The sequence below is a fragment of the Escherichia sp. WS3227_2 genome (genome assembly GCF_046486495.1).
Classification (GTDB): domain Bacteria; phylum Pseudomonadota; class Gammaproteobacteria; order Enterobacterales; family Enterobacteriaceae; genus Escherichia; species Escherichia coli.
Genome location: NZ_JBJQLG010000021.1, coordinates 1 through 55,702, shown reverse-complemented (window position 1 = coordinate 55,702; position 55,702 = coordinate 1). Strand labels below are relative to the sequence as shown.

Genomic DNA, 55,702 nt, shown 5'->3' with positions numbered 1-55,702 from the left:
ATCCAGTGCCCGAGGACCGTGAAGAAGAAAAAGATTAATCCAGTGTGAGAGGCTGGTGTGAGAAAGTTGAAAGAGTTTTGCCGTAGAAATGATGCCTGCATGACCGGCCAGGTAATGATTTACAGCGGCAAGTTTTACTTCAAATGAATGTTTCATAAACTGCACCTTCAGATGTCAGATTATGTCCAACATTTGGGGTGCAGTTCAACTAGCGTCGCATCAGGCATTGTGCTCCATTGGCGAATGTGTTTAATGGCGATGTCCATGTCCGCGGCCTTTTCCACGATGATCGTCACGATCGCGCCAGCCTTCACGATAGCCACGCTCATACGCTTTACGCTTATCCCAGCCACGATGGTAGCCATTATCATGACGCCACCAGCGGTTCTTACGCCATTCATAATTGCGATGCCAGTAGTCACGGTCGCGCCAGTGACCACCGTCCCAGTAATTACCGTAATGATCGCGATCGCCAATTTGTAATTTGATTGATGGCAGTAGGGTGATTTCACCTGCGTTTGCCGCAAGCGGGGTAAATGCCATCAGGGCGGCCGCCAGAAACAGTGACCTGAACATTGTTATTCTCCTTCACGATCGAAGCCGTCAGCGGCCTGTTAACGCAATATTACGGGGAGGTAAAGCCCCGTATCATCGCCATAACTCTTAAATCATAAAGGAGAGCATTTTTTGCTAAACGTTATCGTGGGGTGGCTGTTGCTTCGGACGATTGACCATCATCATCGGCTTACCTGCTAATAACAGCCATGCCGGAAGCATGACGATACAGAGCAGCGGTAGCAATGTGGTATTGGGTACAACGACTGCCGCCATAAAAAGACTTAACCAGCCATCGCGTGTTACCACCAGCACGATGCCGAGAATAGCGCAGGAAACGGTTATTGCTGCTGGAACGGCGGGAACGTGCTCATGCAGCATCAACCCTAATGCCACGCCGACAAACACTGCCGGGAAGATTCGCCCACCGCGAAAGCCACTGGCGGCAGCAACGACCAGGGCGGCAAGTTTAATTACCGCCAGCAAAAAGTAATCGCTGGTGCTGAAAGCCTGATTTGCCACCATCTGCTGCATCTCATCCAGCCCTTTAAACAGCGAAACTGGTCCACCAATAACCCCCAGAATACCGAGAATAAATCCGCCAATACCCAGCACGAGCACCGGATTTTTCATTTGATGCATCATCGCGTGCAACCGTGGTAAGCACCATACGGCGACCATCCCTGCTGCGATGGCAATCGCCGCGACAATTGCACCGCTGAGAATATCGGTCATTTCCATTTGTCCGTAATGCGCAATGGGCAGTGAAAAATGGGGATGGAAAAATAATCCGGTAGTAAGTGCACCAGCTGCTGCCGCCATTAATGGCGCAAAAAGACGATCCCATAGCGGAACTTCACTACTGCCATTTAAGGTTTGCGAAAATATCAACGCCGCCGCAACAGGTGTGCCAAACAGCGCGCCGATGGTGCCGGCAGAGGCTAAAATAGTCTACTCCATTCGGTTGACGCGCGGTAACAGACGAGCGCCAATGGCAACCGCAAGGGCGATATTGACGGTCATGATCGGATGTTCCGGCCCCAGGCTGACGCCGCCAGCAAGACCGAGAATTAATGCTACGATAAGTCCAGGTAGCGCAGAGGGCGGAACCGGTGCGCCGATCAGCGGTTCACAGGCGGGGTCTGGTCCAGCATGCCCCTGGCTGAAACGGATAACCAACCCCACCGCAATACCTGTTAGCGTTAATATGGCGATGATCCAGAAAGGTGAATCCTGAGCTATCCCCAGAGTTCCCGGCAGTCGTTGCCAGAGCAAATTCTGTAATACCGAGGCGATTTTCATCACCACAATCAGAATAAGACTGGACGCAATCCCAATTGCCACGGCGGGGAGCGATAATAACAACATGGTTCTGGCTCGCGGATGGAGCATGTTCTATTCCTTATGCGGGGTCAGATACTTAGTTTGCCCAGCTTGCAAAAAGGCATCGCTGCAATTGGTGCTGAAACGATAAAGTAATTGTGTGACCCAGATCGATATTTACAGGGAGCCTGCCTTTCCGGCGTTGTTGTTATGCCCCCAGGTATTTACAGTGTGAGAAAGAATTATTTTGACTTTAGCGGAGCAGTTGAAGAATGACAAAGTATGCATTAGTCGGTGATGTGGGCGGCACCAACGCACGTCTTGCTCTGTGTGATATTGCCAGTGGTGAAATCTCGCAGGCTAAGACCTATTCAGGGCTTGATTACCCCAGCCTCGAAGCGGTCATTCGCGTTTATCTTGAAGAACATAAGGTCGAGGTGAAAGACGGCTGTATTGCCATTGCTTGCCCAATTACCGGTGACTGGGTGGCAATGACCAACCATACCTGGGCGTTCTCAATTGCCGAAATGAAAAAGAATCTCGGTTTTAGCCATCTGGAAATTATTAACGATTTTACCGCTGTATCGATGGCGATCCCGATGCTGAAAAAAGAGCATCTGATTCAGTTTGGTGGCGCAGAACCGGTCGAAGGTAAGCCTATTGCGGTTTACGGTGCCGGAACGGGGCTTGGGGTTGCGCATCTGGTCCATGTCGATAAGCGTTGGGTAAGCTTGCCAGGCGAAGGCGGTCACGTTGATTTTGCGCCGAATAGTGAAGAAGAGGGCATTATCCTCGAAATACTGCGTGCAGAAATTGGTCATGTTTCGGCAGAGCGCGTGCTTTCTGGTCCTGGGCTGGTGAATTTGTATCGCGCGATTGTGAAAGCCGACAACCGCCTGCCAGAAAATCTCAAGCCAAAAGATATTACCGAACGTGCGCTGGCTGACAGCTGCACCGATTGCCGCCGCGCGTTGTCGCTGTTTTGCGTCATTATGGGCCGTTTTGGCGGCAATCTGGCGCTCAATCTCGGGACATTTGGCGGCGTGTTTATTGCGGGTGGTATCGTGCCGCGCTTCCTTGAGTTCTTCAAAGCCTCTGGTTTCCGTGCCGCATTTGAAGATAAAGGGCGCTTTAAAGAATATGTCCATGATATTCCGGTGTATCTCATCGTCCATGACAATCCGGGTCTTCTCGGTTCCGGTGCACATTTACGCCAGACCTTAGGTCACATTCTGTAAATCCTTCCTGTTATATCGGGAGGTAACTCTCCCGATAATCTTTTAAATCATACAGTTAATTCAATTTTTCTTTGTGTCCTCCTCACAAGGCCGACCTGCGTCACACTTCCGTACAGCGGGATTAATTCTCCAGTAAATGCATTATTTGTCTGGTAACGGCGATTTGTTTTGCACGTTCATAATTTCACTCGTCAACTATCACTGAACGAGGAATTAACGATGAGTAAGAAACTGATTGCTTTATGTGCCTGCCCGATGGGTCTGGCTCACACCTTTATGGCAGCCCAGGCGCTGGAAGAAGCGGCGGTGGAAGCAGGCTATGAAGTGAAAATTGAAACTCAGGGCGCGGACGGCATCCAGAATCGCCTGACCGCGCAGGATATCGCCGAAGCGACCATCATCATCCACTCCGTGGCGGTTACCCCGGAAGATAACGAACGTTTCGAATCACGCGACGTTTATGAAATCACTTTGCAGGACGCAATTAAAAACGCTGCGGGCATCATCAAAGAAATCGAAGAGATGATTGCCTCTGAACAACAGTAATATTCGACAGGGATAATTGTTATGGCCATTAAAAAACGCAGTGCAACCGTTGTGCCTGGCGCATCCGGTGCGGCAGCGGCAGTTAAGAATCCGCAGGCCTCTAAAAGCAGCTTCTGGGGTGAACTCCCGCAGCATGTGATGTCAGGGATTTCACGCATGGTGCCGACCTTAATTATGGGTGGTGTGATCCTCGCTTTCAGCCAGCTGATTGCTTATAGCTGGCTTAAAATTCCTGCTGATATCGGCATCATGGATGCTCTTAATAGCGGGAAATTCTCCGGTTTCGACCTTTCCTTACTGAAATTTGCCTGGCTGTCGCAATCCTTCGGCGGCGTGTTGTTTGGTTTCGCCATTCCGATGTTTGCTGCATTTGTGGCGAACTCTATCGGTGGCAAACTGGCGTTCCCGGCTGGTTTTATCGGCGGCTTGATGTCTACCCAGCCGACGCAACTGCTGAACTTCGATCCCAGCACGATGCAATGGGCGACCTCTTCGCCGGTGCCGTCCACCTTCATTGGTGCCCTGATTATTTCTATCGTTGCGGGTTACCTTGTGAAGTGGATGAACCAGAAAATCCAGTTACCGGATTTCCTGTTAGCGTTCAAAACCACATTTTTGCTACCGATTCTTTCCGCCATTTTTGTCATGCTGGCGATGTACTACGTCATCACCCCCTTTGGTGGCTGGATCAACGGCGGTATTCGTGCCGTGCTGACTGCCGCAGGTGAGAAGGGCGCGCTAATGTATGCGATGGGGATCGCCGCGGCGACAGCAATCGACCTTGGTGGCCCGATCAACAAAGCCGCAGGTTTCGTTGCCTTCAGCTTTACCACGGACCACGTATTACCGGTCACCGCACGTTCCATCGCTATTGTTATTCCGCCGATTGGTCTGGGTCTGGCGACCATTATTGACCGTCGTTTAACCGGCAAACGCCTGTTCAACGCTCAGCTTTATCCGCAGGGTAAAACCGCCATGTTCCTTGCCTTTATGGGGATCAGTGAAGGTGCGATTCCGTTTGCACTGGAAAGTCCCATCACCGCCATTCCGTCCTATATGGTTGGCGCGATTGTCGGCTCAACCGCTGCAGTCTGGCTGGGCGCAGTGCAATGGTTCCCGGAATCCGCTATCTGGGCATGGCCACTGGTCACTAACCTCGGCGTCTACATGGCGGGGATCGCGCTGGGGGCAGTCATTACTGCGCTGATGGTGGTGTTCCTGCGTCTGATGATGTTCCGTAAAGGCAAATTGTTAATCGATAGCCTGTAAGAAGGACAATCCTGATGACATTACTCGCTTCGCTGCGCGACTGGCTTAAGGCGCAACAACTGGATGCGGTGCTTCTCTCCTCACGGCAGAACAAACAGCCGCATCTGGGGATCTCCACCGGATCAGGCTATGTGGTGATTAGCCGTGTAAGTGCGCACATTCTGGTGGATTCGCGCTACTACGCGGATGTAGAAGCCCGCACGCAAGGCTACCAGCTGCATTTGCTTGACGCGACGAACACGCTTACCACTATCGTCAATCAAATCATTGCCGATGAGCAGTTGCAAACGCTCGGTTTTGAAGGCCAGCAGGTGAGTTGGGAAACCGCGCACCGCTGGCAGTCTGAACTCAATGCGAAACTGGTTAGCGCCACGCCGGATGTGCTGCGGCAAATCAAAACGCCAGAGGAGGTGGAGAAAATCCGCCTCGCCTGTGGGATTGCCGATCGCGGTGCTGAGCATATTCGCCGCTTTATTCAGGCGGGGATGAGCGAGCGCGAGATAGCCGCTGAACTGGAGTGGTTTATGCGCCAGCAGGGCGCAGAAAAAGCCTCTTTCGATACCATTGTCGCCAGCGGCTGGCGTGGCGCGCTGCCGCACGGTAAAGCCAGCGACAAGATTGTTGCAGCGGGCGAGTTTGTCACTCTTGATTTTGGTGCGCTGTATCAGGGCTACTGCTCTGATATGACGCGCACCTTGCTGGTGAATGGCGAAGGGGTAAGTGCCGAATCCCACCCGCTGTTTAACGTCTATCAGATTGTCCTGCAAGCACAGCTCGCAGCAATCTCTGCAATTCGCCCCGGCGTGCGCTGCCAGCAGGTTGACGACGCCGCGCGCCGGGTCATTACAGAAGCAGGTTATGGCGACTATTTCGGTCATAACACCGGTCACGCTATCGGCATTGAAGTCCATGAAGATCCGCGTTTTTCACCGCGGGACACCACGACGCTACAGCCAGGCATGTTGCTGACCGTGGAGCCGGGGATTTATTTGCCAGGGCAAGGGGGCGTGCGCATCGAAGATGTTGTGCTGGTTACCCCGCAAGGAGCAGAAGTGCTCTACGCCATGCCGAAAACAGTGTTGCTCACGGGAGAGGCATAATGGATTTATCGCTATTAAAAGCGTTGAGCGAGGCAGATGCGATCGCCTCCTCGGAACAGGAAGTACGGCAGATCCTGCTGGAAGAAGCGGATCGCCTGCAAAAAGAAGTGCGATTTGATGGGCTGGGATCGGTGCTGATCCGACTCAATGAGTCGACAGGTCCGAAGGTGATGATCTGTGCGCATATGGATGAAGTGGGATTTATGGTGCGCAGCATCTCCCGCGAAGGGGCTATTGACGTGCTGCCGGTTGGCAATGTGCGCATGGCTGCCCGCCAGCTGCAGCCGGTGCGCATCACCACCCGTGAAGAGTGCAAAATTCCAGGCCTGCTTGACGACGACCGGCAGGGGAATGATGTTAGCGCCATGCGCGTGGACATTGGCGCGCGCTCGTATGACGAAGTGATGCAGGCGGGAATTCGTCCAGGCGATCGCGTCACCTTCGATACCACTTTTCAGGTTCTACCCCACCAGCGAGTGATGGGGAAAGCCTTTGATGACCGCCTCGGTTGCTATCTGCTGGTGACGTTACTACGTGAGCTGCATGATGCCGAACTGCCTGCGGAAGTGTGGCTGGTGGCCAGCTCCAGCGAAGAGGTGGGATTACGCGGCGGGCAAACTGCCACCCGCGCGGTGTCGCCGGATGTCGCCATTGTGCTTGATACCGCCTGCTGGGCGAAAAACTTTGATTATGGCGCGGCTAACCATCGTCAGATTGGTAACGGCCCGATGCTGGTGTTAAGCGATAAATCGCTGATTGCGCCGCCAAAACTTACCGCGTGGATTGAAACCGTGGCGGCAGAAATTGGCGTGCCGTTGCAGGCGGATATGTTCAGCAACGGTGGCACGGACGGTGGGGCGGTGCACTTAACCGGCACTGGCGTACCCACAGTGGTGATGGGGCCTGCCACCCGCCACGGACATTGCGCGGCATCGATTGCCGATTGTCGCGACATTTTGCAGATGCAGCAACTTTTATCTGCCCTTATTCAACGTCTTACGCGTGAGACGGTTGTTCAACTGACGGATTTCAGATGATCTCCTGATTAACCCGGAGCGGTTATGCTAACGATTCAATTTCTCTGTCCTCTGCCTAACGGTCTGCATGCTCGTCCGGCGTGGGAACTTAAAGAACAGTGCAGCCAGTGGCAAAGCGAAATCACCTTCATCAACCATCGCCAGAACGCAAAGGCAGATGCGAAAAGCTCGCTGGCGCTGATTGGCACCGGCACCCTATTTAATGACAGTTGCAGCCTGAACATTAGCGGCAGCGATGAAGAGCAGGCGCGGCGCGTGCTGGAAGAGTACATCCAGGTGCGCTTTATCGACAGCGACAGCGTCCAGCCAACGCAGGTAGAACTGACGGCGCATCCGCTGCCGCGTTCATTAAGCCGTCTGAATCCTGATTTACTGTACGGCAATGTGCTGGCAAGCGGCGTCGGCGTGGGTACGCTGACCCTGTTACAGAGCGACAGCCTCGACAGTTATCGGGCAATCCCGGCCAGTGCGCAAGACTCCACCCGGCTGGAGCACAGCCTGGCAACGCTTGCCGAGCAACTGAACCAGCAACTGCGCGAGCGTGACGGCGAAAGCAAAACTATCCTCAGCGCCCATTTGTCGCTGATTCAGGATGATGAATTTGCAGGCAATATCCGTCGCCTTATGGCAGAACAGCATCAGGGACTGGGGGCGGCGATCATCAGCAATATGGAGCAGGTTTGCGCCAAACTATCTGCTTCTGCCAGCGATTATCTGCGCGAGCGGGTCAGCGACATTCGCGATATCAGCGAACAGTTGCTGCATATCACCTGGCCGGAACTGAAGCCGCGCAACAATCTGGTGCTGGAAAAACCGACTATTCTGGTGGCCGAGGATTTAACCCCAAGCCAGTTTTTGAGCCTCGATTTAAAAAATCTTGCGGGCATGATTCTGGAGAAAACCGGGCGCACCTCGCATACCCTGATTCTGGCCCGCGCCTCGGCGATCCCGGTACTAAGTGGCTTGCCGCTGGATGCGATCGCGCGCTATGCCGGGCAACCGGCAGTGCTTGACGCCCAGTGCGGCGTGCTGGCGATTAATCCTGATGACGCGGTGAGCGGTTATTATCAGGTTGCGCAGACGCTGGCAGATAAACGTCAGCAGCAGCAGGCGCAGGCTGCCGCGCAGCTGGCCTATTCCCGTGATAACAAGCGCATTGATATCGCGGCGAATATTGGCACCGCTCTGGAAGCGCCTGGCGCGTTTGCCAACGGCGCGGAAGGCGTCGGGCTGTTCCGTACCGAAATGCTCTATATGGATCGCGACAGCGCGCCGGACGAGCAGGAGCAATTTGAAGCCTACCAGCAGGTGCTACTGGCAGCGGGCGACAAGCCGATTATCTTCCGCACGATGGACATCGGCGGCGATAAAAGCATTCCTTATCTCAACATTCCCCAGGAAGAGAACCCGTTCCTCGGCTATCGCGCGGTACGTATTTACCCGGAATTTGCTGGCCTGTTCCGCACTCAACTGCGGGCCATTTTGCGCGCCGCCAGTTTCGGCAACGCCCAGTTGATGATCCCAATGGTTCACAGCCTCGATCAGATCTTATGGGTGAAGGGCGAGATCCAAAAAGCGATCGTTGAGCTTAAGCGCGATGGCCTGCGTCATGCAGAGACGATTACGCTGGGTATCATGGTGGAAGTGCCGTCGGTGTGCTACATCATCGACCACTTCTGCGATGAGGTCGATTTCTTCAGTATCGGTTCTAACGATATGACCCAGTATCTGTATGCGGTCGATCGTAATAACCCGCGCGTATCGCCGCTGTATAACCCGATTACGCCATCGTTCCTGCGCATGTTGCAGCAGATTATTACCACTGCGCATCAGCGCGGAAAATGGGTAGGTATTTGCGGTGAACTGGGCGGTGAAAGTCGTTATCTGCCGCTACTGCTTGGGCTGGGCTTGGATGAGCTGAGTATGAGTAGCCCGCGCATTCCGGCGGTGAAAAGCCAGCTTCGTCAACTGGATAGCGAGGCGTGTCGGGAACTGGCGCGTCAGGCGTGTGAATGTCGCAGCGCGCAGGAGATTGAAGCGTTACTCACCGCCTTTACGCCGGAAGAAGACGTTCGCCCGCTGCTGGCGCTGGAGAATATCTTCGTTGATCAGGCCTTTAGCAATAAAGAGCAGGCGATCCAGTTCCTGTGCGGTAACCTCGGCGTTAACGGGCGCACTGAACATCCGTTCGAGCTGGAAGAGGATGTCTGGCAACGGGAAGAGATTGTTACCACCGGCGTTGGTTTTGGCGTAGCGATCCCGCACACCAAATCTCAGTGGATCCGTCATTCCAGTATCAGCATTGCCCGGCTGGTGAAACCGGTTGACTGGCAGTCAGAAATGGGCGAAGTCGAACTGGTGATCATGCTGACGTTGGGTGCTAACGAAGGGATGAACCATGTGAAAGTCTTCTCGCAGCTGGCGCGCAAACTGGTGAATAAAAACTTCCGCCAGTCGCTGTTCGCCGCGCAAGATGCACAAAGCATCCTGACGCTGCTGGAAACAGAATTAACCTTCTGACGTTAGCCCTGAAAACGGGCGCTGTACTCTCCTGGCGTCAGGCCAAACTGACGCCGGAAGACGCGACAAAAATAGTCGCTGTCCGGAAAGCCGCAACGCTGCGCCACTTCATGAATCGACAGATGATATTTCTGCAAAATCATCCTCGCCTTCGCCATTCGCACCCAACGCACATATTCGATAAAACGCATTGTTCCATGCTGCGCAAACAGTTTTGACAGATGATTGGGCGTGATATTAAAAAACAGCGCCACGCTCTCACGGGTGAGCGGCTGGGCATAATTATCCTGAACCCAGTTACAAATGCTGTGATAAAGAAAATCTCCGCGCGGCTGCGAATTACCCGGCGGCATATTCACCACGTTGCGGCAAAGATGCAGCAAACTTAACACCAGCGGCTGAATGATATTCTGCTCCAGCGGCGAACGGCTAAGATGGGTGAGGGCAGTAAGCATTGCTTCACCTTCGCCGCGTTGCAGGCTGGGAAGTTGGATCTGGCGAGCAGGATGCAACAACGACGTGGTACGGCTATCGTAAAACGATAACCCAAGCCAGGTCGGTGCGAACACCAGGCTTAACAGCATCACCGGTTTGTTGTTGATCGGTAAATTAGCCGCGCGCGCTGGAATAAACAGCATTTCTCCTTCAACCATACGTTGCTGCTTTGCTTCCAGCAGATTGCCGTATTCGCCGCGCAGCACGATATCCAGACGGGGAAAATCAATACATAAACTGCCCACCGGTAACGAGGCAGGCTGGCTGGCAAACCAGACGCGCCCCAGTAGTTGCGGGTTAAGCACCAGGCCGCTGAACAGATCGGCGAAAAATTGTTGATCGGCGGGCAAGCCTGGTGCTTTCATGAAAGTTCCCGATTAAAGATGCATTAACTGGCGGAATTCTTTAACTTTGCTGCGGCTGACTGGCACTTCAAAATCCAGATCTTTCAGCCGCAGAATATAGGTGTTATTAAACCACGGTTCGATCTCGCGGATTTTGTTCAGATTGACACAAAATGAGCGATGGCAGCGGAAAAAATGCGATGGCGGCAGCTTGCTGCAAAACTCGGTAATGTTCATCGGCATTACGTAGGATTCACGCCGCGTATAGACAAAGGTCATTTTCTCGTGCGCTTCGGCGTAATAGATATCGTTAATTGGCGTGACGATTATTCGCTCATCTTTCACCAGATTAATGGTGTCATTCTCACGCGTTACCGTCGTGGCAGGCGTACTGCTGGTCTGCTGTTGCTGCCAGGCCGCTTCCAGTTTTTGCAGCATCCCGGTAATGCGTGACTCCTGATACGGTTTGAGAATGTAGTCAAACGCTTCCAGTTCAAACGCTTCTACCGCATGTTCTTTCCACGCGGTGATGAACACAATAAACGGTTTATGGGCGAACTGGCTGATGTTTTGCGCCAGCAACACACCGTCCAGCGACGGAATATTGATATCCAGAAAAATGGCGTCGACGCGGTTATGCTGCAAAAACTTCAACACGTCCAGACCGTCGTCAAAGGTGCCGACAATCTCCATCTGGCTGTGCTCTTTAATTAGCCAGCTCAGTTCCTGTTGTGCCAGGAATTCGTCTTCAACAATGATGACTTTCACAATATCACTCCGGCTCAAAGCAATAACGTAGCCTGTGAGGCGACAGGGGTGCGTTGGTTAGGAATGTAAAACGCAATTTCCGTTCCTGGTTCCAGACGGCGGATATGCAGTCCCTCGCCATACAATAACTTCACGCGATGATGGACATTCAGCAGGCCAATTTTATTGCCCGGCATTTCGTTCGCTTCGACCCGCTCAATGACTTTTGGATCGATGCCGTGCCCGGTATCCCGCACCGCAATGCGTACCCGATTACCGCACTCTGCAACGCTGATGGTGACAACGCCTTTACCTTTGCAAGGCTGAATACCGTGGACAATGGCGTTCTCCACCAACGGTTGGATCAGCAGGCTGGGAATGCAGCAATTCACCTCTTCATCAATATCATAGATAACCGTCAGCTTGTCGCCAAAGCGGGCCTGCTCAATGGCAATATAGTCTTTAATTTGATACAGCTCTTTTTTGATATCGATTTGCTCATCGTCTTTTAATTCAATGTTATAGCGTAGATAACGCGACAGATTAAAGATCAGCTGGCGAGCGGTATCCGGATTCAGACGGATCGACGATGAAATAGCGTTCAAAGCGTTAAACAGGAAATGGGGATTAATTTTGCTTTGCAGGGCGCGAAGCTCTGCCTTATTTGCCATTTCACGTAGCTGCTCGGCGCGTGAAACCTCCAGTTGCGTGGAGATGATTTGCGACAGACCGACCGCCATTTCCTGTAATGATGACGTAATCTGATGCGCGTGGCAGTAGTAAATTTTCAGTGTTCCGGTCACAACGCCTTTCTCCCACAATGGGATCACCAGCATGGAATGAATCTCTGGTGTGCGGTGGGCTTCATCATTGTTTTTAATGATGATTTTTCCGTAATTCATCGCCTGTCGGGTAGTCGGGCTAATGAAGTCATCGCCATTCTGATAGTTGTGTTCACCCACGCCAACATAGGCCAGCACATGATCGGTATTGGTAATCGCCACCGCATCGGCATGAATATCATCGCGGATAATTTCACAAACTTTGCGTAATGACTCGCTATTGACATGGCGAAACAGCGGCAGCGTTTTGTTGGCGATATCCAGCGCCAGCTTGGCCTGCCGCGCGGCGCTGGCCTCTTTTTCGCCCTCAACGCTTTGCACCAGCAGCACAATAAAGCCGATACAGACGCTACCGAGGATCATTGGAATCCCGATTTTAGAGACGATATCGATCCCCAACGCGGTAGTTGGTGCCCAGACAATCACCAGAATCATGGTCAACGTTTCACATAACATGCCGCCGAGAATACCGACGCGCCAGCGCTGTGCTTTGGGGATTTTCAGGTTGATCCAGCCCGATATACAACCCGCCAGAATGCTGGTGATAAAGCAGGGGATCGCCGTCACGCCGCCGATATCAATTAAATACCGGTGAATACCTGCGATCACGCCGGTAATAATGCCTACCCACGGGCCAAAAAGAATCCCGCCTGACATCACCGCGATAATACGTACGTTCACCAGCGAGCCTTCTACGGGAACGCCGGACCAGGTGCTGAACAGGGCGAACAGCGAGAAAATGGCGGTAACGGCGAGCAGCTCTTTCGGTGAGTGTGCCGACTTGTGCAACAGTTCGCGAAACAGGCGGATACGGATGAGAAAGAACAGGCAGATAAGCATTAACGCTGCCCGATCGAAGACCGCCAGCAGCATGTTGAATATTTCGTGCACGGGTGACTCTGAATAAGGATTAAACCTCTATGATAGGTAACCTGAAGGCTGATGACCAGCAGGCCGTTTTTGAGGAAAAACCACAATTTTAAAAGGGGATTGAAAGATAAATGGTGTATTAGCAATGCATCTCTTGATAATGCACATCTGCTTGGTAAATTTATTGAAATTATAATGTTAATAAAATGAGTGGTAATTTTCTTGTTAGCGCAGATAAATTTCCTGTTTTTGAAGTGGAGTTCCTCATTTAAAGCCATTGATAAAAATGTTCTAAAACGCTGGACAGACAGAAATTAATCAGGCTATTTTCAAAACAGCCACCATCGTGGCAGCGTCGCTCGGACGGTCCGGGCGCTAACGTTAATCTGAGGAAATTATGGCTGACACTCGCCTTGAACGTCGCTTTACGCGCATTGATCGTCTCCCGCCCTACGTTTTTAATATTACCGCTGAACTGAAAATGGCTGCGCGTCGGCGCGGCGAAGATATTATCGATTTCAGTATGGGTAACCCGGACGGTGCGACTCCGCCGCATATCGTCGAAAAATTATGTACGGTGGCCCAGCGACCGGACACGCATGGTTACTCTACTTCACGCGGCATTCCGCGGTTACGTCGCGCCATTTCCCGCTGGTATCAGGATCGCTACGACGTCGAGATCGACCCGGAATCAGAAGCCATCGTCACCATTGGTTCGAAAGAGGGACTGGCGCATCTGATGCTGGCGACGCTGGATCATGGTGACACTGTACTGGTGCCTAATCCAAGCTACCCGATTCATATTTACGGCGCGGTGATTGCCGGGGCGCAGGTACGCTCAGTGCCGCTGGTGGAAGGTGTCGATTTCTTCAACGAACTGGAACGCGCCATTCGCGAAAGTTATCCGAAACCGAAGATGATGATCCTCGGCTTCCCGTCGAATCCAACCGCGCAATGCGTGGAGCTGGAATTCTTTGAGAAGGTTGTGGCGCTGGCGAAACGCTACGATGTGCTGGTGGTCCATGACCTGGCCTATGCCGATATCGTCTACGATGGCTGGAAAGCGCCGTCAATCATGCAGGTGCCGGGTGCACGCGATGTGGCGGTCGAGTTCTTTACGCTGTCGAAAAGCTACAACATGGCGGGCTGGCGTATCGGCTTTATGGTTGGCAACAAAACGCTGGTCAGCGCGCTGGCACGTATTAAAAGCTATCACGATTACGGCACCTTTACGCCGTTGCAGGTGGCAGCGATTGCGGCGCTGGAGGGCGATCAACAGTGCGTGCGCGACATTGCTGAACAGTACAAACGCCGCCGTGATGTACTGGTAAAAGGGCTGCATGAAGCGGGCTGGATGGTCGAAATGCCGAAGGCTTCGATGTATGTCTGGGCGAAAATCCCGGAACCGTATGCTGCCATGGGCTCGCTGGAATTTGCCAAGAAGCTGCTGAACGAAGCGAAGGTCTGTGTCTCTCCGGGGATTGGCTTTGGCGACTACGGCGACACGCATGTTCGCTTTGCACTGATTGAAAACCGCGACCGTATTCGTCAGGCGATTCGTGGGATTAAAGCGATGTTCCGTGCCGATGGTTTACTACCCGCCAGCAGCAAACATATTCACGAAAACGCGGAATAAACACCGACCTCAAAAATGCAAACAGGAGCCTGATGGCTCCTGTTTTTCATTGCACAGTTTGCTTTTAGATCATCAGGGCAAAAGTACCGGCCCAAACGATGACCATAAAAGAAATGCCCATAAAGAAATATTTCACTTTACATCTCTCCGCGTAATTACTGTTACGCCTGAATGACTTCATTACACCTGATACAGTGAGTTGACACCGGGCAAAACGACCTTAAAAGTCCTGTATTTTACCGTGGGCATCACCCCAGAATTCTGAGCTAAACTGCTCCAGACGGCGCTAATGTACGCCTAAAACTGAAACGAGACAAGAGGCATTTTCTTATTTACTTTTAGTAACTTACAGGTGTCTCATATCGGCGACAGTTTAATTTCTGACGGTAATAATTAGAGATTCAGCGAAGGAAAAAACCTTAAGAAAAAAGCCATAAAAACCATGAGGTTATTATGGCTGATTTGAGGAGGGAAAGAGTAAGAGCAGTTTGTTAAATGTATAGCGACGATTCTCCCACCGGGCGCGTTTTAAAGCGACGGTGGATCCAGAGGTACTGCTCCGGTGCGCGCATGATCTCTTTTTCGATAATCTTGTTCATATAGGCAGCGGCTTGATTTTCATCTGCCGGGTAGCCTTCCATCTCTGGGGTGATGTACAAACGATATCCGCTGTAATCCGCTTTTCTTACCATCGTTACGGTTAACATGGCTGCGCCAGAGAGACGTGAAAGGACATACGTACCATTGGTTGTGGCGACATTTTCCACCGCAAAGAACGGCGCGAAGGAGCTGCCTTTACGACCATAATCCTGATCGGGAGCAAACCATACCGCTTCACCTTTCTTCAGTGCACCGACAATGCCGCGCAGATTATTTCTGCCGATCATCGCTTTGTTAGAGCGCATGCGCCCACGGGTCTGCACCCATTCCATCAGCTGATTATTATGTGGACGATAGGTAGCCATCATTGGTTGGCACAGTCCCATCACGCGGCCGCCCAGTTCCAGCGACATAAAATGGACGCCGACAACCATTACGCCGCGATTTTGCATTTGTGCGCGTTTAAGGTTATCCAACCCTTCAACATCAAACCATTTACGTACGCGACTGTCGGGCCAGAACCACGCCATGCCGGTTTCTACCAGCGCCATGCCGAGTGAACGAAAGTTTTCGGCAATCATCTTCTCGCGTTCTTCCGCAGAATGCTGTGGGAAACAAAGTTCCAGGTTTTTACGGGCGATAGATTCACGCCGTTTCAGGAATGGTCGCGCTATTGCGCCAATACGCGTGCCGAGAAAGCAGAGAACAGGATAAGGAAGCTGTACCCAAAGCCAGAGTACACCAAGCCCAAACCATGTGAGCCAGTAGCGAGGATGTAGAAACTCGCGGGAAAATTTGCATTGTGGAAACATAGTTACCTTCTGTAGATACGAATTGTTGTATCGCAGAAGATTCCATGTCGACAGCGGTACACTCAATTGGTTGGGCCATCATGTACGACAATGGTTCCTGTAAAGAGTGTAAAGACTAGTCAGGACATAACCACGAGGAGCATGAATGCGGTATCTGTACTTTATCACTGGCTGACTGCTTTCAGCTACTGATTATTAATCGTGCAAAGTAAATATTTTTCCGTACGCAACAGTCTTGCATTTAACATGCTGTTTTCATTGATGCTTAGCAAAAATTGCCAGAGGTTAAGGATTGTCTTACTATTAAAGTGACTGAAGTTACAGGTTTTTTAGCGCGGCAGGAGGTTGAGCTATGATTTATTTATGGATGTTTCTCGCCCTGTGTATTGTCTGCGTAAGCGGATACATCGGTCAGGTACTGAACGTGGTCTCGGCGGTCTCTTCTTTCTTCGGCATGGTGATCCTCGCTGCACTCATTTACTACTTCACCATGTGGTTAACAGGCGGTAATGAACTAGTGACGGGGATATTTATGTTTCTTGCCCCGGCTTGTGGCTTGATGATTCGCTTTATGGTGGGGTATGGCAGGCGGTAGTAGTTCAGGATGGATCATTTGGGCAGGTGCTCACATCATCAACAGATATGATTGTTCACCTGCCATGTGACAGACGCTATCGCACAGGATGAATAAGATAATTCGCCTTTGTCGGAAAAGGGGGCGTGATGTCTTCTGTGAGATTTAATGGTGGCGCATCTTCTCTCATCTTAAACAAAATCGCCTGTGATGGCTGAAGTTTTGTAGAATGAGTTGTCGTCATCACTGACGTTTTTTCTGTCTCTTTATAGCTCGTCTCACTTCCACCACCAGAAATGGAAAATGCAAAAACATTGCATGCCATAATAGAGACCAATAAAAATAAGCTAAAAAGCATTAAGTTTACTTTCATAGAAAGTTATCCTGAGAATGGCTCACTGAGAACCTACGATGTTATGGCTGTATTTACATTTAATTAATCAGTATTTACATCGATATAATAAATGACATCTCTTTGTGGTATATAAGAATAGTTCTCTGCGACAGGAAGCATATTCCTACAATTGTAAGACTAAAATACTTCTTGCGATAATAACTACAACTGTAAGATAACCCTTTCAAAATGACCGTTGCTCTCTGATTTCTCATTTCATGCTCACCCAATATGATGGCGGCGTTTTCTAAAACTGTTAAAGAATGAGGTAAGTATGAAACGTTTAATTATGGCTACGATGGTCACAGCAATTCTGGCATCTTCAACTGTATGGGCGGCTGATAATGCACCGGTAGCGGCACAACAGCAAACTCAGCAAGTTCAGCAAACCCAGAAAACGGCAGCAGCAGAGCGTATCTCTGAACAAGGTTTATATGCGATGCGTGACGTGCAGGTAGCGCGCCTGGCTCTGTTTCATGGCGATCCGGAAAAGGCAAAAGAACTGACCAATGAAGCTTCAGCTTTGTTGTCAGATGACAGTACCGAATGGGCAAAGTTCGCTAAGCCAGGTAAAAAGACCAATGTCAATGATGACCAATATATTGTCATTAATGCATCTGTCGGAATTTCTGAGAGTTATGTAGCGACACCCGAAAAAGAAGCCGCGATAAAAATTGCCAACGAAAAAATGGCGAAAGGGGATAAAAAGGGCGCAATGGAAGAGCTGCGCCTGGCCGGTGTTGGCGTAATGGAAAACCAATATCTGATGCCGCTCAAACAGACTCGTAATGCACTTGCTGATGCGCAGAAACTGCTTGATAAAAAGCAATACTACGAGGCAAACCTGGCGCTTAAAGGTGCGGAAGATGGAATCATCGTCGATAGCGAAGCACTGTTTGTGAACTAACGCTGACAGGCAGTATATTGAGGTAAAGGATTTAACTCCCTCCAGCCGACAATTTTTTATGACCACAATACGACAGGTTGTGGTCATAAAATTATTTGGCGCTCGCGGTTCTATAAACTCGCATTTTATCTTCCTCAAAGTAAACCGCAATAATCCCGTGTCATCACAAATCATTTATTATGTTATGTTTTATGGTACGCTTTAAAAGGCGTAATCATACCCTTACTTGTAAATCACCGGCGCTTCTTACAGTTGTAAGAATAACATCACAAATGTCGCGGCTCTCTCTGATTACCGCGAACCAATATTTATCATATTCTTCTTTTCGTCCTCACTACTTACCATGCAGAAAGGAATTGGAAGTGGCGATGAAATGATTTTCAGCACTTGATACAGGAATTTAAAAATATCGAGTGCAGCTACGACGATATTTTGCGGATTATTTATAGAGGGCGTTATGCCTTAAATAAACGCTAAATTAACATATATTTAATTAACTAATAGGTATTGCTATGTCAACTCCACTTCAAGGAATTAAAGTTCTCGATTTCACCGGTGTGCAATCTGGCCCATCTTGTACTCAAATGCTGGCCTGGTTTGGCGCTGACGTCATTAAAATTGAACGTCCCGGCGTTGGTGACGTAACGCGTCACCAGCTGCGAGATATTCCTGATATCGATGCGCTTTACTTCACCATGCTTAACAGTAACAAACGTTCTATTGAATTAAATACCAAAACAGCGGAAGGCAAAGAGGTAATGGAAAAGCTGATCCGCGAAGCTGATATCTTAGTCGAGAACTTTCATCCAGGGGCCATTGATCACATGGGCTTCACCTGGGAGCATATTCAAGAAATCAATCCACGTTTGATTTTTGGTTCGATCAAAGGGTTTGATGAGTGTTCGCCTTATGTGAATGTAAAAGCCTATGAAAACGTTGCTCAGGCAGCGGGTGGTGCGGCATCCACTACAGGTTTTTGGGACGGCCCGCCGCTGGTAAGCGCTGCAGCGTTGGGTGACAGCAACACCGGAATGCATTTGCTGATCGGTTTACTTGCTGCTTTGCTGCATCGCGAAAAAACGGGGCGTGGTCAACGAGTTACCATGTCAATGCAGGATGCCGTATTGAACCTTTGCCGCGTGAAATTACGCGACCAGCAGCGTCTCGATAAATTGGGTTATCTGGAAGAATACCCGCAGTATCCGAATGGCACATTTGGTGATGCAGTTCCCCGCGGAGGTAATGCGGGTGGTGGCGGTCAGCCTGGCTGGATCCTGAAATGTAAAGGCTGGGAAACCGATCCTAACGCCTATATTTATTTCACTATTCAGGAGCAAAACTGGGAAAACACCTGTAAAGCCATCGGCAAACCAGATTGGATTACCGATCCGGCATACAGTACAGCCCATGCCCGACAGCCACATATTTTCGATATTTTTGCTGAAATCGAAAAATACACTGTCACTATTGATAAACATGAAGCGGTGGCCTATTTGACTCAGTTTGATATTCCTTGCGCACCGGTTTTAAGTATGAAAGAAATTTCACTTGATCCCTCTTTGCGCCAAAGTGGCAGTGTCGTCGAAGTGGAACAACCGTTGCGTGGAAAATATCTGACAGTTGGTTGTCCAATGAAATTCTCTGCCTTTACGCCGGATATTAAAGCTGCGCCGCTATTAGGTGAACATACCGCTGCTGTATTGCAGGAGCTGGGTTATAGCGACGATGAAATTGCTGCAATGAAGCAAAACCACGCCATCTGATATTAACGGGGGCTTCTGGCTCCCAATTTATAAAAATTTCGAGGTTATTAATCATGTCAGATCAACTTCAAATGACAGATGGTATGCATATCATCGTTGAAGCATTAAAACAGAATGATATTGACACTATTTATGGTGTTGTAGGTATTCCTGTGACGGATATGGCGCGCCATGCCCAGGCGGAAGGCATTCGTTATATTGGTTTTCGTCATGAGCAGTCGGCAGGCTATGCCGCTGCGGCAAGCGGTTTTCTTACCCAAAAACCGGGGATCTGCCTGACAGTGTCTGCGCCAGGATTCCTCAATGGTTTGACCGCATTGGCCAACGCAACGGTAAATGGTTTTCCGATGATCATGATTAGCGGCTCCAGCGACCGCGCGATCGTCGACCTACAGCAAGGTGATTATGAAGAGCTGGACCAAATGAATGCGGCAAAACCGTATGCCAAAGCAGCATTCCGCGTTAATCAGCCGCAGGATCTTGGCATTGCATTGGCACGCGCTATCCGGGTCTCAGTATCGGGTCGCCCTGGCGGAGTTTATCTTGATTTACCAGCAAATGTCCTGGCCGCGACGATGGAAAAAGACGAAGCGTTAACCACGATTGTTAAAGTTGAAAATCCGTCGCCAGCATTATTGCCATGCCCGAAGTCAGTCACTAGCGCAATTTCGCTTTTAGCAAAAGCTGAACGTCCATTAGTTATCCTTGGCAAAGGCGCGGCGTATTCACAAGCTGATGAACAGCTTCGTGAATTTATTGAAAGTGCCCAGATTCCATTCCTGCCAATGTCTATGGCGAAAGGGATCCTGGAAGATACGCATCCACTTTCTGCGGCAGCTGCGCGTTCGTTTGCCCTGGCAAATGCTGACGTTGTCATGCTTGTTGGTGCACGACTGAATTGGTTACTGGCGCACGGTAAAAAAGGATGGGCGGCAGATACACAGTTTATTCAACTGGATATTGAACCGCAGGAAATTGACAGCAACCGCCCCATTGCTGTGCCAGTCGTTGGCGATATTGCATCCAGTATGCAAGGTATGCTGGCAGAATTGAAACAAAACACATTTACGACTCCGCTGGTGTGGCGCGATATTTTAAATATCCACAAGCAGCAAAATGCGCAAAAAATGCATGAAAAGTTAAGTACAGATACCCAACCATTAAATTACTTTAATGCATTGAGTGCTGTGCGCGATGTATTGCGTGAGAACCAGGATATTTATTTAGTTAATGAAGGGGCAAATACCCTGGATAATGCACGAAATATTATTGATATGTATAAACCACGTCGTCGTCTGGATTGTGGCACCTGGGGTGTCATGGGCATCGGTATGGGCTATGCCATCGGTGCTAGCGTGACCTCTGGTTCTCCGGTTGTCGCCATTGAAGGTGATAGTGCTTTTGGTTTCAGTGGGATGGAGATTGAAACGATTTGTCGATATAACCTGCCGGTGACGATCGTTATTTTTAATAATGGCGGCATCTACAGAGGAGACGGTGTTGATCTCAGTGGCGCTGGTGCACCATCACCAACAGATCTATTGCACCATGCAAGGTATGACAAATTAATGGATGCGTTTCGTGGCGTTGGTTATAACGTCACCACGACAGATGAACTTCGTCATGCTTTAACTACCGGTATTCAGTCGCGCAAACCGACCATTATTAATGTGGTCATCGACCCTGCAGCAGGAACTGAAAGTGGCCATATTACCAAACTTAACCCAAAACAAGTCGCTGGTAATTAAATACTGACATCGTCTCCTCTTGCCAACTCATTATCGATGGTGAGGGGACCCTTATCGGAAATACTATTATGCTAACATTTTTTATTGGCGATTTATTGCCTATTATCGTAATCATGCTGTTGGGTTATTTTAGCGGCAGACGAGAAACTTTTTCAGAAGATCAAGCTCGGGCATTTAATAAACTGGTATTAAACTACGCTCTTCCTGCGGCCCTATTTGTTTCTATTACCCGGGCAAACAGGGAAATGATTTTTGCGGACACTCGCCTGACCCTTGTATCACTTGTGGTTATTGTCGGATGTTTCTTTTTCTCCTGGTTTGGTTGCTACAAATTTTTTAAACGTACCCATGCAGAAGCAGCAGTATGTGCATTAATTGCAGGCTCACCTACCATCGGATTCCTGGGGTTTGCAGTTCTCGACCCTATTTATGGTGATTCCGTATCAACAGGTTTAGTGGTAGCAATTATTTCTATTATTGTTAACGCAATTACTATTCCTATTGGTCTGTATTTGCTGAATCCTTCCTCAGGAGCGGATGGTAAGAAGAATAGTAATCTGAGCGCATTAATTTCTGCGGCAAAGGAGCCAGTAGTATGGGCACCTGTTCTGGCAACGATCCTGGTGTTGGTTGGGGTAAAAATTCCGGCAGCATGGGACCCAACCTTTAATCTGATTGCGAAGGCTAACTCAGGGGTAGCGGTATTCGCTGCGGGGTTGACTCTGGCTGCACATAAATTCGAGTTCAGTGCCGAAATTGCTTATAACACCTTCCTGAAGCTGATTCTGATGCCACTGGCGCTGCTTCTCGTTGGTATGGCATGTCATTTGAACAGCGAACATTTGCAGATGATGGTACTGGCAGGCGCTTTACCGCCGGCATTCTCCGGAATCATTATTGCCAGTCGGTTTAATGTCTACACCCGCACTGGTACAGCGTCATTGGCTGTGAGCGTACTGGGTTTTGTCGTCACGGCTCCCTTGTGGATTTATGTCAGTCGACTGGTTTCATAATTAATCATGTTATTGATTTTACATAAATGCCGAAGTGTCTTTTCACCTTCGGCTTTTTTCAAGGTATAAGCAAATGACCAATAATGAATGTAAAGGGCCGTTTGAAGGCTTATTAGTTATCGATATGACGCATGTCCTTAATGGGCCTTTCGGAACTCAACTTCTTTGTAATATGGGCGCAAGGGTAATTAAAGTTGAGCCGCCAGGTCATGGTGATGATACCCGCACATTTGGTCCCTATGTGGATGGACAGTCACTCTATTACAGTTTTATTAATCATGGCAAAGAGAGTGTGGTTCTTGATTTAAAGAATGATCACGATAAAAGCATATTTATAAATATGCTTAAACAAGCGGATGTATTAGCTGAGAATTTTCGCCCAGGTACAATGGAAAAACTGGGGTTTTCATGGGAAAGGTTACAAGAAATCAACCCGCGCCTCATATATGCTTCATCGTCGGGTTTCGGGCATACCGGTCCGTTAAAAGATGCTCCTGCCTACGATACCATTATTCAGGCAATGAGCGGGATAATGATGGAAACAGGGTACCCTGATGCTCCGCCAGTGCGCGTGGGTACCTCTCTTGCGGATTTATGTGGCGGTGTCTATTTATTCAGCGGAATAGTGAGTGCACTTTATGGCCGCGAAAAGAGCCAGAGAGGGGCGCATGTCGATATAGCGATGTTTGATGCCACGCTGAGTTTTCTGGAGCATGGTCTGATGGCATATATTGCGACAGGGAAGTCACCACAACGCCTGGGAAATCGCCATCCCTACATGGCACCTTTTGATGTTTTTGATACTCAGGATAAGCCGATTACTATTTGTTGTGGTAATGACAAGCTTTTTTCTGCGTTATGTCAGGCACTGGAGCTTACGGAACTGGTTAATGATCCCCGATTTAGCAGCAATATTTTACGCGTACAAAACCAGGCTATTCTTAAACAATATATTGAGCGAACGTTAAAAACGCAGGCAGCTGAAGTTTGGTTAGCCAAAATACATGAAGTTGGTGTGCCCGTCGCGCCGTTATTAAGTGTGGCTGAGGCCATTAATTTGCCACAAACTCAGGCGAGAAATATGTTGATTGAAGCCGGGGGAATAATGATGCCAGGTAATCCGATAAAAATCAGCGGCTGCGCGGACCCGCATGTTATGCCGGGAGCGGCAACGCTCGACCAACATGGGGAACAAATTCGCCAGGAGTTCTCATCATAAATGTAAGATGTGCTGGTAAATAGCTCCCACATTTGAATATTGTGGGAGCCGCTATTTAGTCATTTTGTTGACAGAAAACAGCAATCTCCTGGTCTAACTCTGCAATGTGTTCTTTAACAGAGTTCAGCAACTTAAGAATTTCAGGCTTGCTGTCATCTGAAACGGGCGTTATTTCTAACTGATGGCTAAGATTAATCAACTTTTGCAAATTCAGGATGTTAGCCGCACCGTGGATGCGATGAATACACTGATGGAAAATTCTGTTGTCGCCAGCTTCTAGTGCATGAAACGCAGCGGGTAGATCTTTATGCGTTTCATGCTGGAAAGTCATGAGAATCTCCTGCATCAGTTGTAGATCGTTCGCCGTATTATTTTTCAGGGCCTCGATATCAAGGTGGCGATACTGAGGTGCAATATGCGCAACCTGGTGTAACTGACTTAAATGTGTTTTCAGTACATCCAGGGTCAACGGTTTGAACAAACATAAGTTCATGCCGCAATTTAACCCTTTTTCACGTTCGTTAGCCTGTGCGTTGGCTGTAAGCCCCCAGATAGGTAAGGAAGAATTTTGCTCACGGAGTTTGCGAGTCAACTCAAAACCATCCATATTCGGCATATTAACGTCAGTAATAAGCAGATCATAATGTTGCATACTGACTTTGTGTAGCGCTTGCACACCATCAGTGGCTTCATCAACATCATATCCTAATAGGTTTAGCTGGCGTTTGAGTAATAGCCTGTTGGTCGGATGATCATCCGCGATTAATATACTCAACTTTTCAGGGAGTGTCATAGGTTGTTCTGCTTTTGCCTCGACAGTCGCCACTTGTTGGGTAATTTCTACCGGGATTGTGATCGTAAATGTCGTTCCTATGCCTGGATGACTTTCTAATGACAAATCGCCCTGCATGTTTTTAATTAATTCTTTGCAGATCATTAAGCCTAAACCAGAACCTGTTTGCTGACGACCTGCACTTGTTTGGCTATAGCGTTTAAACAGTTGTTGTTGTTCTTCCTGCGATAATCCACTTCCAGAATCCATAATCGTCATTTTGATAACAGCGTGGTTGTCATCAATGTCACCCAGGGAGGTCGTAATTTTTACTGCCCCCTCGGTGGTAAATTTGAGAGCATTGCTCAGTAAATTAGATAAGACCTGCTTAAACGCCTGAGGGTCGATCTTAACCTGGTAATGTTCAGGAAACTTACTGCTGCAACTTAATGCGATGGATTTGCTTGCAGCAATCGCACCGAAAGAGTGACAAGTGTTCTGGACTAAAGTAGGGATATCGACCCATTGTGGTTGAAGTTGATAGTTACCCGACTCAATTTTGTCGACATCAAGGATTTCACCAATTAAGCCGAGGAGTGATTGTCCGGTGGCGTAGGCAAGTGAAATCGCCTCCACCCGTTGCTCCTTGCTAAGACCAGAACCCGACAAAAGTTCCAGGAAGCCCATAATGGAGCTTATTGGTGTTCTTATTTCGTGACTCATTGTTGCCAGAAACTGGCTTTTTGCGACAGTTGCATTGATCGCTTTATTTCTCTCTACTTCGAGTGCATGAATTAAATCACGCGTCTCGGTAATATCTTGCCAACCACAAATATAAACAGCATGATCGCTGGCTGGCAGATTGCATAATGTATGCCAGTGATTAATGCATCTTTTCTCGATGCCATTATCAATTTCAAATACCTGTGTGTATATTGTTCGATTTTCTTTCGTTTCTGCTGTGACTTCATGCGCATTAGAAAAAACATCTTTAAAGGGTGAGTCACTGTTTTCTAATGGTAACATTGCATTTTTGTAGTAATCCGCAGTGAAATAATGTTCAAAAGCACTATTATGACTAATGACATTACCTTGCCAGTTTACAACATAAGTTGGATTCGGTAAGGAATCCGAGAGTGCTTTTCGGAATGATATTTGGTTTTCTAAATCACCCTGAATGACTTTACGACGACGAACTGAGCGTAACAGGTAGAATCCCCATAAAAGGCTACTGCCAACTAATAAAACGGATAATGTCGTGACAATATAAAATTGCTCGCTATAGAGGTCCCATGTGTCAATGGTCACATTGGGCATTTTAATCCATTTTTCCGTCAGGCGCAGAACTTCGCTTGGGGGAATTGCATTCAGTGCTTTATTAATAATATCCTTAAGTTCCGGTTCTCCGCGAGGAAAAGCGAACGAAAGCGATGCATTCGGAACGCCGGGAATAAGAAAATGATAAAGTTCATTAGGATAGTAATGGTCGATCATGTAACGTGAATTTAACTGTGTCGCGACCAGAGCATCAAGTTCGCCTTCCTTGACCTTGTGAAATGCAGCGCTGGCGTTATCGACTTTTATCCACTCTACCTCCGGATACATCTCTTTTAATTGCGAATGAAGCTCATAATAATAGGGAATGGCAACTTTCATTCCTTTTTTTAATGTTTGTTCACTGTCAGGCGCTTTTTGCATGACAAAAACGTAAGGCGTTGTTATGAAGGCTTCAGCAAATAAAACATTATTTTCTCTATCTTCACTATAAATAGCGGCGGGCAATATATCCCATCCACCGGGGTTAAGCTGTGTCCCCGCATGAATATTGTGTGAAACGGTGATCGGAGAAAAATTTAAACCTGTTTGCAAGGTAATAATATTAAGAATATCACCCATCACGCCCCGAACTGAGCCAGTTTCATCTGTCATAGAATAGGGTGGCGAGTAAGGATTTTCCAGCACCTTTAAATCGGGATGCTGCTTAATCCACTGTTTTTCATGTTCAGTGAGTTCTAATGGTTTGTTCAGAAAGGCCAGGTTTCCTGTATCAAGCCAATTTTGTGATACTTCATAGCGAACTTCATTTGTTAAAGCATCAACAAATCGATTGAGTACTTCATTAAGAACGACTGAATCTTTTCTGGTCAAGAAAAAATTATATTGACGCGGTGAGTTATAATATTTCACTACATTTAAGGAGTGAGTGAAATAGCGGGAAATCATACTGCTGGTAATAATGTTACTACCAATAAAGTAATCATTCTGTCCGGCTGAGATGGATGCTAATGCCTGATATAAATTTGTAAAAGAGATAATTGTTGCTTTTGGAAATGATTGATGAATTACCTCGTCTGGAGGGTAATTTGCTACCCGAGCAATATTTACTGGTTTTGATGAGGTAAGCGGTCTCATTGAATCGTGAAGGGTGGTGACCAGCGCCGGAAAGGTAATTATCAGCGGTTTGGTTGCAGCAATGTCATCATTAAGAGGCGGCGAAGCAACTAAATGTGATAACACTATATCGACTTCACCTTCTTCCAGCGCGTCCATTGCTTTTTGATGATCTGCGTATTCCCGTAGTGTTAATTTGATATTTAATGCTCTTTTTAACAGATTTAAATAATCAGCATTAATACCACGAACCCGTTGCTGCGAATCGGTATGCAACAAAGTAGCCGTTTGGGACTTGTGTACTGCAATCACAAGATTTTTTTTGCTCGCTAACCAACGTAATTCCTTGTTGCTCAGACGTAGTGGATCAAGCGTGACACGGTTGTTACTACTGATGCCACGATATTCGATGTAATCTTCGTCTGCGAAACTTATGGTCGACCAAAGACCACAACAGAGAAGAAAAATATAGGGTAAAAACTTCATGTGGTTAGCCGATTTTGTTACGTTGTGCGAATGTGTAAAGATCCATCAGTGATTTACATTCTAATTTTTCCATCAGGCGACTTTTATACGTGCTGACAGTTTTGTTGCTGATGAACATTTTTTCAGCAATGTCATTATTATCCTTGCCATCAAGAATATATCGCATGACACTAATTTCTTGTTTCGATAAGGAGTCGAGTTTTTGCTGGTCGGACGTTAAACTTCCAACAAACCGGTTGAGAGAGAAGGGGAAATAGCAGTAGCCATTTTTTGCAGCTTCAATAGCCGCAATGATATTGTTCATGCCTTCTTTTTTACTCACGAAACCATTAGCGCCAGCATCAGCACAATGTTTCCCGTAAAAATGGTCATTTTTAGCGGAGACGATAATAATAATTCCGCTATATTGGCGCTTCCTCAGCGTTTCTAACACCTGGATACCGTTAACTCCGGGGATATCGACATCAATGATGACGATATCAGGCTTAAGTGTTTCCACCCGCTGAACGGCACTTCCGCCTTCAGTCAACTCTGCTAAGATTTCAATATCGTTTTTGATCAATAAATTACGAATAGCTGCGATAGCAAGAGGATGGTCATCAATAATTATTGCGTTCATAGATTATTCCCTTTGCAATGAAGCATCTCCCTTCTCCCTGTAGTAATACAGACATAAGGCATCATCTCACTTTCTCAATAAAAATAAGAAAATTTGAGCTTCCTTTAAGATAATTCGACAAGTATACCATATAAATAGTCGGCATAAATGAAATGTCAACAATAAAATCAGGGATTGTACCGATGATTTATAGTTTCACATTGGCACTATAAGTCTTCTCACTAATCCTACAGGCGTAAGAATTTTATTGCAAAAGCCACGGTTTAGTCCTCTGTTGTTTCTTTTGCACCTCATTTAAATTAGGCCTCCAACGTTCCTGGGATAATGTGCAACACATGCACTGTGTTTGATATGAAGAATGAATACTCTTTTCATTCAATTCATAAATTTCATCTATGCGAAATGAGAGATAATAGTGGAACAGATTAATTCAAATAAAAAACATTCTAACAGAAGAAAATACTTTTCTTTATTGGCGGTAGTTTTATTTATTGCGTTTTCAGGTGCCTATGCCTATTGGTCAATGGAATTAGAAGACATGATTAGTACAGATGACGCCTATGTCACGGGGAATGCAGATCCAATTTCTGCACAAGTCTCAGGTAGTGTCACTGTCGTTAATCATAAAGATACGAACTACGTTCGACAGGGTGACATTTTAGTTTCACTAGATAAAACTGATGCCACTATCGCACTCAATAAAGCTAAAAATAATCTGGCAAATATTGTTCGGCAAACGAATAAACTGTACTTACAGGATAAACAATACAGTGCCGAAGTCGCTTCAGCTCGTATTCAGTATCAACAATCTTTAGAAGATTATAACCGTCGTGTACCTTTAGCGAAGCAGGGGGTTATTTCAAAAGAAACGCTGGAGCATACCAAAGATACGTTAATAAGTAGCAAAGCGGCATTGAATGCCGCTATCCAGGCTTATAAAGCGAATAAAGCTTTAGTAATGAACACACCATTAAACCGTCAGCCACAAGTCGTTGAAGCGGCGGATGCAACCAAAGAAGCCTGGTTAGCGCTTAAACGTACGGATATTAAGAGTCCTGTTACCGGCTATATTGCCCAGAGAAGCGTTCAGGTCGGCGAAACAGTGAGTCCCGGACAATCGTTAATGGCTGTCGTACCGGCACGTCAAATGTGGGTTAATGCCAACTTTAAAGAAACACAACTCACGGATGTGCGGATTGGTCAATCGGTCAATATTATCAGCGATCTTTATGGTGAAAATGTTGTGTTTCATGGTCGGGTGACAGGGATCAATATGGGAACCGGCAATGCGTTCTCCTTATTACCTGCACAAAATGCGACAGGGAACTGGATCAAAATCGTTCAGCGTGTACCGGTTGAAGTTTCTCTTGATCCAAAAGAACTCATGGAACATCCCTTACGTATTGGTTTATCGATGACAGCAACTATTGATACGAAGAACGAAGACATTGCCGAGATGCCTGAGCTGGCTTCAACCGTGACGTCCATGCCTGCTTATACCAGTAAGGCTTTAGTTATCGATACCAGTCCGATAGAAAAAGAAATTAGCAACATTATTTCGCATAATGGACAACTTTAATGGCAATCACTAAATCAACTCCGGCACCATTAACCGGTGGGACGTTATGGTGCGTTACTATTGCATTGTCATTAGCGACGTTTATGCAAATGTTGGATTCCACTATTTCTAACGTCGCAATACCGACAATATCTGGCTTTCTGGGAGCATCAACAGACGAAGGCACCTGGGTTATCACTTCGTTTGGCGTAGCAAATGCCATTGCGATCCCTGTTACCGGCAGGCTGGCACAAAGAATAGGCGAATTAAGGTTATTTTTACTTTCAGTCACTTTTTTTTCGCTGTCTTCCTTAATGTGTAGTTTATCGACCAATCTTGATGTGCTGATATTTTTTAGAGTCGTTCAGGGATTAATGGCGGGGCCGTTAATTCCACTGTCACAGAGTTTATTATTAAGGAATTATCCGCCAGAAAAAAGAACATTTGCTCTGGCATTATGGTCAATGACCGTAATTATCGCTCCGATATGTGGGCCGATATTGGGTGGCTACATTTGCGATAACTTTAGCTGGGGTTGGATATTTTTAATCAATGTCCCAATGGGGATTATCGTCCTGACATTATGCTTAACCTTACTTAAAGGAAGAGAAACTGAGACTTCACCGGTCAAAATGAATCTACCAGGACTGACCCTGTTAGTGCTCGGTGTTGGTGGCTTGCAGATAATGCTTGATAAAGGGCGCGATCTGGATTGGTTCAACTCGAGTACAATAATAATACTAACAGTAGTGTCAGTTATTTCTCTGATTTCTTTAGTCATTTGGGAGTCGACCTCAGAGAATCCGATTCTTGATCTCAGTTTATTTAAGTCCCGTAATTTCACCATTGGTATTGTGAGTATCACATGCGCATATTTATTTTACTCTGGGGCGATCGTCCTTATGCCGCAGTTACTCCAGGAAACGATGGGGTATAATGCGATATGGGCCGGACTTGCTTATGCGCCCATCGGCATCATGCCACTATTAATTTCACCTTTGATAGGACGTTATGGCAACAAAATAGACATGCGGTTGTTAGTGACATTTAGTTTTTTGATGTATGCGGTTTGCTATTACTGGCGTTCTGTGACATTTATGCCAACGATTGATTTTACAGGCATCATTTTGCCACAGTTTTTTCAGGGATTCGCCGTCGCCTGTTTCTTTTTACCCTTAACAACGATTTCGTTTTCAGGTTTGCCAGATAATAAATTTGCTAATGCCTCGAGTATGAGTAATTTTTTTCGTACCTTGTCAGGATCAGTTGGTACGTCGTTGACAATGACGCTGTGGGGACGACGCGAATCGTTACACCATAGTCAGTTGACAGCAACCATCGATCAATTTAACCCCGTGTTTAATTCATCGTCACAAATTATGGATAAATACTATGGTTCGCTTTCAGGGGTTCTTAATGAAATTAATAATGAAATAACTCAGCAATCACTTTCAATTTCTGCAAATGAGATTTTCCGTATGGCGGCTATTGCTTTTATCTTACTTACGGTATTGGTTTGGTTTGCGAAACCGCCGTTTACAGCGAAAGGTGTTGGGTGATGGTAAAAAGAGAGAGCTATAGCAGGTAAGACGGTAGAATCTTAAGCCTGCGCCATCGGCAGCATCGCTCACCCAGGGAAAGGATGGCGATGCTGCATTGAAAATTAATTAGCGGCCTTTTGCCAGATATTGCTCCATCTCTTCTTCCGGCACCATTCCACCTCCCGTCGCCCACACCAGATGAGTGGCATTACGCAGTTGTTCTGCGCTGAAACCGTGCATCTGTTGGTAACTTACTGATGCGCACACGCGCTGAGGCCCGGCCATACCCGCCAGTGCCGAAGGTTCAAGACGAATACCTTCTTCCTGCGCCAGCCAGCCAAGCATGTCATACATGGTTTGATCGCTAAGGGTATAGAAGCCATCTAGTAGACGCTCCATTGCCCGCCCGACAAAGCCTGATGCGCGACCAACTGCAAGGCCATCCGCTGCGGTAAGGTTGTCGATACCAATATCCTGAACAGAAATCTGATCGTGTAATCCTGTATGGACGCCTAACAGCATACAAGGGGAGTGCGTTGGTTCGGCAAAAAAGCAGTGAACATGATCGCCAAATGCCAGTTTAAGCCCGAATGCGACGCCACCAGGACCACCGCCAACACCACACGGCAGATAGACAAACAGAGGGTTATCAGCATCGACAATACGACCTTGCTCGGCAAATTGCGCTTTAAGACGCTGGCCTGCGACGGAATACCCAAGGAACAACGTGCGGGAATTCTCGTCATCAATAAAGAAACAGTTCGGGTCAGACTGCGCTGCTTTACGTCCTTCCTCGACTGCAACACCATAATCTTGCTCATATTCCACGACCGTAACGCCATGGCTGCGCAGTTTCGCTTTTTTCCATGCTCGGGCATCAGCAGACATATGTACTGTCACCTTAAAGCCAATGCGGGCGCTCATAATGCCGATTGATAACCCCAGATTTCCGGTTGAGCCCACAGCAATGCTGTATTGGCTAAAGAACTGTTTAAACTCCGGAGACAGCAGTTTGCTGTAGTCATCTTCAGGCGTCAGCAACCCCGCTTCCAGAGCCAGTTTTTCTGCATGTGCCAGGACTTCATAAATCCCGCCGCGTGCTTTTATGGAGCCGGAAATGGGCAAATGGCTATCTTTTTTCAGTAACAGTTGCCTGCTGATCGGTTGTTGATATTCCTTTTCCAGCCGTTTTTGCATAGCCGGAATGGCAACCAGTTCTGATTCAATAATTCCCCCAGTGGCAGCAGTTTCAGGAAATGCTTTTGCCAGATAGGGTGCAAAACGGGATAAGCGCGCATGGGCGTCCTGAACATCCTGTTCGGTCAGGCCAACATAAGGTAAACCTTCAGCCAATGAGGTCGTGCCAGGATTAAACCAGGTGGTTTCTTTAAGAGCAACCAGATCCTTTACCAACGGATACTGGGCGATGAGCGAGTTCATTTTAGCGTTTTCCATAGTACGTCTCTTTGCGCTTAGATGATAAATGACAGCAGGAATGTGCCCGCCAGAGCGACGACTGAAGCGATAAATGTCGCTGTCGTATAGTATTTAAATGTTTCATTGAGCGTAGCGCCGCAATATTGCTTCACCAGCCAGAAAAGCGAGTCCGTAACGATCGTGCAGCCAATCGCACCTGAACCGATAGCAATCGCAATAATTTCCGGGCTGATGTCGGGATACAGCGGCAGCACAATGATCCATATTTATATTTTCTTCTCCAGGTTGGCGATGCCAGTTGGCATGTTTTACCTACTTGCCTATATGGTTACTCGTTGGCGAGAACAGAGGCGGAATTGGGCACAATTGTCCGGGAATTATTGTTATTTTTTATTGTATTGCCGTGTCGGGTGATAGGGCGTTGAGAATATCGTTGGATCTCGCCAGTGACGTCTGTTTCTGCTACAGTGCCCGTTTTACGGCAAACGGCTTGGGTATGGCTTCATTAAAGGATGTCGCACGCCTGGCGGGAGTGTCGATGATGACAGTCTCCCGGGTGATGCATAATGCAGAATCTGTGCGTCCTGCAACGCGTGACCGCGTATTGCAGGCAATCCAGACCCTGAATTATGTTCCTGATCTTTCCGCCCGTAAGATGCGCGCTCAAGGACGTAAGCCGTCGACTCTCGCCGTGCTGGCGCAGGACACTGCTACCACTCCTTTCTCTGTTGATATTCTGCTTGCCATTGAGCAAACCGCCAGCGAGTTCGGCTGGAATAGTTTTTTAATCAATATTTTTTCTGAAGATGACGCTGCCCGCGCGGCACGTCAGCTGCTTGCCCACCGTCCGGATGGCATTATCTATACTACAATGGGGCTGCGACATATCACGCTGCCTGAGTCTCTGTATGGTGAAAATATTGTATTGGCGAACTGTGTGGCGGATGACCCAGCGTTACCCAGTTATATCCCTGATGATTACACTGCACAATATGAATCAACACAGCATTTGCTCGCGGCGGGCTATCGTCAACCGTTATGCTTCTGGCTACCGGAAAGTGCGTTGGCAACAGGGTATCGTCGGCAGGGATTTGAGCAGGCCTGGCGTGATGCTGGACGAGATCTGGCTGAGGTGAAACAATTTCACATGGCAACAGGTGATGATCACTACACCGATCTCGCAAGTTTACTCAATGACCACTTCAAATCTGGCAAACCAGATTTTGATGTTCTGATATGTGGTAACGATCGCGCAGCCTTTGTCGCTTATCAGGTTCTCCTGGCGAAGGGGGTACGTATCCCGCAGGATGTCGCCGTAATGGGCTTTGATAATCTGGTTGGCGTCGGGCATCTGTTTTTACCGCCGCTGACCACAATTCAGCTTCCACATGACATTATCGGGCGGGAAGCTGCATTGCATATTATTGAAGGTCGTGAAGGAGGAAGAGTGACGCGGATCCCTTGCCCGCTGTTGATCCGTTGTTCCACCTGATATTATGTTAACCCAGTTGCCAGAGTGCTCCATGTTGCAGCACAGCCACTCCGTGGGAGGCATAGAGCGACAGTTCCCGTTCTTCTGGCTGCGGATATATTCGGCTACTCATCACCGCCTCCCCGTCGTTAATAAATACTTCCACGGATGATGTATCGATAAATATCCTTAGGGCGAGCATGTCACCCTGCGGGAGGGGAATACTACGGTAGCCATCTAAATTCTCGTGTGGGTAATACCGCCACAAAACAAGTCGCTCAGATTGGTTATCAATATACAGCCGCATTCCAGTGCCGAGCTGTAATCCGTAATGTTCGGCATCACCGTTCTTCAGCGCCCACTGCAACTGAATCTCAACTGCTTGCGCGTTTTCCTGCAAAACATATTTATTGCTGATTGTGCGGGGAGAGATAGATTGATGCTGCTGGCGTAACGACTCAGCTTCGTGTACCGGGCGTTGTAGAAGTTTGCCATTGCTCTCTGATAGCTCGCGCGCCAGCGTCATGCAGCCTGCCCAGCCTTCACGTTTTGAGGGCATTGGCGATTCCCACATATCCATCCAGCCGATAACAATACGCCGACCATCCTTCGCTAAAAAGCTTTGTGGTGCATAAAAGTCATGCCCGTTATCAAGTTCAGTAAAATGCCCGGATTGTGCAAAAAGTCGTCCTGGCGACCACATTCCGGGTATTACGCCACTTTGAAAGCGATTTCGGTAACTGTATCCCTCGGCATTCATTCCCTGCGGGGAAAACATCAGATAATGCTGATCGCCAAGGCTGAAAAAGTCCGGACATTCCCACATATAGCTTTCACCCGCATCAGCGTGGGCCAGTACGCGATCGAAAGTCCATTCACGTAATGAACTGCCGCGATAAAGCAGGATCTGCCCCGTGTTGCCTGGGTCTTTCGCCCCGACTACCATCCACCATGTGTCGGCTTCACGCCACACTTTAGGATCGCGGAAGTGCATGATTCCTTCTGGTGGAGTGAGGATCACACCCTGTTTCTCGAAATGAATACCATCCCGACTGGTAGCCAGACATTGTACTTCGCGAATTGCATCGTCATTACCTGCACCATCGAGCCAGACGTGCCCGGTGTAGATAAGTGAGAGGACACCATTGTCATCGACAGCACTACCTGAAAAACACCCGTCTTTGTCATTCTCGTCTCCTGGCGCTAGCGCAATAGGCTCATGCTGCCAGTGGATCATATCGTCGCTGGTGGCATGTCCCCAGTGCATTGGCCCCCAGTGTTCGCTCATCGGGTGATGTTGATAAAACGCGTGATAACGATCGTTAAACCAGATCAGGCCGTTTGGATCGTTCATCCACCCGGCAGGAGGCGCGAGGTGAAAATGGGGATAGAAAGTGTTACCTCGGCGCTCGTGAAGTTTTGCTAGTGCGTTTTGCGCCGCATGTAATCGAGATTGCGTCATTTTTATCATCCTGGTTAAGCAAATTTGGTGAATTGTTAACGTTAACTTTTATAAAAATAAAGTCCCTTACTTTCATAAATGCGATGAATATCACAAATGTTAACGTTAACTATGACGTTTTGTGATCGAATATGCATGTTTTAGTAAATCCATGACGATTTTGCGAAGAAGAGGTTTATCACTATGCGTAAGTCAGATGAATTTAAGGGAAAAAAATGTCAGCCAAAGTGTGGGTTTTAGGGGACGCGGTCGTAGATCTCTTGCCAGAATCAGACGGGCGGCTACTGCCTTGTCCTGGCGGTGCGCCAGCTAACGTTGCGGTGGGAATCGCCAGATTAGGCGGAATAAGTGGGTTTATAGGTCGGGTGGGGGATGATCCTTTTGGTGCGTTAATGCAAAGAACGCTGCTAACTGAGGGAGTCGATATCACGTATCTGAAGCAAGATGAATGGCACCGGACATCCACGGTGCTTGTCGATCTGAACGATCAAGGGGAACGTTCATTTACGTTTATGGTCCGCCCCAGTGCCGATCTTTTTTTAGAGACGACAGACTTGCCCTGCTGGCGACATGGCGAATGGTTACATCTCTGTTCAATTGCGTTGTCTGCTGAGCCTTCGCGTACCAGCGCATTTACAGCGATGACGGCGATCCGGCATGCCGGAGGTTTTGTCAGCTTCGATCCCAATATTCGTGAAGATCTATGGCAAGACGAGCATTTGCTCCGCTTGTGTTTGCGGCAGGCGCTACAACTGGCGGATGTCGTCAAGCTCTCGGAAGAAGAATGGCGACTTATCAGTGGAAAAACACAGAACGATCGGGATATATGCGCCCTGGCAAAAGAGTATGAGATCGCCATGCTGTTGGTGACTAAAGGTGCAGAAGGGGTGGTGGTCTGTTATCGAGGACAAGTCCACCATTTTGCTGGAATGTCTGTGAATTGTGTCGATAGCACGGGGGCGGGAGATGCGTTCGTTGCCGGGTTACTCACAGGTCTGTCCTCTACGGGATTATCTACAGATGAAAGAGAAATGCGACAAATTATCGATCTCGCTCAACGTTGCGGAGCGCTTGCAGTAACGGCGAAAGGGGCGATGACAGCGCTGCCATGTCGACAAGAACTGGAATAGTGAGAAGTAAACGGCGAAGTCGCTCTTATCTCTAAATAGGACGTGAATTTTTTAACGACAGGCAGGTAATTATGGCACTGAATATTCCATTCAGAAATGCGTACTATCGTTTGGCATCCAGTTACTCATTTCTCTTTTTTATTTCCTGGTCGCTGTGGTGGTCATTATACGCTATTTGGCTGAAAGGACATCTAGGATTAACAGGGACGGAATTAGGTACACTTTACTCGGTCAACCAGTTTACCAGCATTCTATTTATGATGTTCTACGGCATCGTTCAGGATAAACTCGGTCTGAAGAAACCGCTCATCTGGTGTATGAGTTTCATTCTGGTCTTGACTGGACCGTTTATGATTTACGTTTATGAACCGTTACTGCAAAGCAATTTTTCTGTAGGTCTAATTCTGGGTGCGCTCTTTTTTGGTCTGGGTTATCTGGCGGGCTGCGGTTTGCTTGACAGCTTCACTGAAAAAATGGCGCGAAATTTTCATTTCGAATATGGAACAGCGCGCGCCTGGGGATCTTTTGGCTATGCTATTGGCGCGTTCTTTGCCGGTATATTTTTTAGTATCAGTCCCCATATCAACTTCTGGTTGGTCTCGCTATTTGGCGCTGTATTTATGATGATCAACATGCGTTTTAAAGATAAGGATCACCAGTGCATAGCGGCGGATGCGGGAGGGGTAAAAAAAGAGGATTTTATCGCAGTTTTCAAGGATCGAAACTTCTGGGTTTTCGTCATATTTATTGTGGGGACGTGGTCTTTCTATAACATTTTTGATCAACAATTCTTTCCTGTCTTTTATGCAGGTTTATTCGAATCACACGATGTAGGAACGCGCCTGTATGGTTATCTCAACTCATTCCAGGTGGTACTCGAAGCGCTGTGCATGGCGATTATTCCTTTCTTTGTGAATCGGGTAGGGCCAAAAAATGCATTACTTATCGGTGTTGTGATTATGGCGTTGCGTATCCTTTCCTGCGCGCTGTTCGTTAACCCCTGGATTATTTCATTAGTGAAGCTGTTACATGCCATTGAGGTTCCACTTTGTGTCATATCCGTCTTCAAATACAGCGTGGCAAACTTTGATAAGCGCCTGTCGTCGACGATCTTTCTGATTGGTTTTCAAATTGCCAGTTCGCTTGGGATTGTGCTGCTTTCAACGCCGACTGGGATACTCTTTGACCACGCAGGCTACCAGACAGTTTTCTTCGCAATTTCGGGTATTGTCTGCCTGATGTTGCTATTTGGCATTTTCTTCCTGAGTAAAAAACGCGAGCAAATAGTGATGGAAACGCCTGTACCTTCAGCAATATAGACGTAAACTTTTTCCGGTTGTTGTCGATATCTCCATATCCCTCAACCGGAAAATAATAATACTAAAATGCTTAGCCCAACTAATAATCACCTAATCCAAACGCCTCATTCATGTTCTGGTACAGTCGCTCAAATGTACTCCGGATACGCGGTTCGCTGATTTCCAGGACATTGTCGTCATTCAGCGACCTGTCCCGTGTATCACGGGCCTGCGAATTCATCAAGGAATGCATTGCAGAGTGAAGTATCGAGTCACGCCATATTTCGCTATCAGGATTCTGTGTGATGGTTACATCGCCCGGCCCAGGGCTGTTTAGTCATCAGCGCTTTCTGACAGTGCTGAGATTTCAACCTGTTGCAGTAAAAATGAGTAGATATAGGGCAAGTGTGCTGCCAAACCCATCTTTTACGGGGCGAAGGTAGATATTGTTAGAAGGGTATCTGGTGTCCCCTGCAGGAATCGAACCTGCAATTAGCCCTTAGGAGGGGCTCGTTATATCCATTTAACTAAGAGGACAATGCGGCATGAGTATACCCGCTAATGGACTGCGGGGTAAGTACACTGCCGCTCGATTGCTTAAACCCTCGCCATTTATGCCGGGTTTTTATCATTTTTCTTAATGTTTTCCGCACGTTCTGCTTTTTGGCGTGCTTCGGCTTTGCGCTTGTTGCTCATGTCGTTACGGATCTGTGCATGACTCATTAACGCGAAGATAAAGGTGCCGCCGCAGATGTTCCCCGCTAAAGTAGGTAGTGCGAAGGGCCAGATGAAATCGCTCCAGTGCAGCGTACCGTTAAACACCAGATAGAGGATTTCAACAGAACCGACAACGATGTGAGTGGTGTCACCCAGGGCAATAAGCCAGGTCATCAATATAATCACCACAATCTTTGCCGCACCCGCTGCAGGAAACATCCATACCATAGTGGCGATCAGCCAGCCGGAAATGATCGCGTTGGCAAACATCTCGCTGGGGGTGTTCTTCATCACATCCATGCCGATTTTGACAAATGCATCGCGAGTTTCTTCATTGAAGATAGGCATATATTCAAATGCCCATGCAGCAATACCTGTCCCGAGAATATTACCCAGCAGCACGACGCCCCATAATCGCATAAGTAAGCCGACGTTGCTCATTGTCGGTTTTTGCATGACGGGTAGTACCGCAGTCACGGTGTTTTCGGTAAATAATTGCTGGCGGGCCATAATGACGATAATAAAACCAAAGGTATAACCGAGATTCTCCAGCAAGAAGCTGCCCGGCACGCCTTCCAGTTCGACATGAAATATCCCTTTTGCCAGTAGCGAAGCGCCCATCGACAGACCCGCCGCAATGGCTGACCACAATAGCGCCATTGCGTCGCGTTCCAGCTCTTTTTCACCATCCTGGCGGATATGCTCATGAATTGCCATCGCCCGGGAGGGGAGTCGGTCTTCATCTATTTCTATTTTTTTGCCGCGCTCTTTTTCTTCGCTCTCAACTTCAATTTCGTCGCTGTGTTGATCAATTTTGTCGTTGTCCATGGTCTCTTCTCTTGAATTAGCACGTATAGCTAAAGCGTAGCGGCTTTTTTGCTCGCAACTGGCGGGAGTTACTCTGAAAATGTAGAAAAGGCTGCGTTTGCCTTTTTCTGTTTCTATAGAATCAAGTAGCCTACAGGGCGGCGATTACCAGGCTATGATCAAATCAGCAAATCAGGGCGTCTGGACATCAGTTGACGTGCTGTTACAATCGCCCACACCTAAACAGGCGGATACGGTATCGTTCCGTCATGGATGGCAAACTGCATAAGCCATAAAAAAACAGGGAGACATTTATGAAGCTTCGCCTGTCGGCGCTTGCTCTGGGAACTACGCTTCTGGTGGGGTGTGCGAGTTCCGGTACAGATCAGCAGGGGCGTTCTGACCCGTTAGAAGGGTTCAACCGCACCATGTACAACTTCAACTTCAATGTATTAGACCCGTATGTTGTTCGACCGGTGGCTGTCGCCTGGCGTGATTATGTTCCGCAACCGGCGCGTAACGGTTTGAGCAACTTCACGGGCAACCTGGAAGAACCTGCGGTGATGGTTAACTACTTCTTGCAGGGCGACCCTTATCAGGGGATGGTCCACTTTACCCGCTTTTTCCTGAACACCATTTTGGGGATGGGCGGCTTTATTGATGTTGCAGGGATGGCGAACCCGAAACTGCAACGGACTGAACCTCACCGCTTCGGTAGTACGCTTGGTCATTATGGCGTGGGTTATGGGCCGTACGTTCAGTTACCATTCTACGGTAGCTTCACGCTGCGTGATGACGGTGGTGATATGGCGGATGGTCTTTACCCGGTTCTTTCCTGGCTGACCTGGCCGATGTCTGTGGGTAAATGGACGCTTGAAGGGATAGAAACTCGTGCGCAGTTGTTGGATTCCGATGGTCTGCTGCGTCAGTCGTCCGATCCTTACATTATGGTGCGCGAAGCGTACTTCCAGCGTCATGATTTCATCGCTAATGGCGGCGAACTCAAACCGCAGGAAAATCCGAACGCGCAAGCAATTCAGGATGATTTAAAAGATATCGATTCTGAATAAGAAACAAATAAAAAAGGTGAATCGCAAAACTCACCTTTTTTGTTGTTATCCCTCAATTACCCCAAGTAAAAGAAGATAAACCGACAATAACCTGGACGTAATTATGTAAAAATACTGATGTTCGTCACTGACTATTTCCGATATTCAGGCGTTGAAAAATCAAAAAACTGGAAAAATAATTTTAAATATCATCAAAATTAACACCTGGCGCAGATAGTTGATTAATTTCATTTTGATATTTCGTCTGGCGATTTTGAAGATTTTCTTCAATTTTACCTTTGAGTTCCTTATAGTGCTTATATATATTTTGAGAATGGTCAGCGTTAGCTTCGTTACCGAATAAAGTAGAAACTATTTCTTTTGTATTCTCAAGTGTATATTTTCTATTATCCTCTTAAAATTGATATCCTCTTGCTAGATTTGAAGGATTAAAAGCTTCGTTAGGTTCTCTCAGTCTTTCCCCTTTGAGTTCGTTTACAACTTGATGATCGGAACCTGTTGCAAATGATTCTGCAATGATTGCTTTACTGTGTTCAAACCACGCAGAAGCACTCCTGGCATTTTTACTACAATATTGGGTGAGATTATCACCATCAATACGAAATCCTTTTTGAATGTGGTAGCCATCCTGATCGTAGTAACCGAGAGATAAGTAATCATTTCCATTTTTATTTTTAATTACAATAGCGAGAGAGGCACCTTTTTGATCTATACCGTACCAGGTAAATAAGTCCGTTGGTTCACTTTTCCCGCTCTCATCGAACTCCGTTACCGTATGTCTGAGTTTGTGTGATATTTTATCGAAGATAAAACTTGGATCTTCATCATATATTTCTTTTATTGCGCTGAAGATCATTTTCTTGTTATTGATATCATTAGTATTCTCTACTACATTTTCATTGATGATGGTTTGGCCGACTTTTTTGTTTTCATCGTTCGCAGGTGATCTTGTTGGTTCTTGATTTTCAATATCAATATCAAAAGTAATATCGTCTGTATCATTGGAGTCAATGCCAATATCACTACGATCATCAATACCACTAACAATAATACCATCAGTAAACTCAGCATTATTTATATCATCATGAGTCTTCTCAACTATGTTGTCATTAATGATAGTACGGACGAGTTCTTTGTCTTTATAGCTCGCAAGTAATTTTATTGGTTCTTGGTTATCGATACCAATAGTAATATGGTCTGTATCATTGGAGTTAATATCAATATAAGTAACTGAGGAATTATTAATATTAAATATATCAGGATTGTCGTTTCCTCGTATGGCGTTTTTTATAAGCTCAAGTAGATGTTTAACACAGGTGCTTATTCCTTCCTTACCATTAAAAAGGTTTTTGAGCTCTTGTACTAATCCATTAACTTCATCATTGTTATTTTCATTGATGGATTCTGTGTAAGCTGCGCTGGTATTGTTTATTGAAATAGATGGTAGCATGATTTTATTCCATGTTGATTGATTTGTTACAAATATATATTACCTAATAAAATAGACTATCAAAAAACGCTCATTTATTTAGACCCTATCTTTAATTTGAGTGTATGAGCGCACAATAGCCAGGGTGGTTTGAGTATCCTGGAAATTCAGAAAAGTAAACTCTTTGAGAAAGACGAGCAGAACGTCTGAAAATATGCCTTTCCCTTCAGGTTTGTCTGTGGATACCACTTAATGATTTGAAAGGGCAAGCTACCATCAGGCTGTTTGCAAAACTCAGGAGGCAAGCAATGAGGAAACAACTTTCGTTGAAGTGTGGGAGTTAAAGTCACCTGCATAGCAGGTGACTTTATCCAGGCGAACGCGTTATCAGAACGCGTAGTTAAAGTTAGTACCGAACAGCCAGGCTTTACCTTCAGACTCGAACTGGTATGGGCCTTCGTTAATTTTCACGCTCTGACCGTGCATATAAGAAACACCAACATCGACTGAAGCATCTTTATTAAATGCGTAAGTCGTACCTGCACTCAGCCAGAAACGGTCCTGGTCCGGAATGGAGATAGAACGATTCTGTGCCGGAACTGGGCTGTCATCAAAGGCGATACCGGTACGGAAGGTCCAGTTATCATCGTAGTAATAAGTGGTTCCCAACGCGATGCGGTAAGCATCTTTAAAGCCTTCATGTTTCTGGAACAGCGTGTCGCCACTCGTTGAGGTCGCTTTCAGCTGCTGGAACTGACTCCAGCTGGTGTAAGCCAGGCTATAGTGAATCGCCCACTGCGGATCAACACGGTTATAACCCGACACTTCCCACATTTCAGGCAGGTTCAGCGTCAGATAACCCGATTGCGTTGCGCCACCTGTCGCGGTAGGTATTGGTAAACCGTAGTTATTAAACGCACGATTAAGATCGCTGCTGTAGTTACCTTTGAAGTCAATTTTCACTTCAGAACGGTAGGTCAGTGCATAGCGGTTATTTTTATCCAGTTCATACAGGATACCGGCGTTCCAGCCAAAGCCCCACTGGTTACCGTTCAGATGAGCGATTTTGGTATTACTGTCGATACCGTTGGCGGTAGCTGCCAATGCTTGCCCTTGAGGAGTCTTCCCGGCAGGAGATTGCATGATCTGACCGGCAACCAGCTGCCCCAGATCGCCTGCGAAACGTTCAATTTTCGCGCGAGCGTAGACGGCGTTGAAACCAAGACCAAAGCTCCATGCATTATTTAAGCGATACGCACCGCTTAAGTTCAGGTTCATGGTTTCAAGGTCGGTTGTACCCCCGACAGAGCCGCCTGCATAAGTATCGTTAAACTCTGTTGCCAGGCCATAGTTAGAGGTAATAGAAGCGCCCCAACCAAATTGGTCGTTAATCGGTGCAACAAAGTGCATGTTCGGAACCCATGCCGTAGGCGCGATGTTATCGGCTTTCAGGCTACGACCAGATGGAGACGTTCCGCTGATATTTACATCCGGGTCAATATAAACCGCACCCGCAGAAAATGTCGGGCGGTCAAACATGGTAATCAATGCGGGGTTACGGCTAACGTTACCTGCATCATCGGCAATTGCACCTTCCCCTGAATAAGCCCGGCCCAGGCCAGAGGAAGAAAATTCGTTTAACTGAAAGCCTGCCGACCAGGCCTGGGTGGAGATAAGTGCCACTGCGACTGCGAGAGCAGACTTTGTAAACAGGGTTTTCTGGCTCATGACCATAACCTCAATGATTTATTTTTATACAAACTATGTTACGTGCTGTAACAGGAGCGCGAAGTGTAGGGTCTGAGGTACATCTTAGAAATCAGACCAGTGGCGAGAGTATAGGTCGGACCAGCTGGAATGTTGCAAGTATGTTTCTATCTTTTTTCAAATATGATCTAAGAAACGCGATCCAGCTGGCAAAATTTGGAGGTGGCGCACTCATGGATTCGGGTGAATTTTGTTTTAGATCATTTTTAAGTGTGATTTCGGTCACTTATCCGATTTTGCAGAATTAACAACTGGAGCAGCACTTTCCGGAAGCGTAAAATATCCACAACGTTTATCTGGCACCTTGGGTGCACATACAGAGGAAATCAACGATGAGTAAATGTAGTGCTGATGAAACCCCGGTTTGCTGCTGTATGGATGTTGGCACCATTATGGACAACTCCGACTGCACCGCGTCTTACAGCCGCGTGTTTGCAAACCGCGCAGAAGCAGAACAAACGCTGGCGGCGCTGACTGAAAAAGCCCGTAGCGTGGAATCCGAACCGTGCAAAATCACCCCGACTTTCACTGAAGAGTCTGACGGTGTGCGCCTGGATATCGATTTCACTTTTGCCTGCGAAGCTGAAATGCTGATCTTCCAGCTGGGTCTGCGTTAATTCCTCTCGGGTACGTACGCCCCTGTCAGTTGTTGGCAGGGGCGTTTTATTTTCTCTTCTACTTTTCTCTCTGTGTCATAGCTCCCACTTTCCCTTTTCTCCACTTGGCTAAATGTAAAAAAATGGTTAAGACTATGATCAGGTCAGACCACTTTATTTATTATTTTACAGGGGAGTGTTATGGGTCAGGTTTTACCGCTGGTTACCCGCCAGGGCGATCGTATCGCCATTGTTAGCGGTTTACGTACGCCTTTTGCCCGCCAGGCGACGGCTTTTCATGGCATTCCCGCGGTTGATTTAGGGAAGATGGTGGTAGGCGAACTGCTGGCACGCAGCGAAATTCCCGCCGAAGTGATTGAACAACTGGTCTTTGGTCAGGTCGTACAAATGCCGGAAGCCCCCAACATTGCGCGTGAAATTGTTCTCGGTACTGGAATGAATGTGCATACCGATGCTTACAGCGTCAGCCGCGCTTGCGCTACCAGTTTCCAGGCGGTTGCAAACGTCGCAGAAAGCCTGATGGCGGGAACTATTCGCGCGGGGATTGCCGGTGGGGCCGATTCCTCTTCCGTATTGCCAATTGGCGTCAGTAAAAAACTGGCGCGCGTGCTGGTTGATGTCAACAAAGCTCGAACCATGAGCCAGCGCCTGAAACTCTTCTCTCGCCTGCGTTTGCGCGACTTAATGCCGGTGCCTCCGGCAGTGGCGGAATACTCTACTGGCTTGCGGATGGGCGACACCGCTGAACAAATGGCGAAAACCTACGGTATTACTCGCGAACAGCAAGATGCATTAGCGCACCGTTCGCATCAGCGAGCCGCTCAGGCGTGGTCAGACGGTAAACTCAAAGAAGAGGTGATGACTGCCTTTATCCCTCCTTATAAACAACCGCTTGCCGAAGACAACAATATTCGCGGTAATTCCTCGCTTGCTGATTACGCAAAGTTGCGTCCGGCGTTTGATCGTAAACACGGGACGGTAACGGCAGCAAACAGTACGCCGCTGACCGATGGCGCAGCGGCGGTGATCCTGATGACCGAATCGCGGGCGAAAGAATTAGGGCTGGTACCGCTGGGGTATCTGCGCAGTTACGCATTTACTGCGATAGATGTCTGGCAGGACATGTTGCTCGGTCCGGCCTGGTCAACGCCGCTGGCGCTGGAACGTGCCGGTTTGACAATGAGCGATCTGACATTGCTCGATATGCACGAAGCCTTTGCAGCTCAGACACTGGCGAATATTCAGTTGCTGGGTAGCGAACGTTTTGCTCGTGATGTACTGGGGCGTGCACATGCCACTGGCGAAGTGGACGATAGCAAATTTAACGTGCTTGGCGGTTCGATTGCTTACGGGCATCCCTTCGCGGCGACCGGCGCGCGGATGATTACCCAGACATTGCATGAACTTCGCCGTCGCGGCGGTGGATTTGGATTAGTGACCGCCTGTGCTGCGGGTGGGCTTGGCGCGGCAATGGTTGTGGAGGCGGAATAATGGAAATGGCATCAGCGTTTACCCTTAATGTCCGTCTGGACAACATTGCTGTTATCACCATCGACGTACCGGGTGAGAAAATGAATACCCTGAAGGCGGAGTTTGCCTCGCAGGTGCGCGCCATTATTAAGCAACTCCGTGAAAACAAAGAGTTGCGCGGCGTGGTGTTTATCTCCGCGAAACCGGACAACTTTATCGCTGGCGCAGACATCAACATGATCGCCAACTGCAAAACGGCGCAAGAAGCGGAAGCACTGGCGCGGCAGGGTCAACAGTTAATGGCGGAGATTCATGCTTTGCCCGTTCCGGTTATCGCGGCTATTCATGGCGCTTGCCTGGGCGGTGGGCTGGAGTTGGCGCTGGCGTGCCACGGTCGCATGTGTACTGACGATCCTAAAACGGTGCTCGGTTTGCCTGAAGTACAACTTGGATTATTACCCGGTTCAGGCGGCACCCAGCGTTTACCGCGCCTGATAGGTGTCAGCACAGCATTGGAGATGATCCTCACTGGAAAACAACTTCGGGCGAAACAGGCATTAAAGCTGGGGCTGGTGGATGACGTCGTTCCGCAATCCATTTTACTGGAAGCCGCTGTTGAGCTGGCAAAGCAGGATCGTCCATCTTCACGCCCTCTACCTGTACGCGAGCGTATTCTGGCGGGGCCGTTAGGTCGTGCGCTGCTGTTCAAAATGGTCGGCAAGAAAACAGAACACAAAACTCAGGGTAACTATCCGGCGACAGAACGCATCCTTGAGGTTGTCGAAACGGGATTAGCGCAGGGCACCAGTAGCGGCTATGACGCTGAAGCCCGTGCTTTTGGCGAACTGGCGATGACGCCGCAATCGCAGGCGCTGCGTAGTATCTTTTTTGCCAGTACGGAAGTGAAGAAAGATCCTGGCAGTGATGCGCCGCCTGCGCCATTAAACAGCGTGGGAATTTTAGGTGGTGGCTTGATGGGCGGCGGTATTGCTTACGTCACTGCTTGTAAAGCGGGGCTTCCGGTCAGAATTAAAGATATCAACCCGCAGGGCATAAATCATGCACTGAAGTACAGTTGGGATCAGCTGGAGGGCAAAGTTCGCCGTCGTCATCTCAAAGCCAGTGAACGCGACAAACAGCTGGCATTAATCTCCGGAACGACAGACTATCGCGGCTTTGCCCATCGCGATCTGATTATTGAAGCGGTGTTTGAAAATCTCGAATTAAAACAACAAATGGTGGCGGAAGTTGAGCAAAATTGCGCCGCTCATACCATCTTTGCTTCGAATACGTCATCTTTACCGATTGGTGATATCGCCGCTCACGCTACGCGACCTGAGCAAGTTATTGGCCTGCATTTCTTCAGTCCGGTGGAAAAAATGCCGCTGGTGGAGATTATTCCTCATGCGGGGACATCGGCGCAAACCATCGCTACCACAGTAAAACTGGCGAAAAAACAGGGTAAAACGGCAATTGTCGTGCGTGACAAAGCCGGGTTTTACGTCAATCGCATTTTAGCGCCTTACATTAATGAAGCTATCCGCATGTTGACCGAAGGTGAACGGGTAGAGCACATTGATGCCGCGCTGGTGAAATTTGGTTTTCCGGTAGGCCCAATCCAACTTTTGGATGAGGTAGGAATCGACACCGGGACTAAAATTATTCCTGTACTGGAAGCCGCTTATGGAGAACGTTTTAGCGCGCCTGCAAATGTTGTTTCTTCAATTTTGAACGACGATCGCAAAGGCAGAAAAAATGGCCGGGGTTTCTATCTTTATGGTCAGAAAGGGCGTAAAAGCAAAAAACAGGTCGATCCTGCCATTTACCCGCTGATTGGCACACAAGGGCAGGGGCGACTCTCCGCACCGCAGGTAGCTGAACGGTGTGTGATGTTGATGCTGAATGAAGCAGTACGTTGTCTGGAAGAGCAGGTTATCCGTAGCGTGCGTGACGGAGATATTGGCGCGGTATTTGGCATTGGTTTTCCGCCATTTCTCGGTGGTCCGTTCCGCTACATCGATTCTCTCGGTGCGGGTGAAGTGGTTGCAATAATGCAACGACTGGCCACGCAGTATGGTTCCCGTTTTACCCCTTGCGAGCGTTTAGTCGAGATGAGCAAGCGTGGGGAAAGTTTTTGGAAAACAACTGCAACTGACCTGCAATAAGAAGGTCAAAGCTATATGAATCCGCGCTGAATGGCGGAGTGTTGCTCAAAATGTAAACGCATATTGACTATACTTACGCCATTGAGGTAAAAAACAGCGTTTCATTCGGTGAATGGATAAGGCACAATGCCGGCCACCGTTTTCTTTCTCTGGTTTCAGATGAAAGAAAACGGGCGAATCTGGTTAACAAAAGCGGTGCAATATGCAAGTTTTTATCATGCGTCACGGCGACGCAGCCCTCGATGCCGCCAGTGATTCGGTTCGTCCTCTGACTACTAACGGTTGTGACGAATCTCGCCTGATGGCGAACTGGCTGAAAGGTCAAAAAGTGGAAATCGAACGCGTTCTGGTGAGCCCGTTCCTGCGAGCCGAGCAAACACTGGAAGAAGTAGGGGATTGTCTGAACCTGCCTTCCAGTGCAGAAGTTCTGCCGGAGTTAACGCCCTGCGGCGATGTTGGTCTGGTCAGTGCCTATTTACAGGCGTTGACCAATGAAGGTGTTGCTTCGGTACTGGTGATCTCCCACTTACCCTTAGTCGGGTATCTGGTTGCTGAGTTATGTCCGGGCGAAACGCCGCCTATGTTTACCACCTCGGCCATTGCCAGCGTAACGCTTGATGAAAGCGGAAACGGCACATTTAACTGGCAGATGAGCCCATGTAATCTGAAGATGGCAAAGGCGATTTAATACGCATGCACAAGGCCCGCTGGCGTAAGCTATCGGGCCTTTATTTTCTGGCAATGTTGAATTTTTTTAATCTTATTGTACTAACAATGATCCGCTTGTGATCGAATAGTCATAATTTTATACGGTATGACGCTTTTATTTGTGGAAATTTACATATTGAAAGAAAATTTACTTTTATTCATAAATTATTTTTCTGGAAGCATTTTTAGGTAAATAATGACTAAAGTGAAAAATATTATTGGGTCTTGATTTTATATTAATTATAGTGTTTTAATATTATATCGTTGCGAAATTAATATCACAAGATAGTCATTGCCATGTGATTGTTTTTGACTTTGATTTATTCACTGAATTTTTGCATTTGCTGTTTTTTTGAACTCATTCTTCATAACTGAGATGAAAAATTTCAGTAATTATTATCCCCGTCCATTAATTAAGTATTTCTAACTTTTAATGTTAGAAAATTTAAATTGCATCAGTCATATTAAAATATCAACATGTTCGGCACGCCAAAGAATATTATATCAAGGAACCTGTTTTTTCAGGAGCTGAAAATCTGTTCATTGGCTGCTTAAAAGTCGCTGTAAAAATTGAAGAAGCTCTGCGTCAATATTTCAGTTGGCTTATATTATAATTATTTATGATTTAAGGACAAATAATGAGTAAGTTTGTAAAAGCAGCAGTTGCCACGGCAATGCTCATGGGGGCGCTGACTTCAGCATCAGTCGTTGCCGCAGGGAATAACGGTACAGTGAGATTTTACGGCACAATTGAAGACTCCCCGTGCTCAATTGTTCCTGACGATCATAAACTGGAAGTGGATATGGGCAGCATCGGTACGGGTTCTTTAACCGGCGGCAAAACAACCACACCAAAAGATTTCCAGATTCGTTTACAGGACTGTAATTTCAATACTGAAACGACAATGTCTACCACATTCACCGGTAATCCGTACTCCACTAACGCAGATAACTATTCTCTGTCTAACATGGATAATGGAACTGAAATTCCAAACGTTAGCCTGGTTATTGGTGACCAGCACGGTACAGGTTATGCTCTGGGAGCAGAGATTAAGCAACCTATCGTGAAGGACAGTTCAACGGGAAAAGGCAAACCTAAACAAACTCTGAACTTTAAAGCATGGTTAGTGGGTGAAACGGCTGCTGTAACACCAACACCGGCACCGTTTGAAACGCTGACGACGTTCCAGATCACGTATCTCTAATGTATTTCCCCCATAGCTGCAAAGTTATGGGGTTTATAACTACCAAATAACTAAATTATAAAAAATCATGGATGGATACGCCGATGCCAGAACATTCTTTTCTCCGTTTACGGGGGCTTTCGTGGTGGATTGCTCTGGCAATTTCCGGGAGTCCATTTAATGCCCTGGCAGACGATACCATTCAGTTTGATGGCCGATTTCTTGATTTAAAAGGCAATACCAAAATTGATTTGGGCCGTTTTTCGCAAAAAGGCTATGTAGAACCGGGTAAATATAACTTACGCGTTCATGTAAATAATCAGCCGTTACCTGACGACTACGATATCTACTGGTACGCAACTGAAAACGATCCGAATAAATCATATGCCTGCTTATCGCCAGAGCTGGTTGCCCAGTTTGGTCTGAAGGAAGATATTGCGAAGAATTTGCAATGGATCCGCGATGGTCAGTGTCTGAATACGGCACTTTTAGCAGGTACAGAAATTAGCGGCGATTTAGGCCAGTCTGCACTCCTTGTTTCTGTACCGCAGGCTTATCTGGAATATACCGACAGCGAGTGGGACCCGCCTTCGCGCTGGGATGACGGTATCCCTGGGCTTATTGCCGATTACAGTATCAACGCGCAAACCCGACATGAAAATGGGGGTGATGACACCAACGACATCAGCGGTAATGGTACGGTCGGCGTTAACGTGGGGCCGTGGCGCTTACGAGCTGACTGGCAGAGCGATTATCAGCATACCCGCAGTAACGATGACGGCGACACCGACGATAGCGGTACGCAAAAAAACTGGGAGTGGAGCCGTTACTACGCCTGGCGCGCCTTGCCGTCATTAAAAGCCAAACTTTCGCTGGGTGAAGATTACCTCAACTCCGATATTTTTGATGGCTTCAGTTACATTGGCGGCAGCATCAGTACCGATGATCAAATGTTACCGCCAAACCTGCGCGGCTACGCACCCGATATTTCAGGTGTTGCACACACTACCGCTAAAGTGACTGTAACCCAAATGGGCCGTGTCATTTACGAAACCCAGGTGCCCGCAGGGCCATTCCGCATTCAGGATATTGGCGATTCCGTCTCTGGCACGCTGCATGTCCGCATTGAAGAACAAAACGGCCAGGTACAGGAATACGACGTCAGCACGGCGTCCATGCCGTTCCTGACTCGCCCCGGCCAGGTGCGTTACAAAGTGACAATGGGGCGTCCACAAAACTGGGACCATCAGGTTGCAGGTAGCTTCTTCTCGGGCGGCGAGGCATCGTGGGGGATTGCCAATGGCTGGTCGCTCTACGGCGGTGCGTTAGCCGATGAAAACTACCAGTCGGCGGCGCTGGGCCTCGGTCGTGACCTGGCGCTGCTAGGCGCGTTAGCGTTTGATGTCACTCACTCTCGTGTTCAACTCGACGATAACAGCGTGTATGGCAACAAAACGCTGGACGGCAACTCTTATCGCGTCAGCTATGCCAAAGATTTTGATGAACTCAACAGTCGGGTGACGTTTGCTGGATACCGCTTCTCTGAAAAAAACTACATGACCATGAGCGAGTATCTGGATGCGAACGACGACGACCGGGCGCGCACCGGTAACGACAAAGAGATGTATACGGTCACCTATAACCAGAACTTCACGGATGCGCGCGTTTCGGTCTATCTCAACTATTCCCACCATACCTACTGGGATCGCCAGGATCAGACCAACTACAATATGATGCTTTCTCATTATTTCAATTTAGGAAGCCTTCGCAACCTGAGCGTTTCTCTGACCGGTTATCGCTACGAATACGATAAAAGTGCCGACAAGGGTGTTTATCTGTCCTTAAGTTTGCCGTGGGGCGACAACAGCACTATCAGTTACAACGGCAACTATGGCAGCGGTGCCGACAGCAATCAGGTGAGCCTGTATCACCGCATTGATGACGCCAGCCACTACACGTTAAGCGCCGGAACCAGCGAAAACCACAGCAGCGTGGATGGCTACTACAGCCACGATGGTACTCTGGCAAAAGTTGATCTCAGTGCCAACTACCATGAAGGGCAATACACCTCAGCGGGGATCTCTTTACAGGGCGGGGCAACGTTGACCGCTCACGGCGGGGCGCTGCATCGTACACAAAACATGGGCGGTACACGTCTGTTAATCGACGCTGATGGCGTTGCTAATGTGCCGGTTGAAGGTAATGGTTCCGCCGTTTATACCAACATGTTCGGCAAAGCGGTGGTGGCTGATGTGAATGATTACTACCGCAACCAGGCTTATATCGATTTGAACAAACTGCCGGAAAACGCTGAAGCTACAAAATCAGTGGTTCAGGCAACGCTGACGGAAGGCGCTATTGGCTACCGTAAATTTGCGGTGATCAGCGGTGAGAAGGCGATGGCAGTGCTGCGCTTGCAGGATGGCAGCCATCCGCCATTTGGGGCGGAAGTGAAAAACGATAATCAACAACAAGTTGGATTGGTTGATGACGAAGGTAATGTTTATCTGGCAGGCGTTAAACCGGGTGAACATATGACCGTTTTCTGGGAGGGTGAATCTCACTGCGGTATCAGCCTGCCAGACCCGTTACCGAATGACCTGTTCAATGGCTTGTTGTTGCCATGCCAGCAAAAGGGGGGAAGTTCTCCCGTCATACCGCATGATATTCAACCCGTCATTCAGGAGCAGACACAACAGGTGACACCAATGGAACCGCCGATGTCTGTTTCATCGAACCAATAACGTGATTAAGGAATGATCCATGACTAAACATCTCTCTGCCAAAACATTGACAACGGTACTGTCGTTACTGGCAGCAACGGTAAGTTTTTCTGCTCAGGCGTCAGTAACGCCCGATCGTACTCGCCTGATTTTTAATGAAAGCGATAAATCCATCAGCGTGACGCTGCGTAATAACGACCCAAAACTGCCTTATCTGGCGCAAAGCTGGATTGAAGATGAAAAGGGCGTCAAAATCAGCTCGCCGCTGGCGGTATTGCCGCCCGTACAGCGCATTGATGCAATGATGAATGGTCAGGTAAAAATTCAGGGCCTGCCGGATATTCATAAATTACCTGCCGATCGGGAATCGATGTTCTATTTCAACGTGCGCGAAATTCCGCCGAAATCGAACAAATCCAACACGCTACAAATCGCTCTTCAGACGCGTATCAAACTTTTCTGGCGACCGAAAGCTCTGGAAAAAAACACCACGCAAAAACCGTGGCAGCATAAAGTGACCTTAACCCGCAACGGTCAGGAATTTACTGTCAATAACCCGACGCCGTATTACGTCATTTTCAGTAATGCCAGCGCACAGAAAAATGGCAATCCGGCAGCCGGTTTCTCGCCAATAGTGATGTCGCCGAAAACCTCTGCACCGCTGAATGTGAAGATGGGTAGCGTACCGGTACTGACCTATGTCAACGACTATGGCGCACGGATGCCGCTCTTTTTCACCTGCAACGGCAATAGTTGCCAGGTTGATGAAGAGCAGAGTCGCAAAGGCTGAGGCCGGGAGTGTGAGATGAAACGACTACTTTTGGCCGGGCTGGGAGGAGTGCTGCTTACGGGCAGTGTTCTTGCCGGTGAAACGAAAAGTGTGCCATTGACATTGCGCGTACTGGTAGACCCACCACCTCCTTGTACCGTAAAAGGCAGTAACGTCGATTTTGGTGATGTGATCATCAAAAAAATCAATGGTACTGAATATCGCAAAGATGCAGGTTATACCCTGAACTGTGCCAATAGCCTGAGCGATGACCTTCAGATGCAGTTTAAGGGCACAACCACCACGATCAATGGCGAAACGGTGTTAAGCACGGGAATTACCGGGTTTGGCATTCGTATTGAAAATGTAGCAGATAACTCTCTGTTTGCGATTGGCGACAATACCTGGACTCCATTTAGCGTCAGTAGCCAGCCACAACTCAAAGCAGTGCCAGTCAAACAGGATGGCGTGACGCTGACAGGCGCGCAGTTTAACGCCAGCATGACAATGGTGGTGGATTACCAATGAAACGACTCTCGTTAATTTTATTATCCGCTTTTTGCACCATAACGCATGCCGCACCGGAAGATATCACCTTCACGGGTACGCTGATCGAACCTCCGGTCTGCACCGTCAGCAATGGTGATGATATTGAGATCCAGTTTATCGACGTCATTATCGACAATATTGACGGGGTTAATTACCGCAAAGATGTTCCGTACCAGATAACGTGTGACCCTGATATTACCGATGACGCCTGGGTAATGACGCTAACCTGGACCGGTACACAGACCAACTATAACGATGCGGCGATTCAGACGGATGTCACGGGATTAGGGATTGAACTCCAGCAAAACGATCAGCCCTTTAAGCTGAATACCCCGCTTAACGTGACACCCGCCAACCTGCCGAAGTTGAAGGCCGCACCTGTAAAAGCTTCCGATGCCACGCTGACTGACGGTAACTTTTCCGCTTACGCCACATTGCAGGTGGATTATCAATGAACAAACTGAAGAAATATCAATGTATCAGGGTGCAAACCCTTCTGTTGGGCGGTGTGCTGGTGCTGGTGAGTCATTCAGCACTGGCAGCTAATAATTTGCATTTTTACGGCAACCTGATGAGCAAAACCTGTACTCCGGTGGAACAGGCTGGAACGTTGGCAGAGGTACAGTTTGCTGATATCAGCCACAAAGATTTGATGGTGCGCGGTCAGTCCGATCGTGTACCGGTGGTTTTTCGCCTGAAAGATTGCCATGGGCCAGCGCAGTACAGCGTAAAAGTTACTCTGACCGGAACAGAAGACAGTGGGCAACCGGGATTTCTGGCTCTGGATGATACCTCCGGTGCACAGGGCGTAGGCATTGGTATGGAAACTACTGATGGTACTGCTGTTGCTATTAATAACACGACGGGGGTGACCTTTGTGCTGAATGATGGCAATAACAGTCTTAATTTCAGAGCATGGTTACAGGCAAAAGAGGGGCGTGATGTAACACCCGGTGATTTTACCGCCCAGTTAACCGCCACGTTTGAGTATATTTAAATGAAAAAAATACGCTATTTTTGGGGCTTGCTGATATTGCTCATTGTCAGTACCGGAGCACAGGCGTCAGTTTATGTCGCAACAATGTATACACCGGTAGGGTATGCAAGCCACACTACGAAGGTAGTTTATTATCTTGATGTTCTTACCCCCGATAGCGTCAATCACGGTGTTTATGCGACACCAAATACCTACGGTATGGTCATGGGATGGTTAGATATGCAAAGCTGGACGGGGCCTGGTCCTGCACCATCATTAAAGGTCATATCAATGACAGAGATATCAAAATCATCTTGTCCGGGGCTTGCAGAGTATGACAGCCGAGCGCAAAGGACGATCTGGACGTGTTATGAGATGCAAATTGAAGTCTGGAAAGAAGACACTAACGTTCATGGCTGCCCGTGGTTGGTATCGACACATGGAGAAAGCTCTGATCGTATAGATCCCGGTCCAGGAACCTATTCCGGACGCACAGTCAGTAACTCTTCTTGCCCACCTATACCGTTAGAGCCGTATGATGTGTCCTGGAATGAAAGTCGGGTTGTGCGTGATAAGACGTTAACTCTCCAGTCTACCGGCGGGATAGTTGAAAAAACGCTCTCCACCTACCTGATGAAAGACGGCAAACTGTGTGACGGTAGCAAATTTGGCGATACTGACGATCGTGGTGCTTATTGTCGTTGGGTGTCGCAGATGCTCACCTTCACCTCATCGGGCTGTGACAATGCCAAAGTGACGGTAACACCAAATCGTCACCCCATTACCGACAAAGAGCTTCACGATATGGTGCTTCGCGTGGATACCACCTCGCGGCAACCTATTGATTCTACCTGTCGATTCCAGTACGTACTGAATATGCTGTAGTAGCTCGTCGTTGTGCACTGATGCCTGATGCGACGCTGACTGAACTGAACCCCAAAACCTGGACAGTTTCAGTTAACCGGCTTTTTGATGCTCAGTCCGGTATTCTACCGGACTGAGTCCCCCAAGACTGAGTTTTATTCTTTTTTGAT

46 protein-coding genes, 1 tRNA gene and 3 pseudogenes are annotated in these 55,702 nt (G+C 47.9%); 30 read left to right on the top strand and 20 right to left on the bottom strand.

The window, feature by feature from the left end; translation table 11 throughout:
* The 3 genes and pseudogenes from ACJHXB_RS22370 to ACJHXB_RS22360 all read right to left on the bottom strand — a co-directional run.
* Positions 1-156, bottom strand: a 156-nt coding sequence (locus ACJHXB_RS22370; RefSeq protein WP_001521991.1) for a helix-turn-helix domain-containing protein, incomplete at its 3' end; no start/stop codon positions are given.
* A gap of 93 nt (positions 157-249) precedes the next feature.
* Positions 250-576, bottom strand: a complete 327-nt coding sequence (gene ypeC / locus ACJHXB_RS22365; protein WP_000490072.1) for a DUF2502 domain-containing protein YpeC — start codon at positions 574-576, stop codon at positions 250-252.
* A gap of 114 nt (positions 577-690) precedes the next feature.
* Positions 691-1,947, bottom strand: a pseudogene (locus ACJHXB_RS22360) (ion channel protein).
* A 203-nt stretch (positions 1,948-2,150) separates the two neighbouring features.
* Here ACJHXB_RS22360 and glk point away from each other — a divergent pair.
* The 6 genes from glk (at position 2,151) to ptsP (ending at position 9,588) form a co-directional block, all read left to right on the top strand.
* On the top strand, positions 2,151-3,116 hold the full coding sequence (gene glk, locus ACJHXB_RS22355; RefSeq protein ID WP_000170355.1) for a glucokinase: 966 nt from the start codon (positions 2,151-2,153) through the stop codon (positions 3,114-3,116).
* Between the two features lie 219 nt (positions 3,117-3,335).
* Positions 3,336-3,662, top strand: coding sequence for a PTS fructose transporter subunit IIB (locus ACJHXB_RS22350; protein ID WP_000038456.1), 327 nt, complete (start codon positions 3,336-3,338; stop codon positions 3,660-3,662).
* Between the two features lie 21 nt (positions 3,663-3,683).
* On the top strand, positions 3,684-4,931 hold the full coding sequence (locus ACJHXB_RS22345; protein ID WP_000985320.1) for a PTS fructose transporter subunit IIC: 1,248 nt from the start codon (positions 3,684-3,686) through the stop codon (positions 4,929-4,931).
* 14 nt (positions 4,932-4,945) lie between these two features.
* On the top strand, positions 4,946-6,031 hold the full coding sequence (gene ypdF / locus ACJHXB_RS22340; RefSeq protein ID WP_000173295.1) for an aminopeptidase: 1,086 nt from the start codon (positions 4,946-4,948) through the stop codon (positions 6,029-6,031).
* Entirely contained in the window at positions 6,031-7,068 is a 1,038-nt protein-coding gene (ypdE, locus tag ACJHXB_RS22335) for an aminopeptidase (RefSeq protein ID WP_000366016.1), read from the top strand. The genes ypdF and ypdE overlap by 1 nt, the downstream gene beginning before the upstream one ends.
* Positions 7,069-7,092: 24 nt before the next feature.
* A complete protein-coding gene (gene ptsP / locus ACJHXB_RS22330) occupies positions 7,093-9,588 on the top strand; it encodes a phosphoenolpyruvate--protein phosphotransferase (protein ID WP_000955919.1) in 2,496 nt (831 codons plus the stop codon).
* A gap of 2 nt (positions 9,589-9,590) precedes the next feature.
* Here ptsP and ACJHXB_RS22325 read toward each other — a convergent pair whose 3' ends face one another.
* Genes ACJHXB_RS22325 through ypdA form a run of 3 tightly spaced genes read right to left on the bottom strand, consistent with a single transcriptional unit; the run spans position 9,591 to position 12,907 of the window.
* Complete coding sequence (locus ACJHXB_RS22325; protein WP_000646842.1) at positions 9,591-10,448, bottom strand: AraC family transcriptional regulator; 858 nt, start codon at positions 10,446-10,448, stop codon at positions 9,591-9,593.
* Positions 10,449-10,460: 12 nt separating this feature from the next.
* A complete protein-coding gene (gene ypdB, locus ACJHXB_RS22320; protein ID WP_001298580.1) occupies positions 10,461-11,195 on the bottom strand; it encodes a two-component system response regulator YpdB in 735 nt (244 codons plus the stop codon).
* 14 nt (positions 11,196-11,209) lie between these two features.
* Positions 11,210-12,907 (bottom strand): two-component system sensor histidine kinase YpdA, encoded by a 1,698-nt coding sequence (ypdA, locus tag ACJHXB_RS22315; RefSeq protein WP_000544359.1) that lies wholly within the window; start codon positions 12,905-12,907, stop codon positions 11,210-11,212.
* A gap of 376 nt (positions 12,908-13,283) precedes the next feature.
* On the opposite strand from ypdA, the gene alaC reads away from it, so the two are divergent.
* Positions 13,284-14,522 carry an alanine transaminase gene (alaC, locus tag ACJHXB_RS22310; RefSeq protein WP_000785900.1) on the top strand — a complete coding sequence of 413 codons (1,239 nt, stop codon included), beginning with the start codon at positions 13,284-13,286 and terminating at the stop codon, positions 14,520-14,522.
* 64 nt (positions 14,523-14,586) lie between these two features.
* Here alaC and ypdK read toward each other — a convergent pair whose 3' ends face one another.
* Positions 14,587-14,658 (bottom strand): membrane protein YpdK, encoded by a 72-nt coding sequence (gene ypdK, locus ACJHXB_RS22305; protein WP_010723117.1) that lies wholly within the window; start codon positions 14,656-14,658, stop codon positions 14,587-14,589.
* Between the two features lie 355 nt (positions 14,659-15,013).
* Positions 15,014-15,934, bottom strand: a complete 921-nt coding sequence (gene lpxP, locus ACJHXB_RS22300; RefSeq protein WP_000484395.1) for a kdo(2)-lipid IV(A) palmitoleoyltransferase — start codon at positions 15,932-15,934, stop codon at positions 15,014-15,016.
* Between the two features lie 352 nt (positions 15,935-16,286).
* On the opposite strand from lpxP, the gene ACJHXB_RS22295 reads away from it, so the two are divergent.
* On the top strand, positions 16,287-16,529 hold the full coding sequence (locus ACJHXB_RS22295; RefSeq protein WP_000639883.1) for a YfdY family protein: 243 nt from the start codon (positions 16,287-16,289) through the stop codon (positions 16,527-16,529).
* A 76-nt stretch (positions 16,530-16,605) separates the two neighbouring features.
* Here ACJHXB_RS22295 and ypdI read toward each other — a convergent pair whose 3' ends face one another.
* Positions 16,606-16,881 (bottom strand): colanic acid biosynthesis lipoprotein YpdI, encoded by a 276-nt coding sequence (gene ypdI / locus ACJHXB_RS22290; RefSeq protein WP_000867670.1) that lies wholly within the window; start codon positions 16,879-16,881, stop codon positions 16,606-16,608.
* Between the two features lie 295 nt (positions 16,882-17,176).
* Between ypdI and ACJHXB_RS22285 the strand changes: the two genes are divergently transcribed.
* From ACJHXB_RS22285 to yfdE, 5 genes are all read left to right on the top strand, one after another.
* Positions 17,177-17,809 carry a YfdX family protein gene (locus ACJHXB_RS22285; RefSeq protein WP_000825608.1) on the top strand — a complete coding sequence of 211 codons (633 nt, stop codon included), beginning with the start codon at positions 17,177-17,179 and terminating at the stop codon, positions 17,807-17,809.
* Between the two features lie 512 nt (positions 17,810-18,321).
* On the top strand, positions 18,322-19,572 hold the full coding sequence (gene frc, locus ACJHXB_RS22280; protein WP_000106757.1) for a formyl-CoA transferase: 1,251 nt from the start codon (positions 18,322-18,324) through the stop codon (positions 19,570-19,572).
* Between the two features lie 53 nt (positions 19,573-19,625).
* Positions 19,626-21,320, top strand: a complete 1,695-nt coding sequence (gene oxc, locus ACJHXB_RS22275) for an oxalyl-CoA decarboxylase (RefSeq protein ID WP_001283464.1) — start codon at positions 19,626-19,628, stop codon at positions 21,318-21,320.
* A 68-nt stretch (positions 21,321-21,388) separates the two neighbouring features.
* Positions 21,389-22,333, top strand: coding sequence for a transporter YfdV (gene yfdV, locus ACJHXB_RS22270; protein ID WP_000955028.1), 945 nt, complete (start codon positions 21,389-21,391; stop codon positions 22,331-22,333).
* Between the two features lie 73 nt (positions 22,334-22,406).
* Positions 22,407-23,552, top strand: a complete 1,146-nt coding sequence (gene yfdE, locus ACJHXB_RS22265; protein ID WP_001469085.1) for a CoA:oxalate CoA-transferase — start codon at positions 22,407-22,409, stop codon at positions 23,550-23,552.
* A gap of 55 nt (positions 23,553-23,607) precedes the next feature.
* On the opposite strand, the gene evgS is transcribed toward yfdE, so the two are convergent.
* Both evgS and evgA read right to left on the bottom strand, forming a co-directional pair.
* Positions 23,608-27,201, bottom strand: coding sequence for an acid-sensing system histidine kinase EvgS (gene evgS, locus ACJHXB_RS22260; RefSeq protein ID WP_001469086.1), 3,594 nt, complete (start codon positions 27,199-27,201; stop codon positions 23,608-23,610).
* A gap of 4 nt (positions 27,202-27,205) precedes the next feature.
* A complete protein-coding gene (evgA, locus tag ACJHXB_RS22255) occupies positions 27,206-27,820 on the bottom strand; it encodes an acid-sensing system DNA-binding response regulator EvgA (RefSeq protein ID WP_000991370.1) in 615 nt (204 codons plus the stop codon).
* Positions 27,821-28,235: 415 nt separating this feature from the next.
* Between evgA and emrK the strand changes: the two genes are divergently transcribed.
* Together emrK and emrY are read left to right on the top strand one after the other, a co-directional pair.
* Positions 28,236-29,399 (top strand): multidrug efflux MFS transporter periplasmic adaptor subunit EmrK, encoded by a 1,164-nt coding sequence (gene emrK, locus ACJHXB_RS22250; RefSeq protein WP_000435167.1) that lies wholly within the window; start codon positions 28,236-28,238, stop codon positions 29,397-29,399.
* Positions 29,399-30,937, top strand: coding sequence for a multidrug efflux MFS transporter permease subunit EmrY (gene emrY / locus ACJHXB_RS22245; protein WP_001018714.1), 1,539 nt, complete (start codon positions 29,399-29,401; stop codon positions 30,935-30,937). Before emrK ends, emrY begins: the two co-directional genes overlap by 1 nt.
* A 108-nt stretch (positions 30,938-31,045) precedes the next feature.
* Here emrY and dsdA read toward each other — a convergent pair whose 3' ends face one another.
* Together dsdA and ACJHXB_RS22235 are read right to left on the bottom strand one after the other, a co-directional pair.
* Positions 31,046-32,374: a D-serine ammonia-lyase gene (dsdA, locus tag ACJHXB_RS22240; RefSeq protein WP_000426453.1), complete on the bottom strand. Its 1,329-nt coding sequence runs from the start codon at positions 32,372-32,374 to the stop codon at positions 31,046-31,048.
* 17 nt (positions 32,375-32,391) lie between these two features.
* A pseudogene (locus ACJHXB_RS22235) lies at positions 32,392-32,610 on the bottom strand (D-serine transporter DsdX); the annotation flags it as partial.
* A gap of 242 nt (positions 32,611-32,852) precedes the next feature.
* Here ACJHXB_RS22235 and ACJHXB_RS22230 point away from each other — a divergent pair.
* On the top strand, positions 32,853-33,848 hold the full coding sequence (locus ACJHXB_RS22230) for a LacI family DNA-binding transcriptional regulator (RefSeq protein WP_001315771.1): 996 nt from the start codon (positions 32,853-32,855) through the stop codon (positions 33,846-33,848).
* Between the two features lie 7 nt (positions 33,849-33,855).
* Here ACJHXB_RS22230 and cscA read toward each other — a convergent pair whose 3' ends face one another.
* A complete protein-coding gene (cscA, locus tag ACJHXB_RS22225) occupies positions 33,856-35,289 on the bottom strand; it encodes a sucrose-6-phosphate hydrolase (RefSeq protein WP_001559548.1) in 1,434 nt (477 codons plus the stop codon).
* A gap of 215 nt (positions 35,290-35,504) precedes the next feature.
* Between cscA and ACJHXB_RS22220 the strand changes: the two genes are divergently transcribed.
* Both ACJHXB_RS22220 and ACJHXB_RS22215 read left to right on the top strand, forming a co-directional pair.
* A complete protein-coding gene (locus ACJHXB_RS22220) occupies positions 35,505-36,419 on the top strand; it encodes an aminoimidazole riboside kinase (protein WP_001274877.1) in 915 nt (304 codons plus the stop codon).
* 71 nt (positions 36,420-36,490) lie between these two features.
* Entirely contained in the window at positions 36,491-37,738 is a 1,248-nt protein-coding gene (locus tag ACJHXB_RS22215) for an oligosaccharide MFS transporter (protein WP_001197031.1), read from the top strand.
* Positions 37,739-37,817: 79 nt separating this feature from the next.
* On the opposite strand, the gene ACJHXB_RS22210 is transcribed toward ACJHXB_RS22215, so the two are convergent.
* The 3 genes from ACJHXB_RS22210 to ACJHXB_RS22200 form a co-directional block, all read right to left on the bottom strand.
* Positions 37,818-38,000 (bottom strand): DUF4942 domain-containing protein, encoded by a 183-nt coding sequence (locus tag ACJHXB_RS22210; RefSeq protein ID WP_223362157.1) that lies wholly within the window; start codon positions 37,998-38,000, stop codon positions 37,818-37,820.
* Between the two features lie 179 nt (positions 38,001-38,179).
* Positions 38,180-38,254, bottom strand: a tRNA-Arg gene (locus tag ACJHXB_RS22205).
* A gap of 75 nt (positions 38,255-38,329) precedes the next feature.
* Positions 38,330-39,262: a formate/nitrite transporter family protein gene (locus tag ACJHXB_RS22200; protein ID WP_000368131.1), complete on the bottom strand. Its 933-nt coding sequence runs from the start codon at positions 39,260-39,262 to the stop codon at positions 38,330-38,332.
* Between the two features lie 293 nt (positions 39,263-39,555).
* Between ACJHXB_RS22200 and mlaA the strand changes: the two genes are divergently transcribed.
* Positions 39,556-40,311: a phospholipid-binding lipoprotein MlaA gene (gene mlaA / locus ACJHXB_RS22195; protein WP_000776779.1), complete on the top strand. Its 756-nt coding sequence runs from the start codon at positions 39,556-39,558 to the stop codon at positions 40,309-40,311.
* Positions 40,312-40,492: 181 nt separating this feature from the next.
* Here mlaA and ACJHXB_RS22190 read toward each other — a convergent pair.
* The 3 genes and pseudogenes from ACJHXB_RS22190 to fadL form a co-directional block, all read right to left on the bottom strand.
* Positions 40,493-40,675: pseudogene (locus tag ACJHXB_RS22190) on the bottom strand (hypothetical protein); the annotation flags it as partial.
* Between the two features lie 30 nt (positions 40,676-40,705).
* A complete protein-coding gene (locus ACJHXB_RS22185) occupies positions 40,706-41,761 on the bottom strand; it encodes a hypothetical protein (RefSeq protein WP_000937806.1) in 1,056 nt (351 codons plus the stop codon).
* A gap of 366 nt (positions 41,762-42,127) precedes the next feature.
* Positions 42,128-43,468 carry a long-chain fatty acid transporter FadL gene (fadL, locus tag ACJHXB_RS22180; protein WP_001362313.1) on the bottom strand — a complete coding sequence of 447 codons (1,341 nt, stop codon included), beginning with the start codon at positions 43,466-43,468 and terminating at the stop codon, positions 42,128-42,130.
* Between the two features lie 371 nt (positions 43,469-43,839).
* On the opposite strand from fadL, the gene ACJHXB_RS22175 reads away from it, so the two are divergent.
* The 11 genes from ACJHXB_RS22175 to ACJHXB_RS22125 all read left to right on the top strand — a co-directional run bounded on the left by ACJHXB_RS22175 (position 43,840) and on the right by ACJHXB_RS22125 (position 55,553).
* The gene (locus ACJHXB_RS22175) at positions 43,840-44,124 is read left to right on the top strand and encodes a YfcZ/YiiS family protein (RefSeq protein ID WP_001296261.1); all 285 of its coding nucleotides are present in this window, start codon (positions 43,840-43,842) and stop codon (positions 44,122-44,124) included.
* Positions 44,125-44,304: 180 nt separating this feature from the next.
* Positions 44,305-45,615: an acetyl-CoA C-acyltransferase FadI gene (gene fadI / locus ACJHXB_RS22170; RefSeq protein ID WP_000531946.1), complete on the top strand. Its 1,311-nt coding sequence runs from the start codon at positions 44,305-44,307 to the stop codon at positions 45,613-45,615.
* A complete protein-coding gene (fadJ, locus tag ACJHXB_RS22165; RefSeq protein ID WP_000425035.1) occupies positions 45,615-47,759 on the top strand; it encodes a fatty acid oxidation complex subunit alpha FadJ in 2,145 nt (714 codons plus the stop codon). The genes fadI and fadJ overlap by 1 nt, the downstream gene beginning before the upstream one ends.
* A gap of 202 nt (positions 47,760-47,961) precedes the next feature.
* Complete coding sequence (sixA, locus tag ACJHXB_RS22160) at positions 47,962-48,447, top strand: phosphohistidine phosphatase SixA (RefSeq protein ID WP_001195819.1); 486 nt, start codon at positions 47,962-47,964, stop codon at positions 48,445-48,447.
* A gap of 658 nt (positions 48,448-49,105) precedes the next feature.
* A complete protein-coding gene (locus ACJHXB_RS22155) occupies positions 49,106-49,672 on the top strand; it encodes a fimbrial protein (protein WP_000033308.1) in 567 nt (188 codons plus the stop codon).
* An 83-nt stretch (positions 49,673-49,755) separates the two neighbouring features.
* Positions 49,756-52,395, top strand: coding sequence for a fimbrial biogenesis outer membrane usher protein (locus ACJHXB_RS22150; RefSeq protein ID WP_001114067.1), 2,640 nt, complete (start codon positions 49,756-49,758; stop codon positions 52,393-52,395).
* Between the two features lie 19 nt (positions 52,396-52,414).
* The gene (locus ACJHXB_RS22145; RefSeq protein ID WP_000160648.1) at positions 52,415-53,164 is read left to right on the top strand and encodes a fimbria/pilus periplasmic chaperone; all 750 of its coding nucleotides are present in this window, start codon (positions 52,415-52,417) and stop codon (positions 53,162-53,164) included.
* A gap of 15 nt (positions 53,165-53,179) precedes the next feature.
* Positions 53,180-53,671, top strand: coding sequence for a fimbrial protein (locus ACJHXB_RS22140; protein ID WP_000826024.1), 492 nt, complete (start codon positions 53,180-53,182; stop codon positions 53,669-53,671).
* Positions 53,668-54,147 (top strand): fimbrial protein, encoded by a 480-nt coding sequence (locus ACJHXB_RS22135; protein WP_000826832.1) that lies wholly within the window; start codon positions 53,668-53,670, stop codon positions 54,145-54,147. The genes ACJHXB_RS22140 and ACJHXB_RS22135 overlap by 4 nt, the downstream gene beginning before the upstream one ends.
* Positions 54,144-54,689 (top strand): fimbrial protein, encoded by a 546-nt coding sequence (locus tag ACJHXB_RS22130; protein ID WP_001037532.1) that lies wholly within the window; start codon positions 54,144-54,146, stop codon positions 54,687-54,689. The genes ACJHXB_RS22135 and ACJHXB_RS22130 overlap by 4 nt, the downstream gene beginning before the upstream one ends.
* Positions 54,690-55,553 carry a StfH/YfcO family fimbrial adhesin gene (locus tag ACJHXB_RS22125; RefSeq protein ID WP_001604682.1) on the top strand — a complete coding sequence of 288 codons (864 nt, stop codon included), beginning with the start codon at positions 54,690-54,692 and terminating at the stop codon, positions 55,551-55,553.
* Positions 55,554-55,702 lie beyond the last annotated feature (149 nt).

Excerpts from the sequence above, each read along its gene's own strand:
- ypeC (WP_000490072.1), bottom strand. The coding sequence starts at position 576 with ATGTTCAGGTCACTGTTTCTGGCGGCCGCCCTGATGGCATTTACCCCG.
- glk (WP_000170355.1), top strand. The coding sequence starts at position 2,151 with ATGACAAAGTATGCATTAGTCGGTGATGTGGGCGGCACCAACGCACGT.
- ACJHXB_RS22350 (WP_000038456.1), top strand. The coding sequence starts at position 3,336 with ATGAGTAAGAAACTGATTGCTTTATGTGCCTGCCCGATGGGTCTGGCT.
- ACJHXB_RS22345 (WP_000985320.1), top strand. The coding sequence starts at position 3,684 with ATGGCCATTAAAAAACGCAGTGCAACCGTTGTGCCTGGCGCATCCGGT.
- ypdF (WP_000173295.1), top strand. The coding sequence starts at position 4,946 with ATGACATTACTCGCTTCGCTGCGCGACTGGCTTAAGGCGCAACAACTG.
- ypdE (WP_000366016.1), top strand. The coding sequence starts at position 6,031 with ATGGATTTATCGCTATTAAAAGCGTTGAGCGAGGCAGATGCGATCGCC.
- ptsP (WP_000955919.1), top strand. The coding sequence starts at position 7,093 with ATGCTAACGATTCAATTTCTCTGTCCTCTGCCTAACGGTCTGCATGCT.
- ACJHXB_RS22325 (WP_000646842.1), bottom strand. The coding sequence starts at position 10,448 with ATGAAAGCACCAGGCTTGCCCGCCGATCAACAATTTTTCGCCGATCTG.
- alaC (WP_000785900.1), top strand. The coding sequence starts at position 13,284 with ATGGCTGACACTCGCCTTGAACGTCGCTTTACGCGCATTGATCGTCTC.
- lpxP (WP_000484395.1), bottom strand. The coding sequence starts at position 15,934 with ATGTTTCCACAATGCAAATTTTCCCGCGAGTTTCTACATCCTCGCTAC.
- ACJHXB_RS22295 (WP_000639883.1), top strand. The coding sequence starts at position 16,287 with ATGATTTATTTATGGATGTTTCTCGCCCTGTGTATTGTCTGCGTAAGC.
- ypdI (WP_000867670.1), bottom strand. The coding sequence starts at position 16,881 with ATGAAAGTAAACTTAATGCTTTTTAGCTTATTTTTATTGGTCTCTATT.
- ACJHXB_RS22285 (WP_000825608.1), top strand. The coding sequence starts at position 17,177 with ATGAAACGTTTAATTATGGCTACGATGGTCACAGCAATTCTGGCATCT.
- frc (WP_000106757.1), top strand. The coding sequence starts at position 18,322 with ATGTCAACTCCACTTCAAGGAATTAAAGTTCTCGATTTCACCGGTGTG.
- oxc (WP_001283464.1), top strand. The coding sequence starts at position 19,626 with ATGTCAGATCAACTTCAAATGACAGATGGTATGCATATCATCGTTGAA.
- yfdV (WP_000955028.1), top strand. The coding sequence starts at position 21,389 with ATGCTAACATTTTTTATTGGCGATTTATTGCCTATTATCGTAATCATG.
- yfdE (WP_001469085.1), top strand. The coding sequence starts at position 22,407 with ATGACCAATAATGAATGTAAAGGGCCGTTTGAAGGCTTATTAGTTATC.
- evgS (WP_001469086.1), bottom strand. The coding sequence starts at position 27,201 with ATGAAGTTTTTACCCTATATTTTTCTTCTCTGTTGTGGTCTTTGGTCG.
- evgA (WP_000991370.1), bottom strand. The coding sequence starts at position 27,820 with ATGAACGCAATAATTATTGATGACCATCCTCTTGCTATCGCAGCTATT.
- emrY (WP_001018714.1), top strand. The coding sequence starts at position 29,399 with ATGGCAATCACTAAATCAACTCCGGCACCATTAACCGGTGGGACGTTA.
- dsdA (WP_000426453.1), bottom strand. The coding sequence starts at position 32,374 with ATGGAAAACGCTAAAATGAACTCGCTCATCGCCCAGTATCCGTTGGTA.
- ACJHXB_RS22230 (WP_001315771.1), top strand. The coding sequence starts at position 32,853 with ATGGCTTCATTAAAGGATGTCGCACGCCTGGCGGGAGTGTCGATGATG.
- cscA (WP_001559548.1), bottom strand. The coding sequence starts at position 35,289 with ATGACGCAATCTCGATTACATGCGGCGCAAAACGCACTAGCAAAACTT.
- ACJHXB_RS22220 (WP_001274877.1), top strand. The coding sequence starts at position 35,505 with ATGTCAGCCAAAGTGTGGGTTTTAGGGGACGCGGTCGTAGATCTCTTG.
- ACJHXB_RS22215 (WP_001197031.1), top strand. The coding sequence starts at position 36,491 with ATGGCACTGAATATTCCATTCAGAAATGCGTACTATCGTTTGGCATCC.
- ACJHXB_RS22200 (WP_000368131.1), bottom strand. The coding sequence starts at position 39,262 with ATGGACAACGACAAAATTGATCAACACAGCGACGAAATTGAAGTTGAG.
- mlaA (WP_000776779.1), top strand. The coding sequence starts at position 39,556 with ATGAAGCTTCGCCTGTCGGCGCTTGCTCTGGGAACTACGCTTCTGGTG.
- ACJHXB_RS22185 (WP_000937806.1), bottom strand. The coding sequence starts at position 41,761 with ATGCTACCATCTATTTCAATAAACAATACCAGCGCAGCTTACACAGAA.
- fadL (WP_001362313.1), bottom strand. The coding sequence starts at position 43,468 with ATGAGCCAGAAAACCCTGTTTACAAAGTCTGCTCTCGCAGTCGCAGTG.
- ACJHXB_RS22175 (WP_001296261.1), top strand. The coding sequence starts at position 43,840 with ATGAGTAAATGTAGTGCTGATGAAACCCCGGTTTGCTGCTGTATGGAT.
- fadI (WP_000531946.1), top strand. The coding sequence starts at position 44,305 with ATGGGTCAGGTTTTACCGCTGGTTACCCGCCAGGGCGATCGTATCGCC.
- fadJ (WP_000425035.1), top strand. The coding sequence starts at position 45,615 with ATGGAAATGGCATCAGCGTTTACCCTTAATGTCCGTCTGGACAACATT.
- sixA (WP_001195819.1), top strand. The coding sequence starts at position 47,962 with ATGCAAGTTTTTATCATGCGTCACGGCGACGCAGCCCTCGATGCCGCC.
- ACJHXB_RS22155 (WP_000033308.1), top strand. The coding sequence starts at position 49,106 with ATGAGTAAGTTTGTAAAAGCAGCAGTTGCCACGGCAATGCTCATGGGG.
- ACJHXB_RS22150 (WP_001114067.1), top strand. The coding sequence starts at position 49,756 with ATGCCAGAACATTCTTTTCTCCGTTTACGGGGGCTTTCGTGGTGGATT.
- ACJHXB_RS22145 (WP_000160648.1), top strand. The coding sequence starts at position 52,415 with ATGACTAAACATCTCTCTGCCAAAACATTGACAACGGTACTGTCGTTA.
- ACJHXB_RS22140 (WP_000826024.1), top strand. The coding sequence starts at position 53,180 with ATGAAACGACTACTTTTGGCCGGGCTGGGAGGAGTGCTGCTTACGGGC.
- ACJHXB_RS22135 (WP_000826832.1), top strand. The coding sequence starts at position 53,668 with ATGAAACGACTCTCGTTAATTTTATTATCCGCTTTTTGCACCATAACG.
- ACJHXB_RS22130 (WP_001037532.1), top strand. The coding sequence starts at position 54,144 with ATGAACAAACTGAAGAAATATCAATGTATCAGGGTGCAAACCCTTCTG.
- ACJHXB_RS22125 (WP_001604682.1), top strand. The coding sequence starts at position 54,690 with ATGAAAAAAATACGCTATTTTTGGGGCTTGCTGATATTGCTCATTGTC.